At 64.2% G+C, this 57,141-nt stretch carries 50 protein-coding genes; 34 read left to right on the top strand and 16 right to left on the bottom strand.

Annotated elements, in window-relative coordinates:
* Positions 1-427 precede the first annotated feature (427 nt).
* On the bottom strand, positions 428-805 hold the full coding sequence (locus tag C7450_RS23300) for a RidA family protein (RefSeq protein WP_110376857.1): 378 nt from the start codon (positions 803-805) through the stop codon (positions 428-430).
* Between the two features lie 153 nt (positions 806-958).
* Complete coding sequence (locus tag C7450_RS23295) at positions 959-2,290, bottom strand: UbiD family decarboxylase (protein WP_110376856.1); 1,332 nt, start codon at positions 2,288-2,290, stop codon at positions 959-961.
* A 169-nt stretch (positions 2,291-2,459) separates the two neighbouring features.
* Between C7450_RS23295 and C7450_RS23290 the strand changes: the two genes are divergently transcribed.
* From C7450_RS23290 to C7450_RS23275, 4 genes are all read left to right on the top strand, one after another.
* Complete coding sequence (locus C7450_RS23290; protein ID WP_170147386.1) at positions 2,460-3,851, top strand: aldehyde dehydrogenase family protein; 1,392 nt, start codon at positions 2,460-2,462, stop codon at positions 3,849-3,851.
* A gap of 15 nt (positions 3,852-3,866) precedes the next feature.
* Positions 3,867-5,060 (top strand): kynureninase, encoded by a 1,194-nt coding sequence (gene kynU, locus C7450_RS23285; protein WP_110376854.1) that lies wholly within the window; start codon positions 3,867-3,869, stop codon positions 5,058-5,060.
* Positions 5,057-5,890, top strand: a complete 834-nt coding sequence (gene kynA, locus C7450_RS23280; protein WP_110376853.1) for a tryptophan 2,3-dioxygenase — start codon at positions 5,057-5,059, stop codon at positions 5,888-5,890. Before kynU ends, kynA begins: the two co-directional genes overlap by 4 nt.
* A 145-nt stretch (positions 5,891-6,035) precedes the next feature.
* Positions 6,036-7,097 (top strand): helix-turn-helix transcriptional regulator, encoded by a 1,062-nt coding sequence (locus C7450_RS23275; RefSeq protein ID WP_170147385.1) that lies wholly within the window; start codon positions 6,036-6,038, stop codon positions 7,095-7,097.
* Between the two features lie 305 nt (positions 7,098-7,402).
* Here C7450_RS23275 and C7450_RS23265 read toward each other — a convergent pair whose 3' ends face one another.
* The 5 genes from C7450_RS23265 to C7450_RS23245 form a co-directional block, all read right to left on the bottom strand.
* On the bottom strand, positions 7,403-8,257 hold the full coding sequence (locus tag C7450_RS23265; RefSeq protein ID WP_210206512.1) for an ATP-binding cassette domain-containing protein: 855 nt from the start codon (positions 8,255-8,257) through the stop codon (positions 7,403-7,405).
* Positions 8,254-9,231 (bottom strand): ABC transporter ATP-binding protein, encoded by a 978-nt coding sequence (locus C7450_RS23260; protein ID WP_425351256.1) that lies wholly within the window; start codon positions 9,229-9,231, stop codon positions 8,254-8,256. Before C7450_RS23260 ends, C7450_RS23265 begins: the two co-directional genes overlap by 4 nt.
* A complete protein-coding gene (locus C7450_RS23255; RefSeq protein WP_110376849.1) occupies positions 9,228-10,064 on the bottom strand; it encodes an ABC transporter permease in 837 nt (278 codons plus the stop codon). Before C7450_RS23255 ends, C7450_RS23260 begins: the two co-directional genes overlap by 4 nt.
* A complete protein-coding gene (locus tag C7450_RS23250; protein ID WP_110376848.1) occupies positions 10,064-11,056 on the bottom strand; it encodes an ABC transporter permease in 993 nt (330 codons plus the stop codon). Before C7450_RS23250 ends, C7450_RS23255 begins: the two co-directional genes overlap by 1 nt.
* A gap of 249 nt (positions 11,057-11,305) precedes the next feature.
* Complete coding sequence (locus C7450_RS23245; protein ID WP_245450069.1) at positions 11,306-12,913, bottom strand: ABC transporter substrate-binding protein; 1,608 nt, start codon at positions 12,911-12,913, stop codon at positions 11,306-11,308.
* A 239-nt stretch (positions 12,914-13,152) separates the two neighbouring features.
* Between C7450_RS23245 and C7450_RS23240 the strand changes: the two genes are divergently transcribed.
* Both C7450_RS23240 and C7450_RS23235 read left to right on the top strand, forming a co-directional pair.
* Entirely contained in the window at positions 13,153-14,781 is a 1,629-nt protein-coding gene (locus C7450_RS23240; RefSeq protein WP_170147384.1) for a thiamine pyrophosphate-dependent enzyme, read from the top strand.
* Positions 14,778-16,097: a protoporphyrinogen/coproporphyrinogen oxidase gene (locus tag C7450_RS23235; protein WP_110376846.1), complete on the top strand. Its 1,320-nt coding sequence runs from the start codon at positions 14,778-14,780 to the stop codon at positions 16,095-16,097. The genes C7450_RS23240 and C7450_RS23235 overlap by 4 nt, the downstream gene beginning before the upstream one ends.
* Positions 16,098-16,135: 38 nt before the next feature.
* Here the strand turns inward: C7450_RS23235 and C7450_RS23230 are convergent, their stop codons facing one another.
* Positions 16,136-17,209, bottom strand: coding sequence for a DUF2817 domain-containing protein (locus C7450_RS23230; RefSeq protein ID WP_170147383.1), 1,074 nt, complete (start codon positions 17,207-17,209; stop codon positions 16,136-16,138).
* Positions 17,210-17,296: 87 nt separating this feature from the next.
* Between C7450_RS23230 and C7450_RS23225 the strand changes: the two genes are divergently transcribed.
* From C7450_RS23225 to C7450_RS23215, 3 genes are read left to right on the top strand one after another with little or no spacing between them, the layout of a single operon-like run.
* Entirely contained in the window at positions 17,297-18,829 is a 1,533-nt protein-coding gene (locus C7450_RS23225) for an ABC transporter substrate-binding protein (RefSeq protein ID WP_110376844.1), read from the top strand.
* Positions 18,830-18,850: 21 nt separating this feature from the next.
* Positions 18,851-19,777 carry an ABC transporter permease gene (locus C7450_RS23220; protein ID WP_110376843.1) on the top strand — a complete coding sequence of 309 codons (927 nt, stop codon included), beginning with the start codon at positions 18,851-18,853 and terminating at the stop codon, positions 19,775-19,777.
* The gene (locus C7450_RS23215) at positions 19,777-20,658 is read left to right on the top strand and encodes an ABC transporter permease (RefSeq protein ID WP_110376842.1); all 882 of its coding nucleotides are present in this window, start codon (positions 19,777-19,779) and stop codon (positions 20,656-20,658) included. The genes C7450_RS23220 and C7450_RS23215 overlap by 1 nt, the downstream gene beginning before the upstream one ends.
* 49 nt (positions 20,659-20,707) lie before the next feature.
* On the opposite strand, the gene C7450_RS23210 is transcribed toward C7450_RS23215, so the two are convergent.
* Positions 20,708-21,451 (bottom strand): Crp/Fnr family transcriptional regulator, encoded by a 744-nt coding sequence (locus tag C7450_RS23210; RefSeq protein ID WP_110376841.1) that lies wholly within the window; start codon positions 21,449-21,451, stop codon positions 20,708-20,710.
* A 240-nt stretch (positions 21,452-21,691) separates the two neighbouring features.
* Between C7450_RS23210 and C7450_RS23205 the strand changes: the two genes are divergently transcribed.
* Together C7450_RS23205 and C7450_RS23200 are read left to right on the top strand one after the other, a co-directional pair.
* Positions 21,692-21,922, top strand: a complete 231-nt coding sequence (locus C7450_RS23205) for a hypothetical protein (RefSeq protein WP_110376840.1) — start codon at positions 21,692-21,694, stop codon at positions 21,920-21,922.
* A 340-nt stretch (positions 21,923-22,262) separates the two neighbouring features.
* Positions 22,263-23,486, top strand: a complete 1,224-nt coding sequence (locus C7450_RS23200; protein ID WP_110376941.1) for an NAD(P)/FAD-dependent oxidoreductase — start codon at positions 22,263-22,265, stop codon at positions 23,484-23,486.
* Positions 23,487-23,577: 91 nt separating this feature from the next.
* On the opposite strand, the gene C7450_RS23195 is transcribed toward C7450_RS23200, so the two are convergent.
* Entirely contained in the window at positions 23,578-23,985 is a 408-nt protein-coding gene (locus tag C7450_RS23195) for a DUF1801 domain-containing protein (protein WP_110376839.1), read from the bottom strand.
* Positions 23,986-24,182: 197 nt separating this feature from the next.
* Positions 24,183-26,075: an ATP-dependent zinc metalloprotease FtsH gene (gene ftsH / locus C7450_RS23190; protein ID WP_110376940.1), complete on the bottom strand. Its 1,893-nt coding sequence runs from the start codon at positions 26,073-26,075 to the stop codon at positions 24,183-24,185.
* 770 nt (positions 26,076-26,845) lie between these two features.
* Between ftsH and C7450_RS23185 the strand changes: the two genes are divergently transcribed.
* From C7450_RS23185 to C7450_RS23165, 6 genes are all read left to right on the top strand, one after another.
* Positions 26,846-27,073, top strand: a complete 228-nt coding sequence (locus C7450_RS23185; protein ID WP_110376838.1) for a hypothetical protein — start codon at positions 26,846-26,848, stop codon at positions 27,071-27,073.
* A gap of 143 nt (positions 27,074-27,216) precedes the next feature.
* On the top strand, positions 27,217-28,191 hold the full coding sequence (gene ku / locus C7450_RS23180; RefSeq protein WP_110376837.1) for a non-homologous end joining protein Ku: 975 nt from the start codon (positions 27,217-27,219) through the stop codon (positions 28,189-28,191).
* Between the two features lie 27 nt (positions 28,192-28,218).
* Positions 28,219-28,950, top strand: coding sequence for a DNA polymerase ligase N-terminal domain-containing protein (locus C7450_RS34715; RefSeq protein WP_245450068.1), 732 nt, complete (start codon positions 28,219-28,221; stop codon positions 28,948-28,950).
* Positions 28,947-30,797: a DNA ligase D gene (gene ligD / locus C7450_RS23175; protein ID WP_342588539.1), complete on the top strand. Its 1,851-nt coding sequence runs from the start codon at positions 28,947-28,949 to the stop codon at positions 30,795-30,797. Before C7450_RS34715 ends, ligD begins: the two co-directional genes overlap by 4 nt.
* Before the next feature lie 132 nt (positions 30,798-30,929).
* Complete coding sequence (locus C7450_RS23170) at positions 30,930-32,543, top strand: MBL fold metallo-hydrolase (RefSeq protein WP_110376836.1); 1,614 nt, start codon at positions 30,930-30,932, stop codon at positions 32,541-32,543.
* Between the two features lie 264 nt (positions 32,544-32,807).
* On the top strand, positions 32,808-33,326 hold the full coding sequence (locus tag C7450_RS23165; RefSeq protein ID WP_110376835.1) for a GNAT family N-acetyltransferase: 519 nt from the start codon (positions 32,808-32,810) through the stop codon (positions 33,324-33,326).
* A gap of 272 nt (positions 33,327-33,598) precedes the next feature.
* On the opposite strand, the gene C7450_RS23160 is transcribed toward C7450_RS23165, so the two are convergent.
* The gene (locus C7450_RS23160) at positions 33,599-33,961 is read right to left on the bottom strand and encodes a winged helix-turn-helix transcriptional regulator (RefSeq protein WP_110376834.1); all 363 of its coding nucleotides are present in this window, start codon (positions 33,959-33,961) and stop codon (positions 33,599-33,601) included.
* Positions 33,962-34,058: 97 nt separating this feature from the next.
* On the opposite strand from C7450_RS23160, the gene C7450_RS23155 reads away from it, so the two are divergent.
* The gene (locus C7450_RS23155; RefSeq protein WP_110376833.1) at positions 34,059-34,385 is read left to right on the top strand and encodes a nuclear transport factor 2 family protein; all 327 of its coding nucleotides are present in this window, start codon (positions 34,059-34,061) and stop codon (positions 34,383-34,385) included.
* Positions 34,382-35,164 (top strand): SDR family oxidoreductase, encoded by a 783-nt coding sequence (locus C7450_RS23150; protein WP_110376832.1) that lies wholly within the window; start codon positions 34,382-34,384, stop codon positions 35,162-35,164. Before C7450_RS23155 ends, C7450_RS23150 begins: the two co-directional genes overlap by 4 nt.
* Before the next feature lie 128 nt (positions 35,165-35,292).
* Here the strand turns inward: C7450_RS23150 and C7450_RS23145 are convergent, their stop codons facing one another.
* A complete protein-coding gene (locus C7450_RS23145) occupies positions 35,293-36,054 on the bottom strand; it encodes a LamB/YcsF family protein (RefSeq protein WP_110376831.1) in 762 nt (253 codons plus the stop codon).
* 204 nt (positions 36,055-36,258) lie between these two features.
* Here C7450_RS23145 and chrA point away from each other — a divergent pair, with 204 nt between their 5' ends.
* The 4 genes from chrA (at position 36,259) to C7450_RS23120 (ending at position 41,693) form a co-directional block, all read left to right on the top strand.
* The gene (gene chrA / locus C7450_RS23140; protein ID WP_245450067.1) at positions 36,259-37,482 is read left to right on the top strand and encodes a chromate efflux transporter; all 1,224 of its coding nucleotides are present in this window, start codon (positions 36,259-36,261) and stop codon (positions 37,480-37,482) included.
* 499 nt (positions 37,483-37,981) lie between these two features.
* Entirely contained in the window at positions 37,982-38,503 is a 522-nt protein-coding gene (locus tag C7450_RS23130; protein ID WP_110376830.1) for a (2Fe-2S)-binding protein, read from the top strand.
* Positions 38,504-38,506: 3 nt separating this feature from the next.
* On the top strand, positions 38,507-39,493 hold the full coding sequence (locus tag C7450_RS23125; protein ID WP_110376829.1) for an FAD binding domain-containing protein: 987 nt from the start codon (positions 38,507-38,509) through the stop codon (positions 39,491-39,493).
* A 4-nt stretch (positions 39,494-39,497) separates the two neighbouring features.
* A complete protein-coding gene (locus tag C7450_RS23120; RefSeq protein WP_110376828.1) occupies positions 39,498-41,693 on the top strand; it encodes a xanthine dehydrogenase family protein molybdopterin-binding subunit in 2,196 nt (731 codons plus the stop codon).
* 242 nt (positions 41,694-41,935) lie between these two features.
* Here C7450_RS23120 and C7450_RS23115 read toward each other — a convergent pair whose 3' ends face one another.
* Together C7450_RS23115 and C7450_RS23110 are read right to left on the bottom strand one after the other, a co-directional pair.
* On the bottom strand, positions 41,936-42,910 hold the full coding sequence (locus C7450_RS23115; RefSeq protein ID WP_170147382.1) for an amidohydrolase family protein: 975 nt from the start codon (positions 42,908-42,910) through the stop codon (positions 41,936-41,938).
* 465 nt (positions 42,911-43,375) lie between these two features.
* Entirely contained in the window at positions 43,376-44,128 is a 753-nt protein-coding gene (locus C7450_RS23110) for a GntR family transcriptional regulator (RefSeq protein ID WP_110376826.1), read from the bottom strand.
* A gap of 101 nt (positions 44,129-44,229) precedes the next feature.
* Here C7450_RS23110 and C7450_RS23105 point away from each other — a divergent pair, with 101 nt between their 5' ends.
* The 5 genes from C7450_RS23105 (at position 44,230) to C7450_RS23085 (ending at position 48,904) form a co-directional block, all read left to right on the top strand.
* Positions 44,230-45,600, top strand: coding sequence for an NAD(P)/FAD-dependent oxidoreductase (locus tag C7450_RS23105; RefSeq protein ID WP_110376825.1), 1,371 nt, complete (start codon positions 44,230-44,232; stop codon positions 45,598-45,600).
* 30 nt (positions 45,601-45,630) lie between these two features.
* Positions 45,631-46,413 (top strand): transporter substrate-binding domain-containing protein, encoded by a 783-nt coding sequence (locus C7450_RS23100; protein ID WP_146227468.1) that lies wholly within the window; start codon positions 45,631-45,633, stop codon positions 46,411-46,413.
* A gap of 51 nt (positions 46,414-46,464) precedes the next feature.
* Positions 46,465-47,184: an ABC transporter permease gene (locus C7450_RS23095; protein ID WP_210206511.1), complete on the top strand. Its 720-nt coding sequence runs from the start codon at positions 46,465-46,467 to the stop codon at positions 47,182-47,184.
* Between the two features lies 1 nt (position 47,185).
* Entirely contained in the window at positions 47,186-47,878 is a 693-nt protein-coding gene (locus C7450_RS23090; RefSeq protein ID WP_110376823.1) for an ABC transporter permease, read from the top strand.
* A 162-nt stretch (positions 47,879-48,040) separates the two neighbouring features.
* On the top strand, positions 48,041-48,904 hold the full coding sequence (locus C7450_RS23085; RefSeq protein WP_110376822.1) for an aldo/keto reductase: 864 nt from the start codon (positions 48,041-48,043) through the stop codon (positions 48,902-48,904).
* Positions 48,905-49,260: 356 nt separating this feature from the next.
* Here C7450_RS23085 and C7450_RS23080 read toward each other — a convergent pair whose 3' ends face one another.
* The gene (locus tag C7450_RS23080) at positions 49,261-51,255 is read right to left on the bottom strand and encodes a sigma-54-dependent Fis family transcriptional regulator (protein WP_110376821.1); all 1,995 of its coding nucleotides are present in this window, start codon (positions 51,253-51,255) and stop codon (positions 49,261-49,263) included.
* A gap of 288 nt (positions 51,256-51,543) precedes the next feature.
* Between C7450_RS23080 and C7450_RS23075 the strand changes: the two genes are divergently transcribed.
* The 6 genes from C7450_RS23075 to C7450_RS23050 are packed head-to-tail and all read left to right on the top strand — an operon-like array spanning position 51,544 to position 57,054.
* Positions 51,544-52,587 (top strand): ATP-NAD kinase family protein, encoded by a 1,044-nt coding sequence (locus C7450_RS23075; protein WP_110376820.1) that lies wholly within the window; start codon positions 51,544-51,546, stop codon positions 52,585-52,587.
* 58 nt (positions 52,588-52,645) lie between these two features.
* Positions 52,646-53,629, top strand: coding sequence for a thiamine pyrophosphate-dependent dehydrogenase E1 component subunit alpha (locus C7450_RS23070; RefSeq protein ID WP_110376819.1), 984 nt, complete (start codon positions 52,646-52,648; stop codon positions 53,627-53,629).
* 47 nt (positions 53,630-53,676) lie between these two features.
* Entirely contained in the window at positions 53,677-54,696 is a 1,020-nt protein-coding gene (locus C7450_RS23065; RefSeq protein WP_110376818.1) for an alpha-ketoacid dehydrogenase subunit beta, read from the top strand.
* An 11-nt stretch (positions 54,697-54,707) separates the two neighbouring features.
* The gene (locus C7450_RS23060; RefSeq protein ID WP_110376817.1) at positions 54,708-55,838 is read left to right on the top strand and encodes an acetoin dehydrogenase dihydrolipoyllysine-residue acetyltransferase subunit; all 1,131 of its coding nucleotides are present in this window, start codon (positions 54,708-54,710) and stop codon (positions 55,836-55,838) included.
* A 60-nt stretch (positions 55,839-55,898) separates the two neighbouring features.
* Entirely contained in the window at positions 55,899-56,684 is a 786-nt protein-coding gene (locus C7450_RS23055; RefSeq protein WP_110376816.1) for a glucose 1-dehydrogenase, read from the top strand.
* 13 nt (positions 56,685-56,697) lie between these two features.
* A complete protein-coding gene (locus C7450_RS23050) occupies positions 56,698-57,054 on the top strand; it encodes a carboxymuconolactone decarboxylase family protein (protein WP_110376815.1) in 357 nt (118 codons plus the stop codon).
* The last annotated feature ends 87 nt before the right edge of the window (positions 57,055-57,141 follow it).

The following is a 57,141-nucleotide window of genomic DNA, read 5'->3' as shown; positions in this document are numbered from 1 at the left end:
CTCTTTGCCGTTGCATGAGCTTTTTCATCCTAGGACCAATCGACATTCAGCGCTTTCAGCTGTCATGGCCGGGCTTATCATTGAAGTCGGGCTTGCCCGACTTCAACTTGTTCAACGCGGAACTCGGCTACAGCCGAGTTCCTGACCAAAAGCCGAAATTCGGATAAATCCGATTTCGGGGACAAGCCCGGTGATGACAATGTAACTCTTGCGGCAATTCTCGAATGTCGATTGAGCCTAGAGCATTTTTGAGCGAAGTGAACACCGGTTCGCGTGAAGAAAATGCGTAGAAACAAAGACCTGGAGCATTTCCGTCTTTTGCGGACGCGCTCCTTTTTAAAATCAACGAGCAATTTCATCGGCTCGGATCGCATCGGCGGATTCGATCCAAGCCGGGTTTGCTCCAGGAATTGGGTCCTGACACTCGCTAGCCTCGCGTCGAAGCAGTCACCTCGATCTCGATCTTGGCCTGCGGCGCCGGAAGCTGGCAGACGAGGAGCGTATTGGTCGGGCGGATGTCGCGGAAGACCTCGCCGAGGACTTGCGCCACGTCCTTCAGATAGCCCGCATCGGTGATATAGACGCGGCAGGCGACCGCGTTCTTCAGGCTCGCGCCGGCCTTGACGAGCGCGGCATCGATGGAGGCGAGCGCGTTGCGCGCCTGTTCCGCAACGCTCTCGGGGAATGCTCCGGTGGTGTCCTGGCCCATCGTGCCGGAGACATAGATGGTCGGTCCGTCGATCACCGCCTTGGCGTAGCCGGCGAAGTCTTCCGACGGCGCTCCGGAAAAGATCCTGTTCTTCATAGGTGAAGCTCCTCACGTTGATTGAGGAGACAGTAGCGAAGGCCGGCTGGCGCGGAACGCGTGCGGCTTGCGCAAACGGGCGAAGCTTTTAGGAGACCGGCACAGACCGGCGCTCGCGTTCGCCCAACCAGGGGACGGACGCGAGGACGGGCGTCACGCCAGCCATTCGCGCAGATCGATGGCGTCTTCGCCGGGGATCGTCTTGCGCGCAAACTCCGCCTCGCGGCCGAAGGGCATGGTTGCGTCGATGCACAGCCGCCCCCAGTGGTCCTTGTGCGGGTCGCGATAGAAGCCGGGAATGTCGTTGAGGATCATGGCGCGGGTGTCGGCGCGGCCGCGCGTCATATAGGCCCACATCACGTCGTCGAGATCGTAGATGTCCACGTCCTCGTCGACGACGATGACGACCTTGTTGTAGTCGAGATGGGAGCCGAGTGCCGCAAGGATCGCGTGCTTGCCCTGGCCTTCATAGGTCTTGCGGATCTTGATGATGGAGATCATCACATTGGGACGGCAACAGACGTCGATGACCCCGGGCATCTGCGACGCCACGTGGCGGTAGATGCGGGCGGCGGTGACGGCTTCCAGCGGCCGCAGATCCTCCGGCGAGCCGCACACCAGGCCGTGGAAGACGGCGCCGGGCCGGTAGCTCACGTGGCTGACCTCGAAGACATGGTTGTCGCCGACGCCGACATAATTGCCCATGAATTCGCCAAAGGGACCCTCCGGCCGCTTCACATTCGGCAGGAACCGGCCCTCGACGACGATATCGACGGATGCGGGCACGTCGAGGTCGATCGACACGCCACGTCGCATCGGAAGTCTGGCACCGCTGATCTTGGCCGCCATCGTCAGTTCCGAGGCCTCATAGGGCAGGGAGGCGCAGGCGGCCAGGAAGATCTCGGGCGGGCAGGAGAGGAGGAGCGCCGCTTCCAGCGGCTCTCCCCGTTGCTCGGCCTTTGCCTGGTAGCGGGCGAGATCATGCGTCCCGCCGAGGCGCACCCGCAATTCCTTGTCCGAGACATACATGGCGCGGTGAAACGACAGGTTTGGCACGCCTGAATCAGGCTCGCGCGCCAGAAAGATGGCGGAGGTGAAGTAAGGCCCCGCGTCGCGTGCGTGATAGGTGATGGCCGGCAGGTCGGAAAGTGTGCCCGCGACGAATTCCGCCTGCACCGCGGCGGGCGCCTGCTCCAGCACGTCGGCCTCGCGCGCCGCAATACAGGCATCCGTCAGTTCGATCCATCGCTGGCAGAAGGTTGTGCCGTCGCCGGCGCCGATCAGGCGGCAGAGCCGCTCGTGGCTGCCATAGAGATTGGAGGCGACCGGGAAATTCGTGCCTTCGACCGTCTCGAAGAGCACGGCCTGCTCGCTGGCCTTCTGCACGGCTTTGGTGATGGCGGCGAGTTGGTGGCGCGGATCGACGGAACGGCGCACGACGCCAAGTTCGCCGCGCCGGGACAGATCGTCGATGAATCGCCGCATGGTCGTCTCCTTCTTGATTTCGCCAGTAAAGCCCCTCGCGGCTGCGGATAACAGCTTTCGCTTTTTCTTCGCCAGCCCTAACTTTTTGGAATTCGGCATTACGCGACAGGCGCCCCTTTGCAGGAAGGGGACGCTCGGCCATGTTTCGGCTGAGCCGAGAGGATGCCCGATGACCCGCACGCTTGAGATCCGCAACCCGCGCACCGGCGCGAATGATTACGTGATAACGCCGCTCGACCGCCAGGCGCTGCAGCACCGTTGCGAGGCGCTTCGCGCCGCCCAGCCCGCGTGGCTGGCGCGCGGCATCGAAGGCCGCGCGAAGGCGATGCTCGACCTGTGCGACGCCGTGGACCGGCATTATGACGCGATCCTTGCGGCGCTCTGCGCCGACACCGGCCGCCATGAATGGTCGGTCAATGAAATCGAGGGCCTCAAGGGCATCACGCGCATGCGTTGCGCCACGGCGGCCGAGGCTCTGGCCGAGGCGAGCGGCCAGTCCTCCGACCCGACGCTGCGCTTCCAGCAGCAGCACGTACCCTATGAGCTGGTCGGCATCATCTCGCCGTGGAACTACCCGCTGATCCTCTGCATGATCGACGCGATCACGGCCCTCTTGGCCGGCTCAGCCGTGGCGATCAAGCCGTCGGAGGTCACGCCGCGCTTCATCAAGCCCTTCCGCCAAGCCATCCAGGAGGTGGACTATCTGCGCGACGTGCTCGACGTCTTCGAGGGCGACGGCGAGACCGGCGCCATGATCGTCGACCTCACCGACACGCTGGTCTTCACCGGCTCCGTGCGGACCGGCCGGAAGGTGCAGGAGCACGCGGCCCGGCAGTTCAAGACCGTCTTCCTCGAACTCGGCGGCAGCGACCCTGCGGTCGTGCTGGACAGCGCCGAGCCCGATTTTGCCGCGGAGATCATCGTGCGCGGGTCGGTGGAGAATTCAGGCCAGCTCTGCTGCGCCATCGAGCGCGTCTATGTGCAGCGCGGCGTCTACGACGCCGTATGCAAGCGGGTGGTGGCCCGCGTCGAGGCGCTCACGATGAACATGGACGACATCAGACAGGGCGAACTCGGCCCGATCATCTTCGCCCGCCAGGCGGATATCCTGCGCGACCAGCTCGCCGACGCCGTCGCGAAGGGTGCCAAGGTGTTGACCGGCGGCAAGATCCGCGAACACGGCGGCGGGCTGTGGTGCGAGCCCACCGTTCTCGTTGACGTCACGCAGGACATGGCGATCATGCGCGACGAGACCTTCGGCCCGATCATCCCGATCATGGCCTTCGATACCGAGGAGGAAGCGGTCAGGCTTGCCAACGACACGGAATTCGGGCTCTCTGCGGCTGTTATCGGCGATGAGGCCAAGGCGATCGCGCTCGGCAGCCGCATCAATGCCGGTGGCATGTGGATCAACGATTTTGATACGATGGGCGGCGTCGGCGCCCGCGCCGAGAAGACGGCGTTCGGTTGCTCGGGCCTCGGCGGCACCCGCTATGGCTACGGCGGCTTCCGACGTTTTCTGCGCAAGAAGGCGATCGTCATTCGTTCGGTGGCCGCCTGAGCAGGACACGCAGAGATGACCGATTTTTCCAAGACCCGCGCGGCCTTCCATCTGCCAGACGGGGTCATTTATCTGGACGGCAATTCGCTCGGGCCGCTGCCCGTCGCGGCCGGCGAACGGCTTACCCGGATGCTGACGCAGGAATGGGGCGACCAGCTCATCCGCGGCTGGAACACGGCCGGATGGTATGTGCAGCCGCGCAAGGTCGGTGACCGCGTGGCGCGGCTGATCGGCGCCGCGCCCGGCACGGTGGTGATGGGCGATACGTTGTCCATCAAGGTCTATCAGGCACTGTCCGCCGCGCTGGATTTCGTGCCCGAGCGGCGCGTGGTGCTGTCCGACAGCGGCAATTTCCCGTCGGATCTCTATATCGCCCAGGGGCTGCTCGCCTCGCTCGGCTGTGGCTATGAACTGAAGGTCGTCAAGCCCGAGGAGGTGGAGGCCGCCATCGACGATAAGGTCGCGGTGACGCTCATCACCGAGGTCGACTATCGCACCGGCCGTCTTCACGACATGAAGCGTCTCACCGCCAAAGCCCATGCGGCCGGCGCCATCACGGTCTGGGACCTGGCGCATTCCGCCGGGGCGCTCGCTGTGAATGTGACGGAAGCGGACGCGGATTTTGCCATCGGCTGCACGTATAAATATCTCAACGGCGGTCCCGGCGCGCCTGCCTTCATCTATGTCGCACCGCGCCATGCCGAGCGCGCGCGTCCCAGCCTGTCGGGCTGGATGGGGCATGAAGCGCCCTTCGCCTTCGATCTGGACTATCGCCCGGCGCCGGGCATCGAGCGGATGCGCGTCGGCACCCCGCCGGTCATCGCGCTGACCGTGCTCGATGCCGCCCTTGACGTCTGGGAAGGGGTTGACCTCAAGGACATCAGGGCGCGGTCCATCGCCTTGAGCGAGCGCTTCATCGCCGGGGTGGAGGCCGCCTGTCCGGTTCTTGAACTCGGCAGTCCGCGCAATCCGGCAGAGCGCGGAAGCCAGGTGTCCTTCCGTCACCCCCATGCCTATGCGGTCATGCAGGCCTTGATTGCGCGCGGGGTGATCGGCGATTTCCGGGCGCCCGATTCCATGCGCTTCGGCTTCACGCCGCTTTACCTCGGCGAGGCCGACGTCGACAAGGCGGTGGCCGTTCTCGCCGAGGTCATCGACAAGCGGCTATGGGACACGCCAGACTATCATCGCAAGGCATCCGTGACATGACGAAGCCCTATGATCCATCCGTCGAAGGCGCGGAGATGTCCTTCGCGCGCAAGATGTCCTACGGCGATTACTTGCATCTCGATGCGGTGTTGAACGCCCAGGAGCCGCTCTCCGATGCCCATGACGAGCTTCTGTTCATCATCCAGCACCAGACCTCCGAATTATGGATGAAGCTCGCGATCCATGAGATGGGCTCTGCGGCGAAGGCGATCCACGACGACCGGCTGCAGCCGGCCTTCAAGATGCTGACGCGGGTCGCCCGCATCTTCGATCAGCTCAATTCCGCCTGGGACGTGCTCCGGACCATGACGCCGTCCGAGTACAACATCATGCGGCCGTCGCTGGGCCAGTCCTCCGGCTTCCAGTCCTGGCAATATCGGGCCATCGAATATCTCGCGGGCAACCGCAACCTCGCCATGCTGCGGCCGCATGAGCACCGCCCCGAAACGCTCGCGCGGCTGGAGGCCATCCTCAACGCGCCGTCGATCTACGACGAGGCGATCGCCCTTCTCAAGCGCAACGGTTTTGACGTGGGCGACGAGCCGCGCGCCGACATCCGCCAGACCCGGGCCGTCAATCCCAAGGTGCAAGAGGCCTGGCGGCAGGTCTATGCCGATCCCCAGCGCCATTGGCCCTTGTATGAACTCGCCGAGAAGCTCGTCGACTTCGAGGATTACTTCCGCCGCTGGCGCTTCAACCATGTCACGACGGTGGAGCGTGTCATCGGCTTCAAGCGCGGCACGGGCGGCACGGGCGGCGTCTCCTACTTACGCCGGATGCTCGAGGTCGAGCTGTTTCCCGAGCTCTGGCATGTCAGGTCCGACCTGTGAGCGCCAGGCACCTCGCGCCGTCGTGACAAGACCCGGCCTGACGCCTGTGCCGCCCTCCCGTGGGGTCGGGTGCGGACGCCCGCATGCCAAATCGTCACAATCAATGATAATTTGTCCGGACCGTGCGAACGGGCTGGAGACAAGAATGGACGATCGTGAGGACGCGGCCGGCACCAGGGGCCTGTTTCGCGCCTATTTTGGCGGCGAGGACGGATCCGTCGCCACCACGTTTCGCAACCTGGCGACCGCGGACGTTGTGCGCCGCACCGACGAGCGCCTCGGCCTGACCTACGCGCGTTTCGATCTCCCACCCGAAGAGGGCTGCGGGGCCTGGCATTTTCTGTCGCCGGCCGAAGGCATCTTCGCTGTCCTGACCGATTGCGAATATCACACGATCCGCCACGAGCGCGTGGTGGCCGAAGGTCTGATCGAGTTCCATTTCCTCCTGGAGGGGCCGGTCGAGCTCTCCCTGCCGCAGGAGCTGGACGCGACAGCCCCGACCAATGTCTCGCTGATTGCCTGTCAGCAGGCGCCGGGAATGGCCTACGACGTCGTCTGCCAGCCCGGAACCTACAAGATGGCCAGTTTCTATGTCAGGCCGGAGCTCATCAGGGAGAGTTTCGGCATGGATCTCTCGCAGGGGATGGCCCGCCAGTTGCTGTCGCCGCGCGAAGGCACCATGGCGATGACGGAACAGAAGATCGATCCGGAGTTCCTGCGCCTCCTGCGCGGCCTGTTCGAGATCAGGTTCTCCGGGCCGCGGGATCTCACGCTGGCGGCAGCGCGCATCCTCGAACTTCTCGTCTTGTCGGTGGATGCCGTCGACCGCGGCGGCAAGGCGGAGGAGCAGTCGATTGTCTTCACGGCACGCGAGCTCGCCATGTTCGACCGCGCCCGCGAGGTCCTGGCGGGCGACTTCTCGGAATCGCAGACCATCCCGCGGCTCGCCCGCAAGCTGGGCACCAACGCGACCAAGCTGAAGAGCGGCTTCCGGCTGCTTTATGGCACGACGATCTTCGCGTTCCGCAACCGCCACCGCATGCATCGCGCGATGCAGCTTCTGGCGGAGGGCGACACGCCGATCGCGGCTGTAGCCCATGCCGTCGGATTCCGTCATCAGGCCAGCTTCACATCGGCCTTTCGCGCGCATTTCGGGCTCACCCCGACCCAGGCCCGCCAGCGTTTGGTGCCGACTGACGCGCCCTAGAGCATTTTCGAGCGAAGTGGACACCGGTTCGCGTGAAGAAAATGCGCTAAAACAAAGACATGGAGCATTTTCGCGATTCGGAGAAACGCGAAAATGCTCTAGGACATCCTGAGTTCGGACCGAATCCCGCCGTCATTCCGGGGCCTCGCGTCAGCGAGGAGCCCGGAACCCATGAACACGCGATTTGGGAAGAAGGCGCACCGGACTGTGCCTCCCCGGTAGAGCGTGGTGTTCATGGGCTCCGGGCTCGGGCCTTTCGGCGCGCCCCGGAATGACACGGTGGTTCAGTATAAAATCAGCATGCTCTACTCCGCAAAGGCGGAGCGACCGGACCCGAGCCGCACGTCCGGATCCGGGATGGGGATGGCGTCGATCAGGCTGCGGGTAAAGGCGTGCTGGGGATTGCGCCAGACATCGAGCGCGGGTCCCTCCTCGACGATCTGGCCCTGGTACATCATGGCCACGCGATCGGCAAAGTTCTCCACGAGCATCAAATCATGCGTGATGAACAGGTAGCTCATACCGAGATCGCGCTGCAATTCCCATAGGAGATTGACGATCTGCGCCTGGACGGACACGTCGAGCGCGGAGACGGGCTCGTCGCAGATGAGCACCGCCGGGCGGAGCGAGAGGGCGCGCGCGATGCCGATGCGCTGCCTCTGTCCCCCGGAGAATTCATGGGGGAAGCGCCTGCCCCAGTCCGGGCGCAGGCCGACGCGCTCCATGAGTTCAAGAACCTGCCGCCGGCGCTCCACTGCCGTGCCGATGCCTTGCACATCGAGCGGCTCGCGGATCAGATCCTCGACACGCTTGCGGGGATTGAGCGATGCGAACGGGTCCTGAAAGACGCATTGCATGCGCGGCCTGTGCCGCCGCGCCTCGCGCCGCGAGAGTCCGACGAGGTTGTTTCCATCCAGCAGGACCTTGCCGGACGTCGGCTTCTGCAATCCGAGAATGCAGCGCGCCAGCGTGGTCTTGCCGCAGCCGGACTCGCCGACGAGGGCCAGCGTCTCGCCGGGATGGAGATCGAGGCTCACGCCTTTGACCGCGTGGACCCTTCCGCGCGTCGTCTCGAAACTGCAATGGAGATCGCGCACGGAAAGGACGGGGGTCACGGCGCTTGAGGTCGTGGCAACTGAGGTCATGGCGCTTGAGGTCATGGCACCAGCTCCCGGGAAACGGCCCTATGGCAGGCGACGCCATCGACGAAGGGCGGATCCTCAAGGGCGCAGATGTCGCTCGCCAGCATGCAGCGCGGCCGGAACCGGCAGCCGGACGGCATCTCGGTGATGGCCGGGACGACGCCGGGGATCTCCGTCAGCGGTGGCTCCCCGGGGCGCCTGCGTCCCGGGCGCGGCGTCGCGGCCAGCAGTCCACGCGTATAGGGATGCTGCGGCGCGGCGAACAGCATCCGTGTCGTCGCCTCCTCGACCTTGCGCCCGGCATACATGACGGCGACGCGATCCGCCATCTGCGCCACGAGCCCGAGATTATGGGTGATCAGCAGGATGGCGATCCCCATGTCGTCCTGCAGGTCGTGCAGAAGTCTCATGATCTGCGCTTGCACGGTGACGTCGAGCGCGGTTGTCGGCTCGTCGGCGATCAGGAGGTCGGGACGGCAGGCCAGCGCCATGGCGATCACCACACGCTGCCTTTGCCCGCCCGAGAGCCGGTGCGGATATTCATGGATGATGCGCGCCGGCTCCGGCAGCTGGACCTGCGTGAGGAGATCGACGACCCGCGCCATCGCGGCGGCGTGGCTGACCGCCTCATGCTCGTGAATGACTTCGGCCACCTGGTCGCCGATCGAGAAGACGGGATTGAGCGCGGCCATCGGCTCCTGGAAAACCATGCCGATCCGGCGTCCGCGCACCTTGCGCATCGCCTCATTGTCCGTCACGGGCAAATCGGCGCCGTCGAAGCGTATCACGCCGCCACTCTTCTCCAGGCCATCAGGGAGAAGGCCCATGACGGCGAGCGACGTCAGCGACTTGCCGCATCCGCTTTCGCCGACTACCGCCAGCGTCTCCCCACGGTCGATGGACAGGGACACGCCACGCAGGAGCCTCGCCTGCGGGTTGCCGCGGATGCGGACCTTCAGATCCGCGATGCTCAGCAAGGGGGCGCTCATCAGCCCTTCCTCTGTTTCAGGCGCGGGTTGAGCGCGTCATTGAGGCCCTCGCCGACGAGATTGAGCGCAAGCGCGGTGAGCAGCAGCGCCACCCCGGGGATGGCGATGATGTACCAGGCGTCGCGCAACTGGCCGCGCCCCATGCCGATCATCGTGCCCCAGGTCAGCACGTTGGGATCGCCGAACCCGAGAAAGGAGAGCGCCGATTCCATCAGGATCGCCGTCGCCACAAGGATGGTCGACATGACGATGATGACAGGCAGCACATTGGGCAGGATCTGCGCGAAGATGATGCGCAGGTCGCTCATGCCGGCCACCACGCAGCCATGCACGAAGGCCCGCTCGCGCATAACCATGAATTCGCCGCGCACGAGGCGCGCGACGGCCGGCCAGGAGACGGCCGACAAGGACAGGATGATCACCGTCACCGACGGTCCGAGAACGGCGACGACGGCGAGCGCCAGCATGAACTGCGGCGTCGTCTGGAAGAGTTCGGTGATGCGCATCAGCACGTCGTCGGTCCAGCCGCCGTAGTAGCCGGCAAAGGCCCCGACGAGCACGCCGACGATCGCCGCCACCAGGGCCGAGGCGAAGCCGACCAGCAGCGATACGCGCGCGCCGTAGAACAGGCCGGCCGCCATGTCGCGGCCGAGGCTGTCGGTGCCGAGAAGCGTGTCTGCAGATTCGCCCGGCCAGGTGAGCGGGGCGCCGACCATGTCGTAGGGATCCCCGGGAAACACGAGATGCGCCGTCAGCGCCATCAGGATGACCGCGGCCAGGAGCAGGATGCCGAGCGCCGTCGTCCAGTGCCGCAGGATAAACGAGATGGAGCGCATCACCGCAGTTCCACCGTCGGATTGATCACGGGATAGATGAGATCCACCGCGAGATTGGCGATGACGACGAAGACCGAACTGAGTACCAGGATCGACAGCAGGAGATTGAGATCGCGCTGCAACATGGCGTCGAACATCAGCCGGCCGATGCCGGGCCAGGAGAATACCGTCTCCGTCAGCACCGCGCCGCCCAGGAAGCCGCCGATATTTGTCCCGACGACCGTGACCAGCGGCAACACGGCATTGCGCAGGGCATGGCGATAGGCGACGCGCTGCTCGGAGATGCCCTTGGCGCGCGCCACCCTGATGTAGTCGAGGCTCAGCACCTCCAGCATGCCGGCCCGGACCAGCCGGGTGTAGATGGCGAGATAGAAGAAGGCCTGCGTCAGGGCAGGCAGGGCGAGATGCCGGGCGATATCGAACACGCCGGCGATGCCGCCATCCGGCGCGGTGATGTCGCGCATGCCGCCTGTCGGCGCCCAGCCGAGCCACACCGAGAAGACCAGGATCATCATCAGGCCGATCCAGAACGGCGGCGTGGCGTAGAAGAGAAGAGCCACCAGCGAGATCAGCCGGTCTGGCAGGCGATTGAAGTAGCGCGCGGCGGTCACCCCGAAAAGGATGCCGATCACGAGCGCGATGACGATGCTCGTCGCCATGAGCAGCAGCGTCGCCGGCAGCCTACTCAGGATCAGCGTCGAGATAGTCTCGCCATAGCGGAAGGAATAGCCGAGGTTGAACGTGGCGATCCGCATGAGAAACGTCGCGAGCTGCTCCCACAGGGGGCGATCCAGGCCGAATTCCCGCCGAAGATTGGCGAGGTAGCCCGCGTCCGCGGTGCCCGCCTCGCCGGCGAGCGCCTCCGCCGCGTCGCCGGGCGCAAGTTGCAGCAGGAAGAAATTGATGATCGCTATCCCGAGGATCGTGAGAACGGCCTGCAGAATTCTCTTGCCGATGAAGCGAAACGGCAGATTGCGTCGCGGTGCGGACATTTCATTCCCGTGTTGTCAGGCGAGCGGCACAGGGTGGCCCGGCCCATGCCACTGTATCCCCAGCGCCATCCGATGGCATCGGTCGCGCGCGCCTGCGCGACAGACAGCGCGAAGGGCAAATGTCCCGGCGTGCCTATAAGGCTAAGCGCGGGATTGTGCCCGCGTCCGGAGCGCGCCGCCGGTGCCATCTTCGATCGGCAGATTGATCGCCGACGCCGCCCTGTCGCGGACGTTCAGGCGGACGTCGCCTTAATCCAGGCTCAGCGTGGCATAATGGCTGCGTACGCCCTCAGGCCCCGTTACAAAGTTCTTCGCTTTGGCATTGGCGACCGTGACGTAGATGGGTCTCACCAGCGGCAGAATGGGCAGATCCTCCATCGCAATCTGCTGGAACCGCTTGAACATGGCAGCTCGCTTGCCCGCGTCGGGTTCGACCGCCGCCTTCAGCAACAGCGCGTCCATCTCCGGGTTCTTGTAGCCGGATGCATTGACGAAAGGCGTGCCCTGTTTGATCGCGCCGGACTGGTAGAACCGCTGCAACCCGATCGAAGGATCGGCGGTCACCGATGCCGGGAACATCGACAGGTCGAAATCATATTCGCCGTAGACCCGCCGGATGAAGGTCGGCACGTCGACCGACTGCAGCTCGAGCTCGACGCCGACCTTGCGGAACTGCTGGCGCAGGAACTGCCCGGCCCGATCATAGGTATCGCCCACGGTCGGATAGATGAGACGGAGCTTGAAACGCGTGCCCTTCGCGTCTTTCTTGTAGCCTGCCTCGTCGAGCAGAGCCTCGGCCTTGGCGACGTCGAAGGGATAGGCTGGCACGTCCGCGCTATAGAAATGCGGCAGCGTCTTCGGGATGGGACCGGTCAGGATTTCGGCCAGCCCATACCAGACGGTCTTTGCCATGAGGTCCCGGTTGACCGCATGCATGAGCGCCTTGCGCACCTGCGGCTTGGCGAGATATTCGTTGCGCAGGTTGGTTTCCAGCACGTCGAGGCTGTTGTTCATCTCCGTGCCGCGCGTCTCCACCTTGAACGCCGGGTTGTCCTGGAAACGTTTGACCTCGTTGAGCGGAATGGGCCCGTCGCCACCCAGGTGCAACTCGCCGGCCTCGAACGCCGCGACGCGCGCGCTCGGCTCGGGGTAGATGCGCACGAAGAGCTTGTCGAGGAGCGGCTTGCCTTTGTCCCAGTAGTCGGGATTCTTCTCCAGAATGATATGGCTGCCGCGCTGCCATTCGACGAATTTGAAGGGCCCCGTGCCGATCGGCGCGTTGTTGGCCGGGTTCCTCAGCACGTCGGTGCCTTCATAGACGTGCTTCGGCAGCATCGGCGATTCCCAGCCCGCCAGTGCATAGAGGAGGGCAGGGGTCGGCTCGCCGAGCTTGATGATTGCGGTCAGGGGATCCGGCGTCTCCACCGCCGTCACCTTGGCGAAGACGCCGCGGCCGCGCGGATGGTGTTGCTTGAGGATCTCCATGATCGAATAGGCGACGTCGGCAGAGGTGAAGGGCTTGCCGTCATGCCATTTGACGCCGTCGCGCAGCTTGAAGGTCATGGAGAGCCCGTCGGGCGCGATCTCCCAGGATGTTGCCAGCGCCGGCTGCGGCTTGAGATCGAAATCGTAATGGAGCAAGCCTTCCGTCATCTTGCCGGAGATCACTGCGACGGGCGACGCCGTATTGAAGGCGCTGACCATGGCGTTCGGCTCGGGATTGATCGTCATGACCAGCGTGCCCTCCGCGGCCGACGCCGCGTAGGGCATCAGGGCGCCGGAGGCCAGCGCGGCCGAACCCAGCAGCAGCAATTGGCGGCGGTCCAACAGGATTGCGGATTTGGCGTCGTCGCTCATCTTACGTTCCACTCTCTCGTCCGCTCGGCAACGCTGCACGCGGAGCTTTTCAGGATGGAGTATCGACAGCTCCATGCGGTCTGGCCAGAGCACGCCTTTTTTCTTCCGGGTTTAGCTTTTTGGAAATCCGTCCATTCCGGGACGGTTTCACGCCGGGCACGGTTGCGGGGTCAGCATGATTTGCGACAAATGAGCCCGCAACAAGAGGGAATCCCGCAGCGATGCCTGGACCGGCCGACATGACAGGAGCGCAGCTCTTCGCGCGCACGCTGAGCCACTGGGATTGCGGCCCCGTCTTCCATGTGCCCGGCGAAGGCATTCTGGAAGCGCTCGATGCGCTGGCCGATGTCGATGTGCCGCTGATCGCGTGCCGCCATGAAGCCGGGATGGCCTATATGGCACAGGCGGCCGGACAGGTGCGGGGCAAGCCGGGCATCTGCCTTGCCGGGCGCGCGCCCGGCGCGCTCAATGCCGCGCTCGCCCTTCATACGGCCTTCACCGATGCCGCCCCGATGATCCTCATCATCGGCCAGCCGCCGATGCGGCAGGCAGGGCGGGAGCCCTTCCTCGACAATGATTTCTCGCTCGCCTTCGCCCCGGTCGCGAAGTGGATCGGAACCTGCTCCGAGGCCGCCCGCCTGCCCGAAATTCTCTCGCGGGCCTGGGCGACGGCGATGACCGGACAGCGTGGCCCGGTTGTCGTGGCCATCAACGAGGATGTCTGGATAGAGACCGTGGACGCGCCGGTCCTGGCGCCGCCCGTCGTCGCGCGCCCGCGCGTCCCGGCCGCCGACGCCGATGCCATCGCGACGAGGCTCGCCGGTGCGGACAATCCCGTGCTCGTCGTCGGCGGCACAGGATGGTCCGAGGCAGGCGTCACCGCGCTGAGAGATTTCGCGGAGACCACGGGCCTGCCGGTGGTGACGTCCTATCGCCGCCGCGATCTCATGCCCGCCGATCATCCCTGTTTCGCCGGCGAATTGGGCATAGGCGCCGACCCCGCCGTTCTCGATGCGGTGGCCCGCGCGGACCTCGTCATCGTGGCCGGCATGCGGCTCGGGGAGATCAACACCTTCGGTGCCGGTGTCTTTGAGGGGTTTCGCCTGCTGTCGGCGCCGGAGCCGGCCCAGACGCTCGTCCATATCCACCCCGACGCAAGCGAGCTCAATCGCGTCTATCGCGCCACGCTGCCCGTTTGCGCCGAGGCCGAGACTTTGTTCGAGCCACTCGGTCGCTCGCTCGCTGCACATAGCCTGCCCGACTGGTCTGAATGGCGGCTTGGGTTGCGCGGGGCGCGGGAGACATTCGCCACGGGCCGGCCGGGCCACGGCCCCCTCGACCTGCGCGCGGTCTGCCGCGTTCTGCGCGAGGCGCTGCCGCCCGATGCCATGCTCACCGTCGGCGCCGGCGCCTATGCCCATTGGCCGCAGCGCTATTTCCCGCACACGGTCTACGGCACGCAGCTCGGTCCGAAGAGCGGGGCCATGGGCTACGGATTGTCCGCGGCGATCGGCGTGCAGGCTTCCTGCCCGGGACGTCGCGTCGTGGCGATGGCGGGCGACGGCTGCTTCCTGATGCACGGTGAAGAACTTGCCACCGCCGTGCTGCACAAGCTCCCGGTGACCGTCATCGTCGTCAACAACAACAGCTACGGCGCGATCGCGGCCAGTCAGAGCCGGCATTTCGGCAGGACGGTGGGGACGGATCTCGCGCCGGTGGACCTCGCGGCCTATGCGCGGGCCTTCGGCGCCGCGGGATTTCGGGTCGAGACCACCGCGGATTTCGCGCCGGCCTTGGCCTCGGCCTTGGCGACTGATGGCCCCGCGCTGATCGAGCTCATGACGGGACCGGAGGCGCTGCGGCCGTGAGCGGACAGCGCATCGTCGTCATCGGGGCGGGCATTGCAGGGCTCGTTGCAGCGCGCAGACTGTCGCGCGCGGGTCATAGCGTGCGCGTGCTGGAGGCCGGCGAGATGCCGGGCGGCCGTGTCGGTGACCGGCAGGTGCGCGGTATCCGCTTCAATGCCGGCGCCCGGCTGCTTTATGATTTCAGCCGGCCGTTCAACAGCCTGCTCGACGAACTCGGCCTGACGGCGGCGCTCGTTCCGGTGCGGCATCTCTCCGCCCAATGCGTCGGCACCGACGGACGCTGGACGGTCGAACTCATGCCCGGCGTGAAAAGTCTGTTCACCCCCGGCCTCTCCCTGATGGAACGGCTGCGCTTCCTGTCGTTTGCGCGGAAGCAACGCGCCGCGCGCAGTCACACTGACCCCGACGATGCGGCCTCCGCCTTGGCGGAGGATGACATCACCCTTGCCGACTACATCAGCCGCGAACTTGGCCCGCGCGTGCTGGAGCGCATGATCGAGCCCGTTTTTCGCGGCACCCGCAGTTGGAATGCCGAGGACGTGTCGGCTGCCTTCTTCGCCTCCGTGACCCCGCATCTCATCGGGCGTGACACCGTCCATGTGCTCGCCGGGGGCATGGGAAAGCTGCCGGCGGCGCTGGCATCCGGCCTGATGGTGGACTGCGCGACACGGGTCGTCGGCGTCGAAACGCCTGCCACGGGCCCCTGCCGCATTCATGCCGAGCATGACGGGAAGCCGGTCCAGCACGAGGCCGATCTGGTCGTCTGCGCGACCGAGGGTTCGCGCGCCGCGCGGCTTTTTCCGCAGCTGCGTGAGGAGGACCGCGGCTTCCTGTCCAGCGTGCGCTACAACGCACTGGGCATCGTCCATTATCAGCTCGGCCGTCAGGTCGCGCCGGCCATGAAATTCTTCACCCGCGACGCGTCCGGCCCGCTCGCCACCTGGCAGCAGGTGCCCGGCAATGATGCGACGGGGCAGGCCCCGCAACTCTATGCCCAATTGTCGCCCGAGGCAGTGAGGGAGGCGCTGCGCCGCGACATGACCGACAGTCTCGACCTGTTCGTGAGGCCGCAGGTGCTGACGCTCTGTCCGACCCTGGAGCGCGACTGCGTGGACATGCACAACCAGTGGATCGCGCATAAGCTGCCGGTCTTCTATCCGGGCTATGCCCGCGCCGTTGCACGCTTCCGCGACCGCCAGTCAGAGGTGCGCCGCCGGGTCTATTTCTGCGGCGACTACCTCGCGCAATCGCTGGTCACCGGCGCCGCCGCCAGTGGCGAACGCGCCGCCGCCGATATCGCACGCCACTGGGCTTGAAATCGTGCCGGCTTTGGGACTTGTCTCGGTCGTCGTCCCTAACCTGAAAGCCCCGCGAGCCCGAGGTTCACAACCTCCAGGCCGCGTTTGACGACCGCTTGCCGCCATGCGGGCTCGTCAGGGGAATAGGCATGGAGCATCATGGCCTTGACCGCGTCGGCACGAGGGTTCAATGCGCCGCCGTTCAGGTGGAGCCAGCCGTCGAAACGCACGGCATCGCGCACCACCTGTTCCGACCGGGTTCCGAATTCCAGTCCGATCGGCGTCCAGACCGGCCAGGGTGCGGCGCGTTTATACCCGTCCAGGATGGAGGCGGCGCTACCGGCATAGCTGGTCTTTGGGCTCCTGGTATGGGCGACATGGCCATACCAGGCGCTGCAGCGCTTGCCCTCCGCGCTGTCGGGCGCCATGCCGCTGAGGCACTCGCCGAATCCGAAGGGCCCGAGCCCGGTATGAACATCGATCAGCCCGCAGATCTCGGCCGCGTGCAAATGCTCCTCGGCGATGCGCTGGACCGTCCGCGCCGACCAGGAGGGCGTCAGGCCGCCGTAATAGAGCCCCTCGGGGTGCGAATACTGGCCGAGCTTGATGGCCGAGCGCAGCGCCTGTTCGCCCTTCTCCAGCCGGTAGGCCTCGAGTTTCGCATCGGAGGCAGCGAGGGCCTCTTCGGAGAAGTCGGCGGGGATCACGATATCCGCGATGTCGCGATAGCCCGGATTGTCGAGATCGCCCGGATTGTCCCAGTCGATGAAATGCCGGTTGAGGTCGATATTGTCCTCGTTGAAACGGCGGTTGGAAGCAAAGCCCCAGGGATTGATGGCGTGAACGAGCAGGAGCGCGACATCGCCGTCCGCGGGGAGATCAATCCGATCCAGCGCCGCGAGCTGGATGGCCGATCCGGCATAGCCCTCAACGCCGTGCAGCCCTGATTCCAGGATCAGCACCCGGCGTGCGCTCGCGGGTCCCAGGCGGGCCGCATCGGTGAACAGGGCCTCGCCGGCAGGACCGCGCGATGGATTGTCATAGGGTGCGATGGCAGCCTGTCTCGCCTCTGCGGCCGCACGGAAGCGCTGCCGCGCCTCAGAATAATCTTTGGAAAAATAGCGTTCCACGCCGGACGGCTCCCTTCTTGCTCCCTCCGACATTCTAAGTGTAAGCAGAGAAGCGCAAGTAATGTGGTTCAGGAAGGAAACAAAGGCATGAAGAATCGACTCATTCGGTCAACACGCTTCCTGTTCCTCGTTCCGCTCGTTCTGAGTGCCGCAAGCGCGTGGGCGGGTCAAGCCGATGATACGCTGCGGGTCGCCGTTACCCGCGAGACCGACTTCGTCGATTCCATCCACACCAGCAGTGCCGATTCCGATCTCTTCGGAACGATTATCTTCGATACGCTGATCTATGCCGATCGCGCCACCGGTGAGTTCAAGCCGCTGCTCGCCTCCTCCTGGACATGGACAGACGATAAAACGGTCGTGTTCAAGTTGCGTGAGGGCGTGAAGTTCCAGAATGGCGAGCCCTTCAACGCCGACGACGTTGTCTTCACGTTCCGCCAGCTCATGGACATGGACAACAAGTTCCGCCAGCAGCAGCAGGACTTCGGCAATATTGCCTCTGTCGAGAAGATCGACGACTACACGGTGAAGGTGACGTTGAAGCAGCCGGAACCGACGTTCGAGAACGTGCTGGCGTCCCGCGTCGGGATCTGGCCCAACGACTATACACAAGCCAACGGCCACATGGTTCATGCGACCAAGCCGGTCGGCACAGGCCCCTACGCGCTGAAAAGCATGCAGAAGGGGTCCGCCTACACGCTCGTCAAGAACAGCGATTATTTCGATGGCCCGCGGGCGAAGCCGACCATCGGGACGATCGAGGTCCGCGTCATCCCGGAAACCCAGACCCAGATTGCCGAGCTGATGTCAGGCGGTGTCGACATGGCGCTGTCTCTGACCTCCGCGGATGCGACGGCGCTGCAGGGCGCGCCGGGCGTCGCCGTCCAGACCGGCCAGGCGACCCGCATGTATTTTCTCAGCATGAATGTCGCGGGTAAGGAGAATAATCCGCTCGGCAATGCCGATGTGCGGAGAGCGATTTCCTATGCCGTCAACAAGCCGGAACTGGTGCATGGCCTCGTCAGCCCGGACGCGGCCGTGCTGGCGACGAATTGCAATCCATCCCAGCGCTTCTGCATCACCGATGTGAAGCCCGTTTACGACTTCGACCTCGCGAAGGCCAAGGCCCTGATGAAATCGGCCGGCTATCCCGATGGTTTCAACGTGACCCTCATGGCGGAGGCGAGCCTGCGGCCGATCGGCGAGGCCTTGCAGGGTTATCTCTCCGCCATCGGCATCAAGGTCAATCTCGAGACCCTGCCGCTTCCGGCCTGGCGCGAACGCTACATCAAGGGCGAATCGCAGATGAGCATCGTCGGCTGGGGCAGCGGGGTGTCGTCGCTCGACATTTCCAATTCGCTCGGCATCTTCTTCAACGGATCCTCCACCGACTACGTCAAGGACAAGGACATCACCGCCTGGAATGCGACCGCGTCGCGCACCATGGACAAGTCCGAACGCGAAGCCCTCTACCGCAAGACGCTGACGCGTATCAACGAGGAGGCCTATGTCCTGCCGCTCTACGGCGCGGTTGCGACCTATGTCACCTCCGATCAGGTGAAATTCGCCGTGCCGGCCATCGACTTTCCCGACATTTCGCAGGCTGCCTGGGCGAAGTAAGAGAGCTTTTGGGCCAGTGTGATGTGGGGCTTCATACGCGGCAAGGTGATCGTATCGCTTCTCGTGATGCTGACGGTGTCACTGGTGGGATTTGCGCTGCTGCATCTCTCCGGTGATCTCGCTGCCACGCTCGCGGGGGAAAACGCCAGCGCGGAACAGATCGAGGCCGTGCGGCGGCAAATGGGGCTCGATCAGCCCCTGCTTGCGCAATATGCGCAGTGGCTGGCCGGGGCCTTTCGCGGCGACCTCGGCGCATCCTTCTTCAGCCGGGAGGCGGTGTCCTCGCTGTTCATGGCCCGGATCGGCACCACGGCGATCCTGGCCGTCGGCGCGCTGATTCTGGCGATCGCCGTGAGCCTGCCGCTCGGCATGCTGGCGGCGCTCCGTCCCAATTCCTGGCTCGATCGTCTGGTCAGCGCCCTCGCCCTCGCCGGCCAGGCGGTGCCGAGCTTCTTTCTGGCGCTGATGATGGTGAGCCTGTTCGGGGTGACCCTGCGCTGGCTCCCTATCTCCGGCTCCACCACCCCGCTGCATTTCGTGATGCCGATCACGGTTCTGGCGATTGGCGCCATTCCGGCGCTCATGCGGATGACACGCTCGGGCATGCTCGAGGTTCTCGATCAGGATTATATCCGCACGGCCCGCTCCAAAGGCGTGTCGGGCGTCCGCATCATGGTGCGGCATGCGCTGCTCAACGCTATCCTGCCGCTCATTTCGCTGTCTGCGGTGCAACTCGGAACCCTGCTCGGAGGATCGGTGATCGTCGAATCCGTCTTCGCGATCGACGGGATCGGTCTCCTGACCTATCGCTCTATCCAGCGCGGCGACTTCCCGGTTGTCCAGGCCACGCTGATGTTCGTATCCGTCGCCTATATCGTTCTCACGCTCCTCGCCGACATCTTGAATGCGTGGCTCGACCCGCGTCTGCAGCAGCGGCGGACGGGCTGATGGCCGACACCCACGTCCCCGCCCTGCCCGACAGGCGCCTTCGACTACGCCGGGCCCTGCGCCACGGCGGCTTCGTCTTCGGCGCGGCCATTCTGATGCTGGCTCTGGTCGTTGCGATCTTCGCGCCGCTCCTTGCCCCCTACGATCCTGTCGCCCAGAACCTGTCCGCTCGCCTCATTCCGCCATCCTGGATGCAGGGTGGCCGGCCCGATCATTTGCTGGGCACCGACCACCTCGGCCGCGATTATCTTAGCCGGCTCATCTACGGCAGCCGCATCTCGTTGATCGTCGGCTTCGCGACGATGGTGATCTCCGGGGTGATCGGCTCGACGCTGGGCTTCGTCGGCGGCTATTTCGGCGGCCGGGTTGATGACGTCGTTACCTATATCATCAACAGTCGCCTCAGCATGCCGGGTCTCCTCGTGGCCCTTGCGGTGATCTCCCTCGTCGGCGGCTCGCTGCTGACGATCGTGCTGGTGCTCGGGCTGTTGTTCTGGGATCGCTATGCGGTGGTCGTGCGGACCGCGACACAACAGGTGCGCAGCGCCGATTTCGTGGCGGCCGCGCGCGTGGCGGGCGCCTCGGCCCCAGCGATCATCTGGCGCCAGATCCGCCCGAATGTGTTCCACCACATCCTGGTCATCGCGACGCTCGAAATGGCAATGGCCATCCTCAGCGAGGCGAGCCTGTCCTTCCTCGGCCTTGGCATCCGCGCACCAACGCCATCTTGGGGGCTGATGATCGCGGAGGGACGCACCTATCTGTTCGCTAAGCCCTACCTGATATGGATTCCAGGGATCGCGATCTTTCTGCTCGTGCTCGCGACCAATCTCCTGGGCGACGGGCTCAGGGATTTATCCCAGCCGGAGCGCCACACGTGAATGGCGGGAGCGAACAGGGGCGCTGAACGTCGCGTCCGGATGGCCCCGGTCATGCCGGGATGCTTTGCGGCACGTTCCAGCTGGACAGCGAATCGATGAGGCGGCCGTATTCGAGTTCAGGGCCGCCATAGGCGTCGGCCGCGAATTCCTCGAGGCCCTTGCGATCGCGAACGATGACACGCCCCCGGTCGGCGTAGACAAATCGCTTGCCCTCCAGGACATGAAGCGCGGTTGTGACGCTCGCACGCCTGACGGCCAGCATGATCGCCATATACTCGTGGGTGAGTGGGATCTCACCGTCATCGACCCGGTCCAGGCACATGAGGAGCCAGCGCGCGAGGCGCTCCTCAACGGTATGGACCGCGTTGGAGAGTGCCGTGTGCGCTGTCTGAATCCACATGGCGTGGGCGAAACGGCTCATGATCTGCCGAACCCGCGGCCGGCTGGCCAGGATGTCGCGCAGCACATCGCTATCGACGATGAACCCATGTCCCTCGACCTGCATGATGATTTCATGGGTACTGACCGAAACGTCGAGAGCGAAGGCGACCGGGAGCACACCTTCACGGCCGACGAGGCCGGTTTCCGCCCTCTGTCCCTCCGGGGAATGGGCAACAATGGACCCTATGCCGGCCTCGAGAAAATAGGCGTGCTCCATCTCCTCCTGCTTGCGGGCGATGAGATAGCCCTTGGGGAGAGAGATCGGGATCAGATATGGGGCGAGCGCAACAAAGTCGTCGTGCGGAAGCAGCGCGAGAATTCGATTACGTGTCCCCGATTGCATGATCGCCATTGGCCCATCCTTATTGCTTTTGCCGTTGAAACAAGCTTGCCGGTCCCGTCGCAAACGTGCGCGCGCCCTCCCTCAGTCCGAACGGCTGCGTTACGGAAATGTGCGATTCCGTACAGAAACCGATGCGGCCGGTTTTCTCGCATAAGACTGCGCGATTGGGCGCGTCCTTACATCCGCGCGCCCAATCGAGAACCGATCGGGCCGTCCATGACGCCGCCCTGATATATGAAGGAGAGGGCGATGAACGAGGACGTTTCCGATGAAAATCCTGATAGGGGCACGGTTGAACATTTAGGCCAGGCCATGCATCAGCTCTTCATCCGCGCTATCGGCAACCGCTCTGCAATCAATGCTCGTGCTGAAGCAGCTCGTTTCGTCCGCGAAATGCCTATGATCGGCAAGTCCGAAGACGATATCCGGAAAGAGATTGTGGCTGGCGCCATTGCGCGCGGTATCCCTGTTCTGATGTAAGAGAAGGAGCGGCGTCTCCTGATAAAATGCTCCAGGTCAAGGTTTGTTCCTGGCTCACTGGGGTTCGCAAGGCGGGCATGGTGGCGTCACGGTGCCGTACATGGGAACGAACGCCGCCGTTGCGACGTTCATATCGGCTGCTGATGTATCGAGCAGATGTGGTCTGCTCTCCAGCTGCGATCAGTCTGATGGATGGCCTCATGAACCTGCCGCCGCTCCAGGGTCTGCCCCCTAACCCGTCTCGGCTAACGCGGCCTTCGCGGCGTCCGTGTCGGCGGCGCGTCATCAAGCAGTCGGTTTCAAGGCTTTATCCCGGCCCCGTGGCAGCCGGGTGCAGCGCGTGACGCCACAAGCGATTACATCGAAACGCGACCTCCGCAAGGCGCAGCCCCTGTGGGCCGGAAGCCCGCGCAGTTCTGTCATCGCACGGAAAATCCCGCGCACGCGACGCTACGATGTCGTCATCGTCGGAGCAGGCATCAGCGGTGCGCTCATGGCCAATGCCCTGGCGGACGGAAAGCGTTCACTCCTCGTGATCGATCGCCGCGGACCGGTGCAGGGCTCGAGCCTGGCGAGCACCGCCATGATCCAGCACGAGATCGACGTGCCCCTGTTCGAACTCTCACGAATCATCGGGAAGTCCCGTGCCGAGCGGGTCTGGCGACGGTCGGTACAAGCGGTCGAGGGCTTGAAGACGCTCGCGGATGGGCTCGGTATTTCCTGTCAGTTCGAGGAAAAGAAGACGCTCTATCTCGCTGGCGACGCCTATGGAGCGCGTGCGCTCCAAAAAGAAAAAGAGGCCAGAACCGAAGCCGGACTGAAGGCGCATTATCTTGACGCCGCAGACCTGGGACAGAGCTTCGGTATTGATCGGCGTGCGGCCATCGTCAGTGACAGTTCCGCATCGACCAATCCCGCGCAGATGACGGCCGGCTTCCTGCGGGATGCGCGCAAGCGCGGTTGCGAGATCGTTGCCGGGGTCGAGATCACGGATCTTCATGCGGGCGATGAGGTGGTGCTTGCGACCTCCACCGGACATCTGCTCCTGGCGCGACATGTGATTTTCTGTACCGGATACGAGTTTCTGAAATCCCTGGCCAACAAAGACCATCGCATCATCTCGACCTGGGCCATCGCGAGCAGACCCGGGCTGAAGCTGCCGGCTTGGCTCACCGAGTTTTTGGTGTGGGAAGGCGCGGACCCCTATCTTTACTTCCGGACGACGCCTGACGGGCGGTTGGTCGCCGGTGGTGAGGACGAGAACAGTCCGGATGCCTATCTGTCCGAAGACAAACGGACGGCCAAGGGCCGCATCATCGCCGAAAAGGTTGCCGATTTGCTGCATTGCGCGATCGGAACGCCGGATTACGTGTGGTCGGCGGGCTTCGGCAGCACTGAAACCGGTCTGCCGATGATAGGTGAGGTGCCGGGCTTGAAGAATGTCCATGCTGTCATGGGCTACGGCGGTAACGGATTTACCTTCAGCAAGATCGCCGCGGAAATCATTCCGGCGATGATCAATGGACATCCCGATCCGGACGCCGCACTATTTCCGTTTCGGTAATGGCTGGCGTATCGCCTATGGGCCCCCAGCTAGTCGCGCTTGAGCTTTCGATAATCCATGCCCGTCTCGGGGCGACGTGGTCCCCGCCGCGTCAGCCCGATCGACGAGGGCCTCGCGAAGCATTGAGCGCGGCAGCGGCACGAATAAGAGCCTTGAATGCCTCCTCGTCGACCGTATCACCCGCGTGGACGTCGATGGCACGCCGGGTATTGCCATCGAGGCTGGCATTGAAGAGGCCGGATGGGTCGCCAAGCGCGGCGCCTTTGGCAAAGGTGATCTTGACCGCATTCTTGTAGGTCTCGCCGGTGCAGATCATCCCGTCGTGATACCATACCGGAACCCCTCTCCACTTCCACTCCTCGATTACCGCGGGGAGGGCTTGCTTGATCAAGCTGCGCAGGCGGGAGAGCGTTTCACCCCGCCAGTCACCGAGTTCCCTGATCCTCTCGTCGATCAAGCGGGATGGGGACTTTTCATCTTGCGATCCGCCCGTGTTCATGGTCGTTCCTGCTTCCCTCGTTCTGCCGCTTTCGCCGAACCCAGGCTCGGGAGGCTCCTCGCCTATGCGTGGAGACTGGCGCTGGCCCTTCTATCCGCCCCGGATCGACCCGTCCAAATTTCAACTCAAGGCTGAGGTCGAGCCGAGGTCGACCGGATGCGGCAAACCCGCCCCGTCGAATATTCAGAAAGCCTTGCTCACCTGCCGGTGGCAACGTCCGGGTTGGCGACAGGCTTGGCCGCAGTCTTGGCCGCAGTCTTGGCAGCAGGCTTGGCGGCGGGCATGGCGGCCAAGTCCGCGATCTCCTTTTCGCCCAGTGTCTCTTTCTCGAGAAGCCTGCGCGCCGACCGTTGCAAGGCGTCCTCGCGCTCGCGCAGCAGCGCCACCGTGCGCGCGAAGGTTTCATCGACGATCCGGCGCACCTCCTGGTCGACCGTGGCGGCTGTCTCGTCGGAATAGTCGTGCTCCGGGGGGCCGTAATAGGGCTGGTCGGTCGCCAGGAAGGAGCGGCGATCCGTTTCCAGCGCGATGGGGCCCAGCTTCTCTGTCATGCCATAGCGGGTGACCATGGCGCGCGCGATATTGGTCACCTTGATGAGATCGTCGGCGGCGCCCGTGGAGAGATGACCGAACACGATCCACTCGGCCGCCCGTCCGCCGAGCAATACGGCCATCTTGTTTTCCAGTTCCTCGCGGGTCATCAGGAAACGATCTTCGGTCGGGCGCTGGATCGTGTAGCCGAGCGCGCCGACACCGCGCGGAATGATCGATACCTTATGGACGGGATCGACCCCCGGTAAGGCCATCGCGACCAGCGCGTGGCCCATCTCGTGATAGGCGACGATCTCGCGCTCGCGCGGATTGAGGAGACGGTTGCGCTTCTCGAGGCCTGCGACGATCCTCTCCACGGCATTGTTGAAGTCCTCCATCGTCACGGCATCGGCCTTGCGACGGGTAGCGAGCAGCGTGGCTTCATTGACAAGGTTGGCGAGGTCGGCGCCGGTGAAGCCGGGCGTCAACGCGGCGATCTGCTCGGGGGAGACATCCGGCGCGAGCTTGGCCTTTTTGAGATGCACACCCAGGATCTGGACCCGGCCGGCTTTGTCCGGCCGGTCGACCAGGACCTGGCGGTCGAAGCGTCCCGCGCGCAGGAGGGCGGGATCGAGGATCTCGGGCCTGTTCGTCGCTGCGAGGAGGACGAGACCCGCCGAGGGGTCGAAGCCGTCGAGCTCGGAGAGGAGCTGGTTGAGCGTCTGCTCCTTTTCGTCGTGTCCGCCTGCCATGGGGCCTATTCCCCGCGCGCGGCCGAGGGCGTCGAGCTCGTCGATGAAGATGATGGCCGGTGCCTTGGCGCGGGCCTGCTCGAAAAGGTCGCGCACGCGCGCGGCGCCGACGCCGACGAACATCTCGACAAATTCCGAACCGGAAATCGAGAAGAAGGGGACGCCGGCCTCACCCGCGACGGCCCTGGCGAGCAAGGTCTTGCCGGTTCCGGGTGGCCCGACCAGCAGGATGCCTTTCGGCATGCGGCCGCCGAGCCGGCCGTATCCGACGGGGTCCTTGAGAAAATCGACGATTTCCTTCAACTCATCCTTCGCCTCGTCCACGCCGGCGACATCCTTGAAGGTAACGCCGGTGTCGGACTGGACATAGACTTTGGCCTTCGACTTGCCGATCTGCATCAATCCACCGCCCAGCCCGCCCCCCACGCGTTTGAGCATGTAGATCCAGACGCCGGCGAAGAGCGCCACCGGAATGATCCAGGAGAGCAGATCGCGCAGGAGCGTGCTCTCGATCTGGCCGGTGACGACAACACCGTGATTCTGGAGCTGGCGCGCCAGATCGGGCTCGACGCGCGTGGTGATGAACATCGGCTTGTCGTCGATCGGCTCCTTGAACCGGCCCTGGATGTACCGATCGGAGACGGCGACCTCGGCAATTTTGCCTGCGGCGACATAGGTCTCGAATTGGCTGTAGGGGATCTGGGCGACCTGGGTGGCGGTCGTGAACAGGTATTGGAAACCCATCAGCGCGGCGAGAGCGATGAACCAGTACCAGATGTGGAACTGCGTCTTCTTGTTGAGATCCATGGCCATCACTCCGAATGCGCGCATTCAGGGGGAAGTCTGTCGTCGAACTCTTTCGTGCCGTGGTTGCGACGCCGCGTCAACGCCGGCGGATGGATCGGCCTGGGTTGGCCGCACGACTCTGGTCCTCTCGCCAGGGGGTGCCGAATTGTTTGGCGTGCTCCCCTTGAACCGTGATCGCCGATGACGCGCGCGATCTCACTCGCCTGCGTCGTCCGGTCGAGACTACGGCATCACCGTTAGGGTCAGGACCCATTAATCTGGTTGAAATGGTGTGAAGCCATTTGGCCGGATACAAGAAGCGGAGGTGAAGGAAGCCTTTCGGCTTTCGAGCCCTCCGCGACGCAGTTGCCGGCCAAATGGACCACATCCGAAGGACGCCGAAACGGCTGCGACCTGCGGCGTCGAGCCACTCGGCCGATGGAACCCCATCGACCTTCGCGTCTCTCCTGGCATCTCTTTGCCGTTTCAGGCGCCATTTCCATCATATTAATGGGTCCTGACCCTAAGGCACATGGCCGGGAACCAGTGGAATGCGGGCTCGTTATTACCTCATGACCTCTGCCCGGGCTTCATGGAATGGGGTGCGTGGGGTGCCTTGGCTCTCCCGGCCGCCGATGGTGGCTGCCGTGGGCGCGAGGTGAACACGCGTGGAAGGGGCCGCACAGTATAGCGCCTGTTCGCTGGACATATCTGAAGGCCGGCCGCGGCGTCCTTCAACCGTGCATCACGAGCGACGTCCATCCGCATCACAGGCCTAAGGGAGACATGTCATGGCAACGGACGCCGAACTGCGCGCAGCGCACCAATCCGAGGGACTGAAAGGCGGCGATCCGATCCCGCCGCTCCGTGCTGATGATCACACGACTGAGGATCCAGCCGTTGAAACGCCGGTCGAGGCGCGCCAGGGGTTTCTTGATCGGCCGGTCCTTGTCGTGTTGGTCGTGGGCCTCGCCCTTGCTATGCTCGCATGGGTCGCGGTGGAGCTCTTTTCGCCATAGGGAGGGCTCCCTGGCGGGCGGATGACCATGGACCAGGACGCATCTATGGACCAAGGACGCATCGCGATCGAGGGCGGCGGCTCTTCCCATAAGCCCTCTGCGCGGTCGACCTGCGAAAGGCAACAGCAACGAGGGACGGTGTCATGGCTCCACGTCCGGTCTGGAAGGGCTACCTCAAACTCTCGCTGGTCTCCTGCGCGATCGAACTGACCGCGGTGACGGACCAGAGCGAGAAGGTCTCGTTTCGGATCATCAACCGGAAAACCGGCAATACCGTGCGCCGCCAGTATGTCGACAGTGTCACCGGCAAGCCCGTTTCCGACGATGATGAGGTGAAGGGCTACGAGATCGGCGACAACGAGTACCTTCTCGTCGAGGAGGACGAAATCGACTCCGTGGAGATTGAATCATCTCACACGACGGCAATCGAATATTTCGTCGACCGATCCGATATCCCGGATATCTATTTCGATACGCCCTATTATGTCACACCCGCCGACGAGGTCTCGGAAGAGGCCTACGCCGTCATTCGTCAGGCTATGAAAAAGGAAAAGAAAGCCGGCATTGCCCGCATGGTCCTTTACCGCCGCGAACGACCGGTGATGATCGAGCCCTTCGACAAGGGGCTGCTGCTCACGACGCTGCGTTACGACAAGACGGTGCGCAAGCCCGATGAGATCTTCGGAGAGCTTCCGGATGGAGAACTCAATGACGAACTGGTCTCGCTCGCCACCCATATCATCGACAAGAAGCAAGCATCCTTCGATCCATCGCACTTCGAGGATCGCTATGAAGAGGCCTTGCTGGAACTGATTGAAGCCAAGCGGAAGGGCCGGAAGCCGCCCGTCGTCCAGGCGGCGGAAAGGCCGGCCAATGTCGTCAACCTGTTCGATGCCTTGAAAAGGAGCCTGGCCGGGGAAGAGGAGGGGGCGTCGGCCCGAGGCTCGCGTGCCCGGACATCACCGACCAAGAAGTCACTGCCCAAGGCATCCTCCAAGACATCAGCCAAGGCATCATCCAAGACAGCATCATCCAAGGCATCATCATCCGGCAAATCCCCGTCCAGGGCAAAATCCGCATCCAGCACGAAATCCGCCAAGGCGAAGAAGAGCGCATGATCGCCGTCTGCGGACAGGAGGCTTTCGGTGTCCAGTCTCGACCTGTATCGCGCCAAACGTGATTTCAAAGCGACCCGCGAGCCGCAGGGCCGATCGGTGCGACGCAAGGCAAAGGCGCAGGGCGGGGCCTTCGTCGTCCAGAAGCATGCAGCTAGGCGGCTGCATTATGATCTGCGGCTTGAACATGATGGCGTGCTCTGGTCCTGGGCCGTGACCCGCGGCCCCAGTCTCGATCCCGACGAGAAGCGCCTCGCCGTTCATGTCGAGGATCACCCGCTGGAGTACGGCGGCTTCGAAGGCACGATCCCGCCCGGACAATACGGCGCCGGATCGGTCATCGTCTGGGATGAGGGCACCTGGTCGCCGGAGGGCGATCCGGCCGCCGGGATAGAGAAGGGCCACCTTTCTTTCACGTTGACCGGTCACAAGCTGAGGGGAGCCTGGCACCTTGTCCGGATGAAGCCGCGCCGGGGTGAGAAGCGCGACAACTGGCTCTTGATCAAGGCGGATGACGACTTCGCACGGCGGGACGATGACATCCTCGAGACCGCGCCCGATTCGGTCAAGACGGGCCTTTCTGTGGACGAGATCGGTCAGTCCGATACCCATGGCGGGGTGTGGACGCGTGCCGAGGCTGCCAGTAAGGGCAGCGCGAGCAAGACCCGAGAGCCCGAGATCCCAAGACCCGAGAGCCTAAAACCCGGAAAGCCGCCCTCAAAGCGGAGACAAGTCGCACGGTCAGCGTTCCACGGTTCATAGAACCATGCCTGGCGACTTTAGAGGACAAGGCGCCGGAGGGGGAGGGCTGGCTGCACGAGGTCAAGTTCGACGGCTATCGGCTGCAAGCGCGCGTCGTCGACGGCGAGGTTACCTTGCTGACACGCTCCGGCCTCGACTGGACCGAACGTTTCGGCAAAGACCTGCGCGAGACCCTCGCGGCCTTGCCCTGCGATCAGGCCCTCATCGATGGCGAGGTCGTTGCGCTCACGGAGGCGGGCATCTCGTCGTTCTCAGCGCTTCAGGCCGCGCTTTCCGAGGGCAGGGTCGGCGATCTCGTCTATTATGCGTTCGACCTGTTGTATCTCGACGGGGAGGATCTGCGCGATGAACCCCTCATCGCGCGCAAGGACCGTCTCGAGGGATTGTTGCAAGGCCTCGGTGCGGACAGCCGGTTGCGCTTCAGCGAGCATTTCATCGAACAGGGGCATGTCATGCTCAGTCATGCCTGCCGGATGGGGCTGGAGGGTGTGATTTCCAAACGCATCGACGCGCCCTATCGCAGTGGCCGCGGTCGTGACTGGATCAAGTCAAAATGTGTCCAGCGACAGGAGTTCGTTATTGCCGGCTATGTTCCCTCGACAGCCGGGCGCGCGTTGCGATCCATCGTCGTCGGGTATTACGAGGATGAAGCGCTCAAGCCCGCAGGGCGGGTCGGTACGGGTTTCACGGTGAAGTCAGCGGCCGCGCTCAAGGCGAAGCTCGACACAATAAGGACTGAAAGTTCGCCCTTTGCGGGGGCGGCCGCGCGCGAAAAGGGTATTGTCTGGGTCAAGCCGGAACGCGTGGCCGAGGTTGCATTCCGCGCCTGGACGGCCTCGAAGACGCTGCGCCATGCTTCCTTTGTCGGCCTGCGCGAGGACAAGGTCGCGGACGACGTGATCGCCGAGCAGACCGCCACACCCATCGCAACCAGACCCATCGCAACCAGCGGGCCACCGAGCAGCCGGCGTAAGGGGCGGAGCCAGACGATGCGGGCCACGACGAACGTCAAGCTCAGCAGTGCCGACAAATTGCTATGGCCGGAGGATGGCCTGACAAAACAGGGGCTGCTCGACTATTACGCGCGCGTCTGGCCCCTCATCCAGCCCTTTATCGTCGACCGGCCGCTCAGCCTGCTGCGCGCTCCGGACGGTATCGAAGGGCAGACGTTCTTTCAGAAACACGCATCGCCGGGCATGCACAAGGCCATCGCGAGAATGCGGGACAGCGAGGGCGAGGAATTGCTGTTCATCCGTGATTTCGACGGGCTGGCAGCGCTCGTGCAATTCGGGACCGTCGAGATCCATGTCTGGGGCGCGACCATCGACGCCATCGAGACGCCGGATCAGATCATTTTCGATCTTGATCCCGATCAAGGGATCGGTCTGCCTGAGCTGCGCGAGGCAACGCTGGCCGTGCGCGACCGGCTGGACGAGCTCGGTTTCAAGAGCTTTGCCAAGACGTCCGGCGGCAAGGGCTTTCATGTGGTCGTGCCGCTGAAGCCGCGGGCGGACTGGGGCCATGTCAAGGACTTCGCACGCGATTTCGCCAAAGCCATGGAGCAGGCCGAGCCGCGCCGCTACACGGCGACCCTCTCCAAGAAGGCCCGCAAGGGCCGCATCTTCATCGATTATCTGCGCAACGGGCGCGGTGCCACGGCGATCGCGCCTTATTCGACGCGGGCCCGCGCCGGCGCGTCCGTGGCGATGCCGATAGAATGGGCCGATCTGGGTCGAACCAAACCCGACACGTTTCGCGCAAAGGATATCCTGGAAGGCGCCTTGCTCGAAGACCGCTGGCCCGGGTTCTGGCAGCCATCGCGTGGGCTGTTGACCGACAAGGCGTAGCGCCGAGGAGAGTGCCGCAGCCCGGGCAAGGTTTTTGGCGGGGATGTGGACTTGATCGCGATTGACGAAGCGGGCTGATCCGTCCGAAATCGCCAGGACGCGCGGGCGATACGATCGAAAGGCCAGCAAGCTATGACGGGTGCAGCCGCTCAAGCGAGCAACAATCTTTGCATTCGCTTCCACGGTGCGGCCGAGGCCGTTACCGGATCATGCTTTGCACTGCAGACAGGGGATGCGCATATCCTCGTCGACTGTGGCCTCTTTCAGGGCTCCAAGACGGAAAAAGAGCTGAACTATCGGCCATTTCCGTTCGATCCTGCGAAGATCGACGCTGTCCTGCTGACTCACGCGCATATCGATCACAGCGGTCTCCTGCCCAAGTTGGCCAAGGATGGTTATCCCGGGCCGATATACGCCACGCCCGCGACGATCGATCTCTGTTCGGTGATGCTGCCGGATTCAGGCCACATCCAGGCCATGGAGGTCGAGCAGCTCAACCGGCGCAATGCCAGGCGCGGCCTGCCAAGCGTCCAGCCGATCTACGACGCGGAGCAGGCGACGCGGACACTCACGCAATTCCGGCCCGTGCCCTATGGATCATGGCGGGATGTGGCAAAGGGCATTCGGGCGCGATTCTGGAACGCCGGACACCTTCTTGGCTCCGCCTCGATCGAAGTGGAGGTCACAACTGGGCAGGACAAGCCGCTTCGGCTGCTCTTTTCCGGCGATATCGGCCCGAACCAGAAGCTCCTCGAGTCGCAGCCGACCGGACCGACAGGCCTGGACTATGTCGTCTGCGAGTCCACTTACGGCACCACCGATCGCCATGAGGCGTCTCCCGCGCGGCGGATAGAGGCCCTGCGCGCCGAGGTCGCGGCGGCGGTGCGGCCGTCGGGTGCGCTTCTTATCCCCTCCTTCGCGGTGGAGCGGACGCAGGAACTCATCGTCGACCTGGTCCAGTTGATGAAGGACGGCGCGATTCCCGACGCGCCCATCTTCGTCGATTCGCCGCTCGCCACCCGGGCGAGCGAGGTCTTCGCCAAGCATGCCGGGGAAATGGCGGCGGGTGAGAGGCTGCGCGACGCCTTGCAGGCCAAGCAGGTCCGGTTCACGGAGTCCGTGGAGCAGAGCATGGCCATCGGTCGCATCCGCAGCTTTCATATCATCATCGCGGCGAGCGGCATGTGCGAGGCGGGGCGCATTCGCCATCATCTGCGTAACTGGCTCTGGCGCTCCGATGCCACGGTTCTTCTGGTCGGTTACCAGGCACAGGGCACGCTCGGACGAATCATGCAGGACGGCGCGATGCGCGTGCGCCTCATGGGAGAAGAGGTGCAGGTCAGGGCGCGCATTCGCGCGATCGACCTCTACTCCGGCCATGCCGACGCGCCGGAACTCGCCGCCTGGCTCGCTGCGCGCCAGCCGATCGCCGGCAACGTCTTTCTCACCCATGGCGAGCTGGAGGCCATCGACGGGCTGAAAGCCAGACTGGCCGCAGACTTTCCGGCGCTGCAGGTTGTTGTCCCCGCGCTTGATGACGCCTTCGCGCTGACCGGCGCACCCGCCCGCCAGACGGAGCGCGAGCGCCCGGCACGCATGGCGCCTCACAGTGCCGGTCGGCCGGATTGGCACAACGACCTCTCGAGGCTCATTCTCGACATCAACGATACGGTCGCTGGGGCAGCCGACGAACGCGCCAGGGGGGTCGTTCTCAGGCGCCTGCGGCGGGCACTTGAGGCGGACTAAGGCGACGTCGCAGCGCGTCGTAGGTGAGCCAATACAGTGAGGAGCACGCGCCATCGGCACCATGTCGGAGATTGCACTCTCTTTGACGCGCATCAAGGACAGTCTCCTCCGGCGTGAGCAGTCTCTGGCTGAACAAGTCGGAAAATTCCCGGCTGTCGAAGGGGCTACAGTGCGCGCCGGTATGCTCGTCTATGCGGGGCACCGGTGGCACTGTCCCGACCCACGCATTTCAGCATTCGGCTGAGGCGTATTTGGAGCACCGCCATGACGCGCGAGACCTCGAACCACGATCTTGTCACCCGAACCGGCCTCGTGCTGCATGTGCGCCCCGTGCGTGTCGGCGACGAGAAGGACCTCGCCGAATTCTTCGCCCATGTGACACCTCAAGACCTCCGCTTTCGGTTTCTGGCGAGCATGAAGGAGGTCAGTCACGAGCGCCTCAGCGACATGACACATGTGGACCATCATCAGACAGAGCATTTCCTCGCCTTTGACCAGGACGGCCAATCGATCATCGCCACAGCCATGGTGGCTTGTGACGTTAATCTCGAGCGGGCCGAGGTGGCGATTTCCGTTCGCGCGGACGACAAGCACAAGGGTGTCGCTTGGGAATTGCTCCGCTATGTCGCCCGTTATGCAGAGGCAAAGGGCGTCAAGGTACTTGAATCGGTCGAGAACCGTGAAAACCGTGAAGCCATAGAACTGGAACGGGAGCAGGGCTTTATTGCGGTAAGCCATCCAGAAGATCCAAGCCTGGTGTTGATCCGCAAAAAGCTCAGCTAGAGCATTTTCGCGTTTCTCCGAATCGCGAAAATGATCCATGTCTTTGTTTTAGCGCATTTTCTTCACGCGAACCGGTGTCCACTTCGCTCGAAAATGCTCTAGAGCGCGTTTCGATCGGATTGCATCAGATCGGCGCTCTCACCTCCTTTATTTCAAGCATAATCTTATCGATCCTTGTTTCACTCCGGTCGGATTATGCTCGAGTTGAACGAATCTGACTCAATGAGGCGGTCTGTTCTCTGCGACGCCGCCTTCAATCTGGCGCCTATCGCTCAGTCCCGACGCGCGGCGGGTGGGCTTACGCCGTCTGTGCCTTCGCGCTGTGCCGCCCAGGTGAGCAGCGCGTCCAGAGCCGGGCACAAGGCCTGGCCCCAGTCTGTGAGGCAGTATTCGACCTTCGGGGGCACCTGATGGTGGACAATGCGGCGCACGATCCCGTCCTTCTCCATCTGGCGAAGCTGCTGGATCAGCATTTTCTGCGAGATTCCCGGAATTGCACGTTCGAGATCGGAGAAGCGCAGAACATGGCCACCAAAGAGGTGAAACAGGATCACCAGCTTCCAGCGCCCCTCAAGGAGCTTGAGCGCGTTCTCGACGCCCTCGGCTGCCGTCTCTCGCGTATAGGTGTGTTGCATACCTTTTCGTAAGTACCTTACTTTTCCGTGTGTTCTTGCACTTTAGGAAAGTTAGGCCATTTTCGAGAACCGGACAAGCTCAACCCGGAGATCGATCATGCCCCTCTCATTTCCCCAGCCCATAGCCGATTACTTTGCCGCGGATACGACGGATGGTGTGGCGGTTGCCAAATGCTTCACGCCCGATGCCGTTGTCCTCGATGAGAAGAAGACATACACGGGGCACGACGCTATCGCGGCCTGGAAGGCCGCGGCTTCCGTACAATACGATTATGTCGCGGAACCCGTGGCCATTGAGAATCAGGACGACAGGGTCATCGTCACCGCACATCTGACGGGAAATTTCCCGGGAAGCCCGGTCGACCTTCGCTACGCTTTCACGCTCTCAGGTGATGCGATTTCCCGGCTGGAGATCGTCCCATGAGCTTCGATCTTGGCCTTGATGGAAAACGCGCCCTCGTGACGGGCGGCACGAGGGGCGCCGGCGCTGCGGCCGCTCGCGCACTGGCGGCCGCAGGCGCGCGCGTCGCGGTAACGGCCAGAACGGTGCCCCAGCATGGAACGGGGACCATCCAATACATCGCGGCCGACCTGCTGACTGCGCAGGGGTGCGCCAAGGTTGCGGAGGAAGTGATCGCGACATTCGGCGGCATCGACATCCTCGTCAATATGCTCGGAGGATCGAGCGCGCCTGGAGGCGGCTTTGCGGCATTGACCGATGAGGAATGGCAAAAAGAGATCGATCACAATCTCATGCCCGCGGTCCGGCTCGACCGCGTGCTGCTTCCTTCGATGATTGCGCAGGGAGCAGGCGTCATCGTCCACGTGACGTCGATCCAGCACGAACTGCCCCTGCCGGAATCGACGACGGCCTACGCCGCAGCGAAAGCGGCGCTATCGACCTATAGCAAGAGCCTGTCAAAGGAAGTGACCCCCAAGGGGATCAGGGTGGTTCGCGTGTCGCCGGGCTGGATCGAGACCGACGCCGCCGTGGCGCTCGCGGAACGGCTCGCGAAGGACGCCGGGACTGACTATGAGGGCGGCAAGAGGATCATCATGAATTCGTTAGGCGGAATTCCGCTTGGTCGACCGGTCAAACCAGACGAGGTCGCCGATCTGATAACCTTCCTGGTATCCCCGCGCGCCGCGGCCATAACCGGCACCGAATATGTCATCGATGGAGGGACCGTGCCCACCGCGTGAGGCGTGAGAAACCCGTCCCCACCGCGCTTTGGCAGACGCGGGCGCCTTGGCGGTCGCGGCTCCGCTCTGTGAGGGTTCGATGTCCTGCCCGGACGGTGGGGCCGTGGGTGATGGCTGGATGAGGACATTCAGCCCGCATAACGGGCGATGGTAACACCCTGCGCTTCCAGCCTGTCGCGAAGCGTACGGGCCAAGGCGACGGCATGGGGGTTGTCCCCGTGGACGCAGATGGAATCGATCTCGACCTTCAGCGTCTTGCCGTTGACCGAGATGATGGCGCCGGCGTCGAGCATTCGCATCACATGGCTGGTTGCGTCGTCGGGATCATGCAGCACGGAACCGGGCTTGCCGCGGTCCGTGAGATTGAAACTGTCGTCATAGGTTCGGTCAGCATAGATTTCGCGAAAATAGGCCAAGCCCACCTTCTCCGCTGCGCGCTCGGTCGGCAGGCCCGGCATGACGAGAAAGAGCGTGTCGGGCGCTGCCGCCTTGATGCCGCGAGCCGCCGCCAAGGCGAGGGGTTCGTCGTCATTGCACATGTTGCCGAGTGCACCATGCGCCTTCACATGCGTCATGCGATGACCGGCGAGCCCGGCCACCGCGGCGAAGGCACCCACCTGGTAGGCCACCAGATTCTCGACCTCGCGCGCAGTCAGGCCCATGATGCGCCGTCGCCCGAAATTGATCAGGTCGGCGAAGCCGGGATGGGCCCCGACTGCAACCCCCTTGGCCTTTGCGATCTCGCTCGTTCTGCGCATGATCTCGGGATCGCCCGCATGGAAGCCGCATGCGATATTCGCGGTCGTCACGATCTCGAACATCGCGGCGTCATCCCCCATCGTCCAGGGGCCGAAACTTTCGCCGACATCGGCGTTGAGATCGATCTTCATGGCATGCACCCCGCGATTTGCTTTTGATACATACGCCAATGCCCGAGGCACGAAAGGGCCAGCGTCGCAAAATGTCAGATCTGATGCCGCCTGCTTGCCGGCCTGGCCGCACAGGGCCTTACGGCCGCTCTACGGCGATGATAAATCCGTCATAGCCCCAAGGCACCCTGCGGGCCCGCGAATTCACCGAAGAGGCGATCAGGGATGGATGATGTGACGATGGGCCACGGCGCTGGACACGCGAGTCATGGCTCGGCCGGCGAAGTGTTCACGGCCTTCCTCAAGCTCGGCCTCACCTCCTTCGGCGGACCGATCGCGCATCTCGGGTATTTCCGCGACGAACTTGTCCTGCGGCGCCGATGGATCGACGAGAAAGGCTATGCCGATCTCGTCGCCTTGAGCCAGTTCCTGCCAGGCCCGGCGTCAAGCCAGGTGGGCTTTGCGCTCGGGCTCCTGCGCGGCGGCCCGCTCGGCGCATTGGGAGCCTGGACAGCCTTCACCCTCCCGTCGGCCATCCTGCTCGTTCTCTTCGCCTATGGCGCGGCAGCGTTCGGCGGCCCCATCGGCAGCGGCATCATCAGTGGCCTGAAGATCGTGGCCGTCGCCGTCGTGGCGCAGGCGGTCTGGGGGATGGCCAGGAACCTCTGTCCGGACCGCCAGCGCGCGACCATTGCCCTCGGAGCCGTGCTGATCGTCCTACTCGTCGCGGGTTCGTTTGGGCAGGTGGTGGCCATCGCCGGCGGCGCCCTGGCCGGGCTCCTGGTCTGCCGCACGGGACACGCGGCGATCACAAGCCATATCGACTTCCCCGTCTCGCGGACGTTCGGCGTCATATCCCTCACGCTCTTTGTCGCCCTGCTGTTCGCGCTGCCCCTGGTTACGGCCGCCACGTCCTGGCAGGGGCTCGCCGTCTTCGATGCGTTCTACCGTGCGGGCTCACTCGTTTTCGGCGGTGGACACGTCGTGCTGCCGCTCCTCGAAACCGAGGTGGTGGGCCGCGGCTGGGTCAGCCACGATCAGTTTCTGGCGGGGTATGGTGCGGCGCAGGCCGTGCCCGGGCCGCTCTTCACCTTCGCGGCCTATCTGGGCGCCGTGCTGGGGCCAGAGCCCCATGGCCTCATCGGGGCTGGCATCGCGCTGGTCGCCGTGTTCCTGCCGGGCTTCCTGATCCTCATCGGCGTCATTCCGTTCTGGGATAGCTTTCGCAAGGGTGAAAGCGCGCAAGCCCTGATGCGCGGCGCCAATGCCGCCGTCGTCGGCATCCTCGGCGCGGCCCTCTACGATCCGGTCTTTACCAGTGCGATTGTTGGCGCCCGGCCGTTCGCGCTGGCGCTCACCTGCTTCGTGCTGCTGATGGCGTGGAAAGCGCCCCCCTGGGTCGTCGTCATCGTCGGCGCGGCGGGTGGCGTTCTGATCGGCCTGGCCTGACGCCTAGAGCAAATCCGGCTTAGATGGAATCGTTTGATCCCATCTAAGCCGATGAATTTGCTCGTCATTTTTTGAGCGGAGCAAGTCCGCAAAAGACGGACTTGCTCTAGTGGTGCGACTTCGACATTTGCATCCGCCTCATACGCACCCGACGGCCACGGCATCTTCGTGCGCCAGCCGCCGGTCGTGCTCGACGACGGCGCCTGGCTTATCCCGGTCTTCCACTGCGTCAGCGTGCCCGGCACGAAATGGGTCGGGGACCGCGATGTCAGCGCCGTACGCATTTCGACAGACGAGGGACGAAACTCCGGCTTTTCAAAGCGTCCGCCGGCACACAGCCAATTCGCCTTTTTGCGCGATTTTGCACGTCTTAACGCCTCAAATTCTGCCGCCACGCGCACAATCCGGTGGGTGCGCAACCGTGCCGCGGCTCGACGATCCGATGATCGCGTCACCCCGGTAACGGTCGAGCTTACACGCCGCGACACGGAGGCATGAGATGACGGGCACGGTCACATTATCCCAAGCGCAACCGCGACGGGCCACTGCCAGCCTTAGCGTCACACTGATGGTGAATGGCGCGATCCATGATCTTTTCATCGATGTGCGCACGAGCTTGCTCGACGCTTTGCGCGAGCATATCGGTCTGACCGGCGCGAAGAAGGGGTGCGACCATGGTCAGTGCGGTGCTTGCACCGTACATATCGACGGTCGCCGCGTCGTTTCCTGTCTGACGCTCGCGGCGCAAGCTCAAGGCTACGACGTCGGCACGATCGAGGGCCTTCAAGGCGTCGATGGCGCGCTGCATCCGATGCAACAGGCCTTCATCGATCACGACGCACTCCAGTGCGGCTACTGCACGCCGGGGCAGATCATGTCCGCGATCGCTTGCGTCCAAGAAGGGCATGCCAAATCGCTCGATGAAATCCGCGAATACATGAGCGGCAACCTCTGCCGTTGCGGCGCCTATGTCGGGATTGTCGCGGCGATCGAGGACGTCGCGGCCAGGACGCAGGGGTAAGCCATGCAGCCGTTCACCTATGTCCGCGCATCCAATGTCGGCGACGCCGTGAAAGCCCTCAGCAGGGGCGCGAAGCTGCTCGCAGGTGGCACGACGCTCTACGACCTCATGAAACTCCGGATCGAGCGACCCGAGCGAATCATCGATATCAATCACCTGGGCGAGTTGAAGCACTTCGACACCTCGGGAGAGCGCGAGCTCGTGTTCGGGGCGCTCGCGCGGATGAGCGAGGTGGCCGCCGACGCCGGCCTCGTCCGAGACTATCCCGCCATCTCCGAGTCGCTTTGGCGTGCCGCCTCCCAGCAACTGCGCAATATGGCGAGCCTCGGCGGTAATCTGTTGCAGCGCACGCGGTGTCCCTATTTCCGGGGCGGGGAGCCATACGCCTGCAACAAGCGCGACCCTGGCAGCGGGTGCGCTGCCGCTGAAGGGCTTGACCGCGGTCAGGCGCTTCTGGGCGCGAGCCCTTCTTGCAGCGCGGTGTATCCGGGCGACTTCGCCGCGGCCCTCGTCGCCTTCGACGCCGAGATCGACGTCGTCGGCCCGGGCGGTGAACGGGTGCTTCCGTTCGAGGAGCTGCATCGCGAGCCTGCCGACACGCCTCAGAAAGAGACCACGCTTGAGCCCGGCGAGATGATCGTTCGCATCCGTATCCCGGTCACGCCGCTCGGTCGGGCCTCGACCTTCCTGAAGGTTCGAGATCGCGAATCATACGCCTTCGCGCTCGCTTCGGCGGCGGTGGCGCTCGAGATGGACGGCGATGTGGTGCGCGACGCTCGCGTGGCCGTCGGCGGCCTTGCCACTCGGCCCTGGCGTGCGCGGGCGGCCGAGCGGCTGCTGATCGGCCGCCGGTTCGACGAGAGCGCAGCGCGCGCTGCGGGCGAGGCGGCGCTCGACGGCGCGATCCCTGGTCGTTCCAACGCCTTCCGCATCGAGCTCGGTATTCGCACCGTCACAGACGCATTGATGACGGCAAGACAGAGGGCCTGACACCATGACCGACGTTCCCTTCCCGAACGTTCCCCGCGAGGATGCCCGGCAAAAGGTCTGCGGTGCTCCAATCTTCGGCGCGGATAGCCCGCGGCCGGGCCTGCTGCATGCCGCGCTTGCAGTCTCCACCATTCCGAAGGGACGCATCCTCGATATCGACACGCTGGCGGCGAGCGCCACCCCCGGCGTGCGTCAGGTCCTGACACATCAGGACCTGGCTGACTTGCAGCTTCCGGGCTTCCTCCTCGGCGGCTACGGCTTTCAAAATTTTCAACCGTTGCGCTCGCCGGACATCGCCTACCGAGGTCAGCCCATCGCAGTCGTCGTTGCCGACACCTTCGAGGCGGCGACCGAAGCGGCGGCGCTGGTCCGCGCAACCTACGCGGCGGAGGCGTTCTGCCCGACCATCGATTCCCCTGGCGTGGACATCGTTGACCAGGCCGACACACCCATGGGCCAATTTCTCACGGAGCCCGTCGCCGCCGACGCCGACGCGGCTTTCGCGGCGGCGCCTATCAAAGTCGACATTGAACTCAAATGTCCGGCGCAGCATCAAAATCCCATCGAACTCATCGCCACGGTGGCCGAGTGGGAAGGCGACACGCTCATCGTCCATGAAGGCACGCAGAACGCTGAAGGCGTCCGCCACGGCCTTGCGCGCGTCCTCGGGATCCCTGCCGGGCAGGTGGAGGTCATCTCGCCGTTCGTCGGGGGCGGCTTCGGCCAGAAGAACTCACTCCAGATGCAGACTGCGCTCGCCGCTGCCGCGTCGCGACGTGCAGGCGCTCCCGTGAAGCTGGTCGTGCCGCGGACCCAGCTCTTTCAAGGCGCGAGCTTTCGTCCCGCTTCCCGGCATCACGTCCGGCTCGGCGCCGACGTCTCCGGCACGTTGCTTGCGGCCATCCATGAGACGGACGCACAGTCCTCGCGCATCGACTTCTTTCCCGGTGAGTATGCGGCGACCAGCGCGCGTCTTTATGGCTGGAGCGCGTTTCGCGGCCTTCATCGGCTGATACGCACGGACACGCAGACGCCGGGCTTCATGCGCGCGCCCTTTGAGCATCCCGCTTGTTTCGCGATGGAAACGGCCATGGACGAGCTTGCCTATGCAATCGGAATGGATCCTGTCGACCTGCGTCTCGCCAATGATACGATCCTTGATCCGATCACCAAGCGCCCATTTAGCTCGCGTCACGCCGGTACGTGCCTGCGGCGCGGCGCCGAACGCTTCGGCTGGCAGGCCCGGAGCGCAGAACCTCGGTCCATGCGCTCAGCCGACGGCTCTTTCGTCGGTTGGGGCGTGGCGCTCGGCGCCTATCCCGGCATGATGGTCTCGAACGTCGTGAGGCTGACCGCCAATAGTGACGGTGGCGTCGAAATCGCCATGGGGGCCCATGAGATGGGACAAGGCATGCGAAGCGTGATCGCGGCCGTGGCGGGCCGTAAGCTCCGGATCTCGCCCGGCGCGGTCACCGTTGTCATCGGTGACACACGGGCCGCTCTACAGCAGCCGACGGCGGGCTCCTGGGGCTCGGCTTCCGCCGCCCTGGCCATCGAGGCTGCCGCCGACGCGATGTGGAAGGCGCTGGCGAAGCTTACGCCTGATGGTGTCGTCGAAGGCAGATCCCCATCGGAGATCCTAAAGGCCGCAGCCAGGGATTCGCTCGATGTCGAAACCATGGTCAAGCCGCCGGGCCAGCCGGACGATGTCTTTGGTCTTCTTCGTTCGGGCCTCGTATCCCGGGCCGGACCGGTCTTCGACGATTGCGTCTCCTTCAGCTTCATCGCTCATTTCGTGGAGGTCCACGTGGAGCCCCGGCTGAGGCGCATCCGTGTGCCGCGTGTTGTCAGCGTTGCCGACTGTGGCCGCGTGATCAGCCCGCGGACGGCGCTGAGCCAGGTGCGCGGCGGTGTCGTGTGGGGGATCGGCGCGGCACTGCGTGAGGCAAGCGAAACGGATCCGCGCTACGGCGGTTTCTTGAACGCGGACCTTGCCGAATATGCGATCCCCGTGAATGCTGACATCGGCCGGATCGACGTGGAATTTATCGACGAGCCTGATGGTCTGCTGGAGAGCGGCGTCAAGAGCCTCGGCGAGGTGTCGCTGTGCGGCGTGGCGCCGGCGATCGCCAACGCCGTCTTTCACGCGACAGGCCGGCGTCTGCGTGAGCTGCCGATTCGCATCGAGCACGTGATGTAGGCGTCCGCGATATCGAGCACCGGAGATTATCGAAACACAGCGGACCGCCGGTCGCCCGGTCACCCCAGCTCCTCCTGGGCGGGGATCCGTTCGCATCCCGCCACCCTTTCCTGCACCCAGCTGGTACGAGACGATCGGCAAACCGTGCGCGCCGCGAAAGTGAACAGCCCAGGGCCGACACGGGCCGGCGCCCCGGTCGCAGAAGGCGGTGCACGGGTACGGAGTTCAGTCACGACCGTTAATCAACGGGCCGGGACTGCGCCGGCTTGGGAAAGTTTCGCGCCGAGCAGTGCCATGGCGTTTTCGCTGTAGATCCGCTCCACATCCTGAGCGGACAGACCCGCTTGGCTGATGTAATCGACAGCAAGTTGGTAGAGATCGCCCTGCCAATATGGGGTATCGGTCCCGAGCAATAAGCGGTCCGCCCCAAAAGTTTCGCACGCACACCGAAGCGCCGCTGGATGTGCATTCACCGTATCAAACCAGAGATGCTTCGCTTCCACGCTCGGTATCACCGTGCTCGTCATGAAAACGGGCGCCTGCACGTCGATTCGCTTCGATAGGAACGGGAGGCATCCGCCCAGATGGGACGAAATGAATTTTATCCCTGGAAAACGCTCGGGAACGCCGGCCCGTATGAGCTGCAGGACGCAAATCGTATCTTCGAATGGCGAGCCAAGCGGGCCATCGAGCCTGGAGTTCGTGACCAAGCTTGAGGCGAGGCCTACACTACCAGGGTGGATGAACACGACAGCCCCACGCCGATCGAGTTCGGAGAACAGGCCATCGAACCAGGAATCCGCCAGCGGCCTGCCCAGGATGGTCGTGGACACCGTTACGCCGATCATCTCCAATTCGTGGAAGCAGCGATCCATTTCAGCGATTGCGGCGTCGATATGCGGCAGCGGCAAGGAAGCGAACGCGGCAAAGCGGTGACGGCCTCGCTTCACAACCTCCGCGAGGATGTTGTTGGCGAGGCGCGCCGCGTCCAGGCTTTGGTCCGGGTTCTGAAAGTAGGGGTCCTGAGGCGAGACGGACAATATCTGAACGTCAACGCCCGCCTTGTCCATCATCGCCAGGCGCCGGTCGATATCCTCGGACGTGTCACCGGCGTGAAGACCACGCGCAATCGCGGTGCCGACGCCTGTACCGCCGAAGCTGTCCAGCAGGTCCAGATAGGCAGCAGGATACAAATGGGCGTGAACGTCGATCTTCATGTCGGCCTCACCGTCTTTGCTCTCCGGGCGGTTGCCTCCGCGGCCGTGCATGACGGGGCGATCCATGCAGAGCCTTTGGCGCGAGCAATGTTCAGTCTTCCGGTCAGCAAAGCGAGTTAAGAGTTGTAAACTCCTCTGCGGTTGGCCTGGACGCCCAATGTCGGTGGCAACTGCCGCCTCGCGGAGACGGCCTATGCGCTGCCTGCTTTCCTCGGGATCGGCGCTGCTCTCGCGAAGCCGGATTGGGGCAAGATGCTGTTCGCATATTGCATGCTCGCCTCCCACCATCCGATGCTGGTGGCATGGCATAACACGGCTTGGCTTGGCCATTGCAGCAACGGCAGGCTGTGGCGTGCAAATGAAGGAGCTGGGCGGCGCCGCTCGGCTCGTGTCATCCGCGCCGAGGTGCCACCGCTTCCGCGCCTTGTTGAATGTTCGGGCTCTCGCCCCGTCGCGGACCCTGTTTCAATCGGTTGCCGGTTGCTCGACAGGACGCGGTTCGAACATCTCGGCATGATCCTTGAGCAGGATCGGCAGTGCGTCCAGAAGTTTGGTGGTATGATGTCGCGTCAGCGCCTCGGCGACGTCGGCGTTGCCCGCCGCGACGGCCTCGAGGATCGCCTCGTGCTCGCGGATATTGACGGTGTAGAGGTGGACATAGCTCGGATCACGGGCCTTCGCCCTGCGCAGCTTCAGATAGCGGATACGGTCGATCTGGACCCTGTGGTCATCGACGATCTTCCAAGCCAGCTCGAACCCGGCGGCGGTGATGACGAGGCGGTGAAATTCGTCATCGAGCCGCATGAAGCGCTCGATCTCGTTGTTCTCCGCTGCCGTCTTCTGGAGCGCCACGCAGTAGCGGAGCTCCTTGAGCGCCATGGGCGTCGCATGCGCACTGGCACGGCGCGCCGCGGCGCATTCGAGAGCCTCCCTGACGAAGCAGGCCGCCTCGACCGCGGGGATCGAGATCCTCAGAACCTGGGTGGCCTTCTGCGGCAGGGAACGGATCAGACCCGTATCCCGCAACTGCAGCAAGGCGTTGCGGACGGGGTGCCGGCTCAGGCCGAACGCATCGGCAAGATCCTGTTCCGATAGTTTCTCACCGGGCGCGATGTCGAGTCGGACCACGGCGTCCCGGATGACGCGTAAGAGCTGAGCTGCAGCGGCCTCCCCCGGAGCAAGCGGATACCGGTCTGCAAGCCACTTCAACGCCGTCATGCATTCTCCCGCAGCAGATCGCTTTCCACCTTGTTGACATAAAAACGTCACTATGCGCAAGTGGGCCACTAGTCGCCTAGTTGTGCAGAGATTGGTGCCCGATGTCGCCGCCCGTCCAGAAAGTCGTTTCGAATCCGCAACTGCCCAAAAAGGTCGATGTCGTCGTCATCGGCGGAGGCATCGCGGGCGTCAGCACTGCCTTCTTTCTTGCCCGCCGGGGGATATCGGTCGCTCTTTGCGAGAAAGGCGAGATCGGCGCCGAGCAGTCGAGCCGGAACTGGGGCTGGTGCCGCACGCTCAGCCGGGATCCGCGGGAACTGCCACTGGCGATCGAGAGCCTCAGGCTCTGGCGGCAGATGAACGCGATGACCGGCCGCGAAACCGGTTTCCGCCAATGCGGCATACTCTCGCTTTGCGCGACGGAAGCGGAGATGGCCGATGCGCGCCGTGCCGACGACGAAGCCAGGCTTTACCAGTCCGACGCCCGCATGATTGGCCCGGAGGCTATTCAAGCACTGGTGCCGGGGACCGACCGGCCCTGGATCGGCGCGCATTTCGCTCCGAGCGACGGGCGTGCCGAACCTGCGCTCGCAGCCCCGGCGATCGCCGAAGGCGCACGTGACGCGGGGGCCTGCATCCTGACCGGCTGCGCTGTTCGCGGTGTCGAGACGAAGGCCGGCGCGGTTTCAGGAGTCGTCACGGAAAAAGGCACGATCGCTTGCCAGTCAGTCGTCCTTGCGGGCGGCGTCTGGTCGCGTCTTATGTGTCACAGCCTGGGCCTGCGCCTGCCCCAGCTCAATGTTCAGGGCAACGTCATGCGGACGGCGCCGCTGGAGGGGGGGCCTGAGGTCTCGGTCCGAGGCCGCGGCTTCGGCCTGCGCAAGCGCCTCGATGGCGGCTACAATATTGCCTACGGTCTCTCGAATGAAGCGCAGATCGTACCCGACAGCTTCCGGTATCTGTTCGACTTTCTTCCGCGTCTGATGATCGAACGGAAGTCGATCCGGCTTCGCATTGGCAAGCGCTTCCTTCAGGAGGTGCTGGATGCGCGCAAATGGGGGATGGACGAGGTCTCGCCCTTTGAGCGGACACGGATTCTCGACCCAAAGGTCATTCAGTCGGACATGGATGCCGCGCTACGCAACCTGCGCGCCGCATTCCCCGTCTTCGACAAGGCTGAGATCGTCGAATCCTGGGGCGGACTGATCGACGCGACACCTGATGCCGTTCCGGTCATCTCCGCGGTTGACGAGTTGCCGGGCTTCTTCCTGAGCACAGGTTATTCCGGACATGGTTTCGGCATCGGGCCGGGCGCCGGCCGGCTGACCGCGGACATCGTGATGGGGGCACCGACCGTCGTCGATCCCGCTCCGTTCTCTTTCAACCGGTTGCGCAAGGGTTCGAAGCCCGTGCTCAAGCAGGACCTGCGCCGGAACTCGCTGCAGTCGCAGGGGATCGGCGGAGCGAACTGACGTTTCCATGAAAAGCAAGGGGAAAAAGACGTGGTGAAAGCACTGACGAGAGTGTTGGCGGCCCTGATGCTGCTCGCGGCGGCATCGGCGGCATCGGCGGCGTTCGCTCAGGATACGCTGCGCTGGGGGTACAACGCGGCGCCATTCCCGCCCTGGACGAACAAGAGTCCGGCCGGCGAGTGGTACGGCTTCGACATCGACATCATGAATGCGCTCTGTTCGGAGATGAAGGCGAAATGTGAGATCGTCCCGGTCGCATGGGACGGTATCATTCCGGCGCTCCAGGCCAACAAGATCGACATCATCTGGTCGGGGATGTCGATGACTGCGGAACGCGAGAAAGTGGTCGACTTCACAGACCGCTACCGTCGCGGACCTGCGGCCTTCGTAGCGCCAAAGGCGATGAAGGTGGAAATCACCGCGGCAGGTCTTAAGGACAAGATCGTCGCCGTGACGAAGGCCACGAATTTCCAGCGTTACCTTGAGCACTATTACGGCAGTGCGGCAAAGATCAAACTCTACGATACACTCGACGATGCAACCGCCGATCTCGTCGCCGGCCGCAACGATGTCGTCATGGGCGACATCCTGCAGTTGACGATCTTCATGAAGAATGCCCCCGGCCAGCCTTTCGAGATCAAGGGCATCACACCCGTCGATCCAATTCTCGGCCGCGGCGCAGGCGCCGGCGTGCGCAAGGGCGATACTGTCCTGAAAGATCGCATCAATGCGGCGCTCGCCGCCATCCGCAAGAGCGGCGAGTATCAGACGATCGCGAAGAAGTATTTCGAGCACGATCCCTACGGCGAATAGTGCGAAACGGCGAGCCGGCATCGCCGGCTCGCCTGAAGAATGGCGGTTGGGATGCAGTTCGACTTCTCGACGTTCTTGGTGCTGATCGGCTTTGGACCGATGGGCTGGGGCGCGCAACTCCTGCGCGGCGCGGCGACGACGATCGAGATATCGGTCGCGTCCTATGTTCTGGGATTGGCGCTCGGCCTTGTCGGCTGCTGGGCCAAGCTCTCCGGCGGCCTGATCGCGACAAGGGTCGCCGAACTCTACACGACACTCGTGCGCGCCATCCCGGCGCTGCTCCTGATCATTCTCCTCTACTATACCGGCACGTCCATGTTCGACGCCGCGATGGGGTTGGTCGGGCTTAAGGGACGCATCACGCTCAGTGGTTTCGCCACGGTCGTCTTCGCGCTCGGGTTCATCAAGGGCGCCTATATGACCGAGGTCTTCCGCGGGGCGATGGTGTCGACCCCCAAGGGAATCCATGAGGCGGGCAAGGCGCTCGCATTGCCGCCGCTGATCCGCTTCCGCCTCGTGACCTTTCCGCTCATGCTGCGGATCGCGCTGCCTGGCCTCGGAAACCTCTGGCAATCGGCCCTGAAGGACTCCGCGCTCGTGAGCGTTGTCGGCTTCGAGGAGCTTCTGAACGTCGGCAAGATCGCGGCAAGCCAGACGAAATTCTATCTCAGCTTCTTCCTCCTGGTCGCCGCGATGTTCCTGGCCATCTCCTTGATCTCAAACCTGTTTATCGACCGTCTGGAACGGCGTCTGAATCGGGGGTTCGTCTGAGATGGACTTTCCGTTCTTGGTGGAGATGGTTCCGCAGCTCGTCGACGGATTCTGGACGACGCTGAGCCTGTGGCTCCTGTCCCTGAGCGCCGGTCTCGTCGGGGCGATCTTCATGGCGATGATGCGGATGTCCTCGTCGGGCTGGCTCCGAGAGCCGGCGAAGGCCTTTATCACCGTTATCAGGGGCACCCCGCTCCTGATACAGGTCTACATCCTCTATTACGGCTTCGGGAACCTCTTCGCCCAGATGCCCTCGATCCGCTACAGCGTCTTCTGGCCGGTGCTGCGCGAAGGCTACTGGTACGCATGGGCAGCCCTCACGATCAGCTTCGCCGCCTATGGCGGGGAGATCCTGCGCGGCGGCATCGCCGGCGTGCCCAAGGGCGAGATCGAGGCGGCCCGTTCGCTGGGCCTGCGCAGTTGGATGACCTCGCTGCTCATCATCCTTCCCCGCGCGCTCCGGATCAGCCTTCCGGCGCTCGGCGGACAGAACATCATCCTGCTCAAATCGACCGTCCTCGCCTCCACCATCACTGTGATGGATCTGCTCGGCGTGGCCAACTACATCCGGATGCAGACATTCAGGGTCTACGAGCCGCTACTGGCCGTGACGGCCGTCTTCGTCATCCTGACGTGGATATCGGCGCAGATCGTGACCTGGCTGGAGCGTCGCTACAGCTATGGCGCGAGATAGGGGCCCGTCCAACCCGACGATCCGCATTCCACACTGAAGGACTCCCCGGAGCTGGTGCGCCCGGCCACACCCGGTGTCCGAGCCTTGATGACCATGGATAACAGGCGCGTGTCGCTGGCGCGTTGGCATCGCTGACAGCGCACTTTCAAGAGGACAAACGACATGAACAATCCCGCCTTTGCCACCCACCGCAAGATCGGAGGCGACCTCGAGGTCTCGCGCATGGGCTATGGCGCAATGCGCCTGACCGGCCAGCCGGGCAACTGGGGTCCCTACCCCGATCCCGAGGCCGCCAGGACGGTGCTGCGCCGCGCAGTCGCAATCGGCATCAATCTGATCGACACCGCGCATGCCTATGGTGCCGGCTACAACGAGGGTCTCATCGCCGAGGCATTGCATCCTTACGATGCCAATCTCGTCATTACCACCAAATGCGGTCTGACGAAGATGGGGCCCGGCATCGCCTATCGGGATGGGCGCCGAAAGGCCATCAGAACAGGCTGCGAGGCAAGCCTGTCCCATCTTCGGCTCGAGCGTATCGACCTGCTGCAACTGCATTGGGTCGACGAGGATACGCCGATCGAAGAGACTGTCGGCGCGCTCGCCGAACTGGTGAAAGACGGCAAGGTTCGCCATGTCGGCGTCTCCAACGTCACGCTCGACGAACTCGAGCGCGCCCGAAGCGTGATGCCCATCGCATCGGTGCAGAATCGATTCAGCTTCGCGGATCGCTCACAGATGGACATCGTTCGGTATTGTATCGAACATGACATCACCTTTTTCCCGTACGGCCCGCTCGATGGCAATCCCGCCAAGATCGGGGCACCGCTGGCGGATCAAACCGGCGTCCTTGCCGCCGAGGCAGCCAAGCGCAGCTGTACGCCGTCGCAGTTTGCATTGGCGTGGCTGTTGGCTCTCAGTCCGGTGATCGTGCCCATTCCGGGAACGCGTTCCGTCGCGCATTTGGAGGAGAATGCCGCTGCGCTTAAGGTTCAGCTTACACAAGCGGACGCTGCCGCACTCTAGGGTCAGGACCCATTAATATGATGGAAATGGCGCCTGAAACGGCAAAGAGATGCCGAAAAGAGATTCCTGGAGAGACGCGAAGGTCGATGGGGTTCCATCGGCCGAGTGGCTCGACGCCGCAGGTCGCAGCCGTTTCGGCGTCCTTCGGATGTGGTCCATTTGGCCGGCAACTGCGTCGCGGAGGGCTCGAAAGCCGAAAGGCTTCCTTCACCTCCGCTTCTTGTATCCGGCCAAATGGCCTCACACCATTTCAACCAGATTAATGGGTCCTGACCCTAGCCTGGCAATCCTGCGGTATAACGCCGGGCCTTGTTCTGTCACCACCGGCGTGTGAAGCGCCGCTCCTGCGTCGGGCCTTACTGCAAAGAGCTGGTGCTTCGCCAGGGAGGCATGACGCCAAGGCGCCGCATCCGGCGATGGACGGTGGTGCGATCAAGGCCAAGGTCGCGGGCAGCGGCAGAGACGTTCCATTGCCGGGCTGCGAGGACGGCGATGAGCTCATCGCGGTCGGACCGGCCGGCCGATGGGGCGGAGGCGTGAAGCGGCCGGGCTTGCGCGTCCGGCAGCCTATACGCCAGTGGGATTGGCGACATCACGTCGGTTGGCCTCCGCAGGACGTCCGGCAGGTCTTCGGGCTGGATGAGGCCGCCGCTCGCCACGGCGCAGGCATAATCAAGCGCATTCGCAAGTTCGCGCACGTTGCCGGGCCAGCTATAGCCACGCATGAGCAGCATGGCCTCGTCCGCGATGTCCAGGCTCTCGCCTTCCGTCGATTTTCGCTCGGCCAGCAGTCGCTTCACCAGCCAGGGGAGATCGGTCCGGTGGCGCAGGGCGGGCAGGGCGAGAACGGCACCGCTGAGCCGGAAATAAAGATCCTCACGGAAGCATCCGGCCTTCACCTCGGCCACGAGGTCGCGATGGGTCGCGGCGATGACACGGATATTGACCGGGATCGGCCGTGAACGCCCGAGCGGGGTGATTTCGCGCTCGGCCAGTACACGCAGGAGCCGCGTCTGCAGGGCGAGCGGCATGTCGCCGATCTCATCGAGGAACAGCGTGCCGCCGTCCGCCTCGATGACGAGGCCTTTCTTGCCCTTGGCGGCCGCGCCGGTGAAGGCGCCGGGCTCATAGCCGAACAGTTCGCCCTCGATCAGTGTTTCGGGCAATGCCGCGCAGTTGACGGCGATGAAGGGCTTGCCGACGCGTCCGCTGGAGGCATGGATCGCTTTGGCCAGATATTCTTTGCCGCTGCCGGTCTCGCCGCAGATCAGCAGACTCATCTGGGTGTTGACCAGCTTGGCCGCACGGGCTGCGACTTGGTGCATTGCCGGCTCGTCACGGAACAGCGCCTGCAGCGGCTGGGGCAGGGTGGGCGTCGGCGCCTCGCTCGCCGGTATGCCTGCCGGACGGCCCGGCGGCGGCAGGGTCTGGGCGAACAGGGGCACGCCGCTTGCCGAGAGCCTCACCATGCGCTGGCTTGCCGGCCGCGAATGGGCGAAGCGCGGCAGATCGTCAACGGTGAGGTCGAGGAACTCCGAGATAGGGCGCCCCACCAAGGGCCGGCGGTCACCCTGCGACCCGCCTTCGCGGCAAAGCAACTCACGGGCCATGCTGTTGAAGCCCAGGATGCGCCCCGAGCCGTCCACGGCCAGCGCATGCGCAGGCTCGACATCGGCGAATTCGGGCGAGGCGGCGAGCTTGATGATCCATTCACGCCGAAAGCGGTTGATCAGGTTCGCCGTCTCGATCTTGTGGGCAAAGGACTTGACGAATTGCAGCGCCAGGAACTGGCTGTCCTTCGGGCTGGGGGACCGGAGCGCCGAGATGTCCAGGACTGCGGCGAGGTTGCCCGCCGGATCGAACACCGGCGCCGCCGTGCAGGTGAGTGGAATGTGGGTGGCGTCGAAATGGTCGGTCTGGTGGACGACCAGGGCCGCGCCGGTGGCGATGCAGGTGCCGACAGCGCAGGTGCCGGCGTTCTCCTCATGCCAGTCGGCACCCAGATAGAGTCCCGCACGCATCAGATTGTTGTCGAAGGTGGGGTCACCGATAAAATCAACGGTGACGCCCTTGGAATCCGTGAGCAGCATCACGTAGCCGAGGCCGGCGACCTGGCGGTAGAGCGTCTCCGCACCGAATCGGGCGGTCTGGAGGAATTCCTCCATCGCGTCCTGATGCTCGCGCAGCCGCGCCTGCGTCACGATGCAGGGCGCGCGCAGCACCTCCGGGTCGAGATTGTGTTCGCTCACGCAGCGCCGCCAGGAATCCTGGATGATGGCGTCCCGTCGTGTCGCATGGCCGTTTGCCGTTCGCACAAGCTCGTCGATGTGCGCAGCCTGATCGTAGCGCATGGGTATCCTCCCGGAGGCGGATCTTGTTCTTGCGCCGAGTGTCGCCCCGATCGGCGGTTCCCGCAAGCATGGTGACGGCGGCCTCCGGGCGCGGCGGCGGTTCCCTCCCCCCGTGCGGCGCCACAGGTGTCGCGCCCTCGGCCACAGCTGTCGCGCCCGTCGCCGCAGGTTGCTCGCCTGGCTGAAGCTGCCGGGATAGCGAAATCAAAAGGTTAGCCGATCCTGCGGGCTTGGCCCGCGGTTTGCTGAGAGGAGGACAAAAAAGAAGGACGCAGGGAAGGAAACCGGATGACGCCGAAGGTCGGCATTATCGCCAATCCGATTTCGGCGCGGGACATACGCCGCGTCGTCGCCAGCGCCAACGGCGTGCAGATCGCCGACCGCGCCAACATCGTGCTGCGGGCGTTGGCCGCACTCGCCGCCTGCGGCGTCGCGGAGGTGGTGATGATGCCGGAGCGCGGCGGTATCGGCGGTCATGTGCTGCGCGGCATCGAGCGCGCGCGCGGCCAGAGCGCGGCGCGCTTTCCACGGCTCAATTTTCTCGACATGAAGATCACCGGCACGGTGGAGGATACGCGGTGCGCCGCCCGGATGATGGCCTTGGCCGGCGATGTGGCTGTCATCATCGTGCTCGGTGGCGACGGCACGCATCGCGCGGTGGCGGGCGACTGCGGCACGGTACCGATCGCCGGCATATCAACCGGCACCAACAACGCCTTTCCCGAACATCGCGAGCCGACCATCACCGGCCTCGCCGCCGGGCTTGCCGCCATGGGCCTGGTGCCGCCGGCCGTCGCCTTCGCCGCCAACAAGACGATCGAGGTGAGCATCGACGGCGGTGCGCCGGAGATCGCGCTGGTCGACGTCGCCATTGTCACAGACCGCTTTGTGGGCGCCCGCGCGCTCTGGCGAACCGAGACCTTCCGTGAGCTCTATGTTGCCTTCGCCGATCCGGAGGTGATCGGCATGGCGGCCATTGCAGGCCTCGTCGAGCCGGTCACGCGCAGGGAAGCCGGTGGTCTCGCGCTGATCCTCGCGCCGGCCGCCACGGCGGCGATGCGCGTGCGCGCGCCGATCGCCCCCGGTCTCGTGGAGATGGTCGGCATCCAGTCTTGGGCCCGCATGCCGGCCGGCACCGTCTTCACGCCAGCGCTCTCTGCGGGCGCCATCGCCCTCGATGGCGAGCGCGAGCTGTTCTTCGACCCGCACCAGGATGTGGCGGTGAGGCTGGTCGATCGGGCGTTTCACACCGTGGACGTCGCGGCGGTGATGCAGTTCGCCGCCCGGCAGGGGCTTCTTCTCGACCGGCCGCTCGAGGGCGCCAGACCATAGCAACCGCGCGAAGCGTAACGACCGCGCAAGTCGTGACACCTGAGGAGGATAACAAGGCATGACCAACAATCCGTTTCCGCTCCCAAAAGACGAACTGCTCGCCGCCTATCGGACCATGCGTACCATTCGCGACTTTGAGGAGCGGCTGCATGTGGAATTCGCCAAGGGCGATATTCCCGGCTTCGTGCATCTGTATGCCGGCGAGGAAGCCTGTGCCGCCGGCATCATGAGCCACCTTACCGATGTGGATCGCATCGCCTCCACCCATCGCGGCCATGGCCACTGCATCGCCAAGGGAGTCGACGTCCACGCCATGATGGCGGAGATCTACGGCAAGGCGACCGGCGCCTGCCGCGGCAAGGGGGGATCGATGCATATCGCCGACCTCTCCAAGGGGATGATGGGTGCCAACGGCATTCTCGGGGCGGGCGCGCCCCTGATCTGCGGGGCGGCACTGGCGGCGAAGTTTCGCGGCGACGGGGGCGTGGGCATCACCTTCTTCGGCGACGGCGCCTCCAACCAGGGCACCGTGCTGGAGAGCATGAACCTCGCCGCCATCTGGAACCTGCCGGTGATCTTCGTGGTGGAGAACAACGGCTATGCGGAATCGACCTCGGTCGACTACGCCACGGCGGTGGATTCCTATGTCGACCGCGCCTCGGGTTTCGGCCTGCCGGGGGTGACGGTGGATGGGACAGACTTCTTCGCCGTGTACGAGGCCGCGGGCGAGATCATCAAGCGCGCCCGCGAGGGCGGCGGGCCGGCGCTGCTCGAATGCAAGATGATCCGCTTCTTCGGCCATTTCGAAGGCGATGCCCAGGCCTACAAGGCCAAGGGCGAGAATGACTACAACCGCACCAACCGGGATTGCCTGAAGATTTTCGCGGGCCGCGTCACGTCCGCGGGTGTGGTGAGTGCGGCGGAGATCGCCTTGATCGACCGCGAGGTCGCGGCCCTGATCGACGAGGCCGTCGGCCAGGCCAAGGGCGCCCCGCTGCCGTCCGCGCGCGACCTCCTCACCGACGTCTATGTCGCCTACTGAGCAACGCTTTCAACAGAATTGCAGAACAGAACCGCAGAGGAAACAAGATGGCCCGCAAGATCAGCATGAAGCAGGCGATCAACGAGGCGCTGGACCTCGAGATGCGCCGCGACCCCACCGTTATCGTGCTCGGCGAGGACATCGTCGGCGGCGCCGGCGCCCCGGGCGAGATTGATGCCTGGGGCGGTGTGCTCGGCGTCACCAAGGGGCTGCACGCCAAGCACGGCAACCGGCTGATGGACACCCCGCTGTCGGAGAGCGCCTATATCGGAGCGGCCATCGGCGCAGCCGCCTGCGGCATGCGTCCGGTGGCAGAACTTATGTTCCTCGACTTCATGGGCGTGTGTTTCGACCAGATCCTGAACCAGGCCGCCAAGTTCAAATATATGTTCGGCGGCAAGGCCAAGACCCCGGTGGTCATCCGCGCCATGGTCGGTGCCGGTTTCCGCGCTGCCGCGCAGCATTCGCAGATGCTGACGCCGTTGTTCACCCATGTGCCCGGGCTCAAGGTCGTCTGTCCGTCCGACGCCTATGACGCCAAGGGACTGTTGATCCAGGCGATCCGCGACGACGACCCGGTGATCTTCTGCGAGCACAAGGCGCTCTACGGCAGCGAATGCGATGTGCCGGAGGAGAGCTACGCCATTCCCTTCGCCGAGGCGAATGTGGTTCGCGAGGGCAAGGACGTCACCATCGTCAGCTATGGGCTGACGGTCCATCGCGCGTTGGAGGCGGCCGAGACACTGGCCAAGACCGGCGTGCAGGCTGAGATCATCGACCTGCGCACCCTCTCGCCCATCGATTGGGACACGGTCATCGAGAGCGTGGAAACGACCGGCCGGCTCGTTGTCGTCGACGAGGCCAATCCACGCTGCTCCATTGCCGGCGACGTCGCCGCCCATGTGGCGCAGAACGCCTTCGGGGCATTGAAGGCCGCACCGCAGATGGTCACCGCACCGCATACACCCGTGCCGTTCTCGCCGGTGCTGGAGGACCTTTACATCCCCTCGGCAGACGCGATTGTCGCCGCGGCGAACAAGACCACCGCCCGCGCTCTCGCGGCGTGAAGGAGTACGTCATGAACGAACGCATCAAGCCGATCGTCATGCCCAAATGGGGCCTCTCCATGGCTGAGGGCAAGGTGACCGGCTGGCTGAAGTCAGCCGGAGCCAAGATCGCGGTGGGCGACGAAATCGTCGAGGTCGAGACGGATAAGATCGCCGGCGTGGTGGAGGCCGGCGATACCGGCACACTGCGCCGGGTCCTTGGTGCCCCGGATACGGTCTATCCGGTGAAAGCCCTCATCGGCGTCATCGCCGCGGACGACGTGCCGGACGAGGAGATCGACGCCTATGTCGCCGAATACGCGGCTCACGCGGCGGAGGCGGGCGACGAGGAGGAGGCCGGGCCGCGTTACGAATTCGTCGATACGCCCGCCGGGCGGCTGCGCTATGCGAGGCGAAGCCAGACAGGAGGTGGTGATGGCGCGCGCGCCATCATCCTCGTTCACGGCTTCGGCGGTGATCTCGACAACTGGCTGTTCAACATCGATACGCTGGCCGAGGCCGGCACCGTCTATGCGCTCGACCTGCCGGGACATGGCCAGTCCGACAAGGCGGTGAAAGACGCCTCGCTGAAGGGGCTGTCCGAGGCGCTGATCGGCTTCATGGATGCGCTCGACATCACGTCGGCGCATCTCGTCGGCCATTCCATGGGCGGGGCTGTTGTTGCACAGACCGCGCTCGACCAGCCGGGCCGCGTCTCGTCGATCACGCTGATCAGCTCGGCCGGACTCGGGGAGGAGATCAACAGGGATTATACCGACGGTTTCGTGGCCGCTGCCTCCCGCCGTGATCTCAAGCCGGTGCTGGAGCATCTGTTCCACGATCCGGCAACCGTTACCCGCCAGCTCGTCGACGACCTTCTGAAATACAAACGGCTCGACGGGGTGGACGCGGCGCTCAAGGCGTTGTCGAGCGCGCTATTTCCCGGCGGACGCCAGAGCGCGGTGCTCGCTGAGGCGCTGAAAGCCGCTCCAACGCCGGTGCTCGTCATCTGGGGCGAGAGCGACCAGGTCATTCCGGCCGCCCATGCCGCCGCGCTCGGCGACCGGGCGCGAGTGGACGTCATCGGCGAGGCCGGCCACATGGTGCAGATGGAGAAGGCGGGCCGGGTCAACGAGCTCGTGCTCAATCACATCACGGCCTGATGCGCCGTTATCCCCATTGAAGCGAAGGCCGCGGCGCAAGCGGGCGGCCAAGGAGGAACCATGCCTGATCTCAGGGACAAGAGCATCGTCATCACCGGCGCGGCCGGTGGCATCGGCGCCGCCATTGCCAGGGCGCTCGCCGCCGACGGGGCCTTTATCACGGTTGCCGATCTCTCGTTGGACGCCGCCGGCAAGGTCGCGGGGGAGATCACCGCCGCGGGTGGCAAGGCCATCGCCGCAGCGGTGGACGTGCGCGAGCGCGCGCAGGTCCGCGCCATGATCGACCGTGCCGTCGAGGCCTTTGGCAGGCTCGACGTTCTCTTCAACAATGCCGGCGTCGCGCAGACGAAGCCCTTCCTCGACATCACCGAGGCGGACTGGCGCTTCGTCACCGACGTCAATGCGCTCGGTGTGCTGATCGGTATGCAGGAGGCGGTGACGACCTTCCGCAGGCAGGGCGGCGGCGGCAAGATCGTCAACACCGCCTCCATCGCCGGCAAACAGGGCTATGAGCCGCTCGCCCATTACAGTGCCAGCAAGTTCGCCGTGGTGGCGATGACGCAGGCCTGCGCCCGCGCCTTCGGCAAGGAGGGCATTACCGCCAACGCCTTCTGCCCGGGCGTCGTCGCCACGCCGATGTGGGACACGATCGACAAGGGTTTCCGCGACAGCGGGCTGACCCACAATGTCAACGAGGCCTTCGACACCTTCGCCGCCGGCGCGGTGCTGGGGCGTCCTTCGCGGCCGGACGACCTCGTCGGCGTGGCGCGCTACCTCGCCTCGTCGGATTCCGACTTCATGACCGGCCAGTCGCTGCTCGTCGACGGCGGCATGGTGTTCGTCTGAGGGAGGGCGGGATATGACTTCGTCCGAGGATCTGCCGCGCCAGTTGAAGGCGATGAACCTGCGCTTCGGCGCGCTCGCCAAGGCGGCGCCGCAGACCATGACGGCTTTCCGCGCGCTGATGGGCGAGGCGTCGAAGCCGGGAACCCTCTCGTCGGCGATCAAGGAACTGGTTGCCGTCGCCATCGCCGTGCATCAGGGCTGTGGCGACTGCATCCTGTTCCACGTCGCCAATGCGATCCACCACGGCGCCAGCCGCGAGGAATTGTCCGAGGTGTTGTCGGTCGCCGTCGAGATGGGGGGCGGCCCGAGCGCCGTCTATGCCGGCCGGGCGCTCGAAGCCTATGACGTCTTCGCCGGGGAAAAGAGCTAGCAGGCTGTTGAAAAACGGTATTCCGAGCCGCTAGAGCATGCTGTATTTGGATGGAATCCCACGGTCATCCCGGGGCGTTGCGCAGCA

The sequence above is a fragment of the Chelatococcus asaccharovorans genome (assembly GCF_003201475.1).
GTDB lineage: Bacteria > Pseudomonadota > Alphaproteobacteria > Rhizobiales > Beijerinckiaceae > Chelatococcus > Chelatococcus asaccharovorans.
Note: the sequence above shows the minus strand (reverse complement) of the source record. Positions and strands in the feature narration are given on the sequence as shown.

Excerpts from the sequence above, each read along its gene's own strand:
- C7450_RS23245 (WP_245450069.1), bottom strand. The coding sequence starts at position 12,913 with ATGAGCGACGACGCCAAATCCGCAATCCTGTTGGACCGCCGCCAATTG.
- C7450_RS23105 (WP_110376825.1), top strand. The coding sequence starts at position 44,230 with ATGTCGCCGCCCGTCCAGAAAGTCGTTTCGAATCCGCAACTGCCCAAA.
- C7450_RS23080 (WP_110376821.1), bottom strand. The coding sequence starts at position 51,255 with ATGCGCTACGATCAGGCTGCGCACATCGACGAGCTTGTGCGAACGGCA.
- C7450_RS23085 (WP_110376822.1), top strand. The coding sequence starts at position 48,041 with ATGAACAATCCCGCCTTTGCCACCCACCGCAAGATCGGAGGCGACCTC.
- C7450_RS23255 (WP_110376849.1), bottom strand. The coding sequence starts at position 10,064 with ATGCGCTCCATCTCGTTTATCCTGCGGCACTGGACGACGGCGCTCGGC.
- C7450_RS23165 (WP_110376835.1), top strand. The coding sequence starts at position 32,808 with ATGACGCGCGAGACCTCGAACCACGATCTTGTCACCCGAACCGGCCTC.
- C7450_RS23090 (WP_110376823.1), top strand. The coding sequence starts at position 47,186 with ATGGACTTTCCGTTCTTGGTGGAGATGGTTCCGCAGCTCGTCGACGGA.
- C7450_RS23125 (WP_110376829.1), top strand. The coding sequence starts at position 38,507 with ATGCAGCCGTTCACCTATGTCCGCGCATCCAATGTCGGCGACGCCGTG.
- C7450_RS23155 (WP_110376833.1), top strand. The coding sequence starts at position 34,059 with ATGCCCCTCTCATTTCCCCAGCCCATAGCCGATTACTTTGCCGCGGAT.
- C7450_RS23210 (WP_110376841.1), bottom strand. The coding sequence starts at position 21,451 with ATGGCGATCATGCAATCGGGGACACGTAATCGAATTCTCGCGCTGCTT.
- C7450_RS23275 (WP_170147385.1), top strand. The coding sequence starts at position 6,036 with ATGGACGATCGTGAGGACGCGGCCGGCACCAGGGGCCTGTTTCGCGCC.
- C7450_RS23240 (WP_170147384.1), top strand. The coding sequence starts at position 13,153 with ATGACAGGAGCGCAGCTCTTCGCGCGCACGCTGAGCCACTGGGATTGC.
- C7450_RS23115 (WP_170147382.1), bottom strand. The coding sequence starts at position 42,910 with ATGAAGATCGACGTTCACGCCCATTTGTATCCTGCTGCCTATCTGGAC.
- C7450_RS23145 (WP_110376831.1), bottom strand. The coding sequence starts at position 36,054 with ATGAAGATCGATCTCAACGCCGATGTCGGCGAAAGTTTCGGCCCCTGG.
- C7450_RS23075 (WP_110376820.1), top strand. The coding sequence starts at position 51,544 with ATGACGCCGAAGGTCGGCATTATCGCCAATCCGATTTCGGCGCGGGAC.
- C7450_RS23295 (WP_110376856.1), bottom strand. The coding sequence starts at position 2,290 with ATGCGGCGATTCATCGACGATCTGTCCCGGCGCGGCGAACTTGGCGTC.
- C7450_RS23070 (WP_110376819.1), top strand. The coding sequence starts at position 52,646 with ATGACCAACAATCCGTTTCCGCTCCCAAAAGACGAACTGCTCGCCGCC.
- ku (WP_110376837.1), top strand. The coding sequence starts at position 27,217 with ATGGCTCCACGTCCGGTCTGGAAGGGCTACCTCAAACTCTCGCTGGTC.
- C7450_RS23215 (WP_110376842.1), top strand. The coding sequence starts at position 19,777 with ATGGCCGACACCCACGTCCCCGCCCTGCCCGACAGGCGCCTTCGACTA.
- C7450_RS23195 (WP_110376839.1), bottom strand. The coding sequence starts at position 23,985 with ATGAACACGGGCGGATCGCAAGATGAAAAGTCCCCATCCCGCTTGATC.
- C7450_RS23160 (WP_110376834.1), bottom strand. The coding sequence starts at position 33,961 with ATGCAACACACCTATACGCGAGAGACGGCAGCCGAGGGCGTCGAGAAC.
- C7450_RS23225 (WP_110376844.1), top strand. The coding sequence starts at position 17,297 with ATGAAGAATCGACTCATTCGGTCAACACGCTTCCTGTTCCTCGTTCCG.
- C7450_RS23220 (WP_110376843.1), top strand. The coding sequence starts at position 18,851 with ATGTGGGGCTTCATACGCGGCAAGGTGATCGTATCGCTTCTCGTGATG.
- C7450_RS23265 (WP_210206512.1), bottom strand. The coding sequence starts at position 8,257 with ATGACCTCAAGCGCCATGACCTCAGTTGCCACGACCTCAAGCGCCGTG.
- C7450_RS23150 (WP_110376832.1), top strand. The coding sequence starts at position 34,382 with ATGAGCTTCGATCTTGGCCTTGATGGAAAACGCGCCCTCGTGACGGGC.
- chrA (WP_245450067.1), top strand. The coding sequence starts at position 36,259 with ATGGATGATGTGACGATGGGCCACGGCGCTGGACACGCGAGTCATGGC.
- ftsH (WP_110376940.1), bottom strand. The coding sequence starts at position 26,075 with ATGGATCTCAACAAGAAGACGCAGTTCCACATCTGGTACTGGTTCATC.
- C7450_RS23060 (WP_110376817.1), top strand. The coding sequence starts at position 54,708 with ATGAACGAACGCATCAAGCCGATCGTCATGCCCAAATGGGGCCTCTCC.
- C7450_RS23120 (WP_110376828.1), top strand. The coding sequence starts at position 39,498 with ATGACCGACGTTCCCTTCCCGAACGTTCCCCGCGAGGATGCCCGGCAA.
- kynA (WP_110376853.1), top strand. The coding sequence starts at position 5,057 with ATGACGAAGCCCTATGATCCATCCGTCGAAGGCGCGGAGATGTCCTTC.
- C7450_RS23300 (WP_110376857.1), bottom strand. The coding sequence starts at position 805 with ATGAAGAACAGGATCTTTTCCGGAGCGCCGTCGGAAGACTTCGCCGGC.
- C7450_RS23130 (WP_110376830.1), top strand. The coding sequence starts at position 37,982 with ATGACGGGCACGGTCACATTATCCCAAGCGCAACCGCGACGGGCCACT.
- C7450_RS23185 (WP_110376838.1), top strand. The coding sequence starts at position 26,846 with ATGGCAACGGACGCCGAACTGCGCGCAGCGCACCAATCCGAGGGACTG.
- kynU (WP_110376854.1), top strand. The coding sequence starts at position 3,867 with ATGACCGATTTTTCCAAGACCCGCGCGGCCTTCCATCTGCCAGACGGG.
- C7450_RS23250 (WP_110376848.1), bottom strand. The coding sequence starts at position 11,056 with ATGTCCGCACCGCGACGCAATCTGCCGTTTCGCTTCATCGGCAAGAGA.
- C7450_RS23290 (WP_170147386.1), top strand. The coding sequence starts at position 2,460 with ATGACCCGCACGCTTGAGATCCGCAACCCGCGCACCGGCGCGAATGAT.
- C7450_RS23110 (WP_110376826.1), bottom strand. The coding sequence starts at position 44,128 with ATGACGGCGTTGAAGTGGCTTGCAGACCGGTATCCGCTTGCTCCGGGG.
- C7450_RS23055 (WP_110376816.1), top strand. The coding sequence starts at position 55,899 with ATGCCTGATCTCAGGGACAAGAGCATCGTCATCACCGGCGCGGCCGGT.
- C7450_RS23205 (WP_110376840.1), top strand. The coding sequence starts at position 21,692 with ATGAACGAGGACGTTTCCGATGAAAATCCTGATAGGGGCACGGTTGAA.
- C7450_RS23170 (WP_110376836.1), top strand. The coding sequence starts at position 30,930 with ATGACGGGTGCAGCCGCTCAAGCGAGCAACAATCTTTGCATTCGCTTC.
- C7450_RS23050 (WP_110376815.1), top strand. The coding sequence starts at position 56,698 with ATGACTTCGTCCGAGGATCTGCCGCGCCAGTTGAAGGCGATGAACCTG.
- C7450_RS23065 (WP_110376818.1), top strand. The coding sequence starts at position 53,677 with ATGGCCCGCAAGATCAGCATGAAGCAGGCGATCAACGAGGCGCTGGAC.
- C7450_RS23095 (WP_210206511.1), top strand. The coding sequence starts at position 46,465 with ATGCAGTTCGACTTCTCGACGTTCTTGGTGCTGATCGGCTTTGGACCG.